We start from the raw sequence: 50,410 nt of genomic DNA, 5'->3' as shown, positions 1-50,410 counted from the left end.
CCCTTCACCCCCCCCGCCGCCCTTCTCCCCCCCCCCCCCTCCTCGTGTTTCTTTCCTCCCTTTTCCCCCTCCCCCCCTCCCCCCCCCCCACGGCATGCCCCTCGCATGGTTGGGACGGCAATACCAGATAGTGCCGATTTAGTATGATTCGGGGGCTATGCGGAGGGAGGTCTCCATGACCGCCGAGGCTGAGACCAGAGAAGTCCCCGACATGGCGCGCGGCCCCGTGGGAGCGGAGTCCCCGCGCTATCTGCCGGTCTCCGAGCACGGGCTGATCGGGGATCTGCGCACTGCCGCGCTCGTGGGCACGAACGGCACGATCGACTGGTACTGCTGCGGCCGGTTCGACGGGCCCAGCATCTTCGCCTCGATCCTGGACGCCGAGCGGGGAGGCTCCTTCATCCTCGCCCCGGACGTGCCGACGCACACGAAGCAGTTCTACTTCCCCGACACCAACGTGCTGATCACCCGTTTCTTCGCGGAGGACGGCGTCGGCGAGGTCCAGGACTTCATGCCGATCGTCGACGACTCGCGCGAGGCCGGCCGGCACCGGCTCATCCGCCGGGTGATGTGCGTGCGCGGGTCGCTGCCGTTCCACGCGGTCGTGGCGCCCCGCTTCGACTTCGGGCAGCAGCCGCACACCGTCCGTACCGAGCACGGATACCCCATCTTCGAGTCGCCCTCGCTCACCCTCGCGCTGACCTCCAGCGTCCCCGTCGAAAACGACGGCCGGGACGTGTGGTCGCTGTTCAAACTGCACGAGGGGGAGACCGCCGTCTTCGCGCTCGACCGGGTCGGCGGCGAGGTGCGGCCGCGGGCCTGTCCCGTCGCCGAGGCGGAGGACCTCTTCGAAGCCACCGTGCGGTACTGGCGCCGGTGGCTGTCCAAGTCGCTCTATCGCGGACGCTGGCGCGAGATGGTGCACCGCTCCGCGCTGACGCTCAAACTCCTCACGTACGCACCGACCGGGGCCATCGTGGCCGCGCCGACGACGAGCCTGCCCGAGCAGATCGGCGGCGAGCGGAACTGGGACTACCGGTACGTCTGGATCCGCGACGCGGCCTTCTGCGTCTACGCGATGCTCCGGCTGGGCTTCACCGACGAGGCCAAGGCCTTCATGCAATTCCTGACCGAGCACGTCTGCATCTCCTGCGGCGACTCGGGACCCCTGCAGATCATGTACGGCATCGACGGCCGCCGGAAGCTGCCCGAGCAGGAGCTGTCCCACCTCGAGGGCCACCTGGGCTCCGCCCCCGTACGCATCGGCAACAGCGCCGTCGACCAGCTGCAGCTGGACATCTACGGCGCACTCATCGACTCGATCTACCTCTACGACAAGTGGGGGGAGCCCATCTCCAGCGCCCACTGGGACACGGTCTGCGAACTGGTCGAGTGGGTGTGCGAGAACTGGGACCAGCCCGACGAGGGCATCTGGGAGACCCGCGGCGGACGCAAGAACTTCCTCTACTCCCGCCTGATGTGCTGGGTGGCGATCGAACGGGCCATACGGATGGCCCGGCGCCGGGGACTCCCCGCCGACCTGGTGCGCTGGGCCGGGAAGCGCGACGAGATCTACCGGCAGATCATGAGCCGCGGCTGGTCGCCCGACCGGAAGGCGTTCGTCCAGTACGCGGGCGGCACCGTCCTCGACGCCTCCGTCCTGATGATGCCGATGGCCAAGTTCATCTCCCCGACCGACCCGAAATGGCTCTCCACCCTGGACGCGCTCGGCGAGGAACTCGTCTCCGACTCGCTGGTCTACCGCTACGACCCCCAGGCCAGCCCGGACGGCCTGCGGGGCGAGGAGGGCACGTTCTCGATCTGCTCCTTCTGGTACGTCGAGGCCCTCACCCGTGCCGGGCGCAAGGACGAGGCGCGCCTGGCCTTCGAGAAGATGCTCACGTACGGCAACCACCTGGGCCTGTACGCGGAGGAGATCGGCCGCACGGGCGAGCAGATCGGCAACTTCCCGCAGGCGTTCACGCACCTGGCTCTGATCAGCGCGGCGTTCAACCTGGACAAGGCGCTGGGGTGACGGGGGACGGGGCGGTCCTGTCGACCGGCCCGTCCTCGCGACCTGGTCCCGGGGGCCGGCATGTCCGGCCACCTCCGCATCGACGGCCGAGGAACTCCGGTCCCTCAGCCGCCCACGAGAGCGACGAGCTTGATGAAGACCAGGCCGGGATCGGTGGTGAGATCCACGACTTCGTCGAGGTCCTCGACCTGGCGATCCCCGGCCAGCACGAAGAATCCGTTGGACAGGAAGGCGCGCTCGGCGATCGCGGCCTGGCGCTCCCAGTCGAGGTGGCGGGGCTCGCGGAGACGGTAGCCGTTCAGCTCAGCCTCGGCGTCATCAGGGCGGACGAGGCCGTTGAAGCGATCGCTCGGGCGGGCGTTGTACCGGGCGACCTCGTCGCGGACCCGGAGCCTGATCAGCTCCCGAACGGTCATCCGTTGCGGCAGCCCGGCGACCTGCCACTCGGCGACCGGTCTGCCCGTCGCGGTCTCGTCCCGGAACGTCACGGTGGCCATCAGGCACCTCGCTCGATCTGCGTGAGGATGGACTCGTCGGTGATGTCGGTGTCGGCGGCGAGCAGGAAGGCCTTGCTGAGGATGAGTGAGAGCCGGTCGTCCTCGAACGGCAGGAACACCCGGCCGTCCGCCCTGCCGCGCGACGGGACGATGCACAGGTAGGCGTCGTCCGGCTCCATCAGGATGTTGGCCGAGCCCAGATGGATCTTGTACGTGCGCAGTCCGCCCCGGACCACCAGGAAGCGGCCGTCGAGCGAGCAACGGTCGGCGATCTTCAGACGCGGCAGGATCCGTGCCAGCGCGTCGCGGCGCGCCTCGGCGCTCTCGGTCAGCTCGGCGAACCCGGCCCGCTCCCAGTAGGCGCGCTCGGGCCCCCGGTCGGTCCAGTCGGGATCGGCGGCGATCGACGTCACGCCGATGAAGAGGTCCACGTCCCGCATCGCCTCGCTGAACACCAGCAGGGGCACGTCGGCGAGCGGCGCCTCCCGCCAGACGCCGTCCACCCGGCGGGCGAAGCGCACCTGATCGGTCGCGGCCAGCAGGTCGTCGCCCGCCCGGTCCGCGAGGGCGTGGAAGAAGCGGATCCGCCACTCCCCCGCCGCCAGGGTCCGCTCGGCCGCGTCCTCGCCGCCGCCGTCCCAGGGGCCGAGGCGGTCGCTCGTCCACCCCCGGGCCCGGAACAGCGCGAACATCCTGTGGTAGTGGACGAGGTGCGCGGCGAAGCGGTTGGAGTAGACGCGGGTCTCCTCCTCGGCCGGGGTGAGGAGGTAGATCTCGCGGAACGCCTGCTTGAACGGCTGCCGGACCCGGCGCTCGGTGAGCAGATCCCGCCAGGCCCGTACGGTGCCGGGGTCGGAGCGGATGGGGTGCCAGAGCCGTACGGAGGCGTCGTCGGGCGCGTCGGGAAGGTGCTCGGCCTCGGGCAGGACCGCTCGCCAGTCGCCGGGCGCGACCTCGATCTCCCAGATCAGCCGGCGCACGACGGCCCGGGCGAGCGGATGCCCGGCCAGCTCGGCGCGCCACCGTCCGTACGGATGGACGGCGTCGACGGTGAAGCCGCCCTCCAGCGCCCGCGCGAGGGTGCCGAGTTGGACGCCCACCCGCTTCACCAGGTCACGCAGCTCCTTGACCAGGTCGGCGTGGTCGCGGCGGACCGCTGCCGGCAGGCTGCGCAGCGGCCGGCCGTCCTTCTCCCAGGTCAGCGCGGCGGTATCGGCGACCGTGACGACGGCCGTGTGGTCGCCGGCGACCCTGCGCAGGACGCCGTCGTCGTCGAAGCCCAGTGTCGGGAGCCGCAGCGCCACGTCGGTCCGCTCGGCGAGGGCCGCCTCGACCTTCTTGAGCATCTTGTCGAGTTGCTTGGGGACCCCGGCATGCCGGACGTCCTTGCGCACGGTGCGGATCGCGGTCACCAGCTCGGGGGTCGGGAAGTCCTGTGCGGCGCGGACCAGTTCGTACAGAAGCGCCTGGGAGGGCAGGGTCTTGGCCGGCGTCGGTGCGATCGCGATGCCGGGCAGCAGCCGGTCGAACAGTTCCGGCAGCCAGCGCTCGTCGCGTTGCAGTGCCACCCGTGCGGCCTGCCCGAGCGTGACGACCTCCCGGGCGGTGAACGCCTTGTCCGCCCGGTACGGGATCGTCCCCGCCCGGATCGCGTCGGTGCGGTCGGCCGCCGCCTCCAGTGCGCGGCGGGCGAACGCGACGTAGGCGGGAACGTCGGCAGCCCTGCGCCAGACGTCCGAGAGGGGCGGCGGTGAGACGAACGTGTGGTCCCGGTCGATCTCGGACAGCAACGCCTGCTCGGCCGGGGCGAGGCCGGTGAGGACGGCGATCTCGTCGGCGACGATGGGGCTCCCGTCCCGGGAGAGGCGGTCCACGGCCGCGCTCAGTGTCCCGCCGCCCGCGAGTCCCGCCACAGCGAGCAGCGCGTACGGCTGGCGCACGTCGTCCTTGCCCAGGAGGAACTCGACCAGTGCGCGGGCCGGACCGGACAGGTCGGGCAACGGACCGGTGCAGCGCGCCAGCGTGCCCACGCCCAGGGTGAGGTCCGCCCAGTCGCGGGAATCCGTACCCGCGACCAGCGCCTCGAACATCCGGCGGCACGCGTCGGGCGTGTAGCGCGGCTGCCGTTCCCTGCCGGCGTCCTCGACCGCGAAGCGGACCGTCATCATCGAGTGCGGCGCGGAACGGCCCACACGGTAGGCCGCCGGGAGAAGGCCGCCGAGTTCCTCGTCGGAGATCTGCGACAGATCGGGCCACCGTTCCCCGAGCTCGAAGTCCGGGTCGGTCAGCGCACGCATCAGCCGGGCTGCGAGGTCCATCAGGCACCCCTCTGCCGGCGCACGCGGTCGAGCGCGGCGGACCTCATGCCGTCGGGCGCGTCGTTCCTACGGGATTCGGCCACCAGAGCGTCGTAGAACATGCGGGGATGGTGGCAGACCGGACTGACAAGCCGATCAACCGCAAGGATCCTCGCGTCTGTTCACGCGCAACGCACAACGGCCCTGACCAGGACGGTTTCCCAGGTCTGGGCCACAAGGGCAGACGAGTCGGGCTGTACGCCGGGTTCTGTGCCCCGGGACCTCGCGGTCGTCGGGGCGACGGCCATCCATCTAGGACCGGTGTTGCCACCGGCCTCGTGCGGTCTACCCGCGGACTCGGGCGGGCAGCCCTCGATCGTCCGCGCAGGGACGTCCGAGGACGTCCCCTCTTGACCTTGCTCCGGGTGGGGTTTACCGAGCCGCCTGAGTCACCTCAGGCGCTGGTGGTCTCTTACACCACCGTTTCACCCTTACCGGGGACCGAGGTCCCCGGCGGTCTGTTTTCTGTGGCACTGTCCCGCGGGTCACCCCGGGTGGGCGTTACCCACCACCCTGCCCTGTGGAGCCCGGACGTTCCTCGGCGGGATCGTCGATCCCGTCGCGGCCGTCCGCCCGGCTCGTCTGCCGTGATGACCATGCTACCCGGCGGGGCGGAGGCCACGGGACCGCCGTCCCTCAGACGAAGGCGGCGGTGTCCAGGTCGAAGCCGAACGGCTCGGGAAGGGGCAGGATCTTGCCGAAGTGGACCGTGCGCTGCTGCTAGTAGTCGCCGGCCTCGGGCTCGCTGAAGAGGGTGAGCGACGACGCGCTGCGGTCGATGAGCAGATAGAGGGGGATGTCTCCGCGCGCGTAGCCGCGACGCTTGGTCTCGCGGTCGACGTGCGCCCGGGTGGAAGTCACCTCCACGACCATGGCCACTCCGTCGGACGGCATCCACGAGTCCGCACCGCGGAACAGAGACAGGTCCGCTGCCGCGAAGGTGATGTCGGGGATGACATGATCTCGCGACGAGTCGGGCGCGCCCCGGAGCTTCAGGCCTTTGTTCCCGGAGAAGTCCATCTCCGTGCGTGATCGCCTGATCACTTGCTTCACGATCTGGTTGATGTAGTCCTCGTGGTCCCCGTCCGGCGGCGGTGCCACAACGATCTCCCCCTCGATCAGCTCCGCGCGGAAGCCCTCCGGCGTGTCCAGCGCCAGGAAGCCCTCCAGCAGGACATCCGCCTGCGTGAGCGGTTCATGCGGCATGGCACTCATGTCGCGCTCCTTCCTCGGTCGCTCGCCAGACTGGGACATCGCTGCACCGGCCGTCCTTGAGATTGGGGAGTACTTCCCTCGATCGTGGCACACGATCATGGAAGCCGGGGCGCTTCCGGCACCGCAGCACCGCCTCGCTTGACCTTGCCGCAGCGTCAGGGTTTCTACTGGGGCCATGCGTATCGGAGAGATCGCCGCGATGGTCGGGGTGACCCCGCGGGCCATCAGGCACTACCACCACCTCGGGCTGCTGCCCGAACCCGCCCGGCAGGCCAACGGCTACCGGGACTACTCGGTCCGGGACGCCGTGCTGCTCGCGCGGGTCCGGCGGCTGACCGAGCTGGGGCTCGGGCTCGACGAGGTGCGGGACGTGCTCGCCGACGACGCGGGGCGGGAGGTCGTGGAGGTGCTGGAGGAGCTGGACCAGGACCTCGCGCGACAGCAGGAGCAGCTGGGCGAGCGGCGTCGGCGCCTCGGGGAGCTGCTGGCACAGGCCCGGGACGGGCGGATGACGGCCGAGGGGCCGGTGTCGGACGAGCTGTCCGCGCTGTTCGAGACCCTCGCCGAGGCCACCACCGGACGCCCCGAGTCCCCCATGGCCGCCAAGGACCGCGAACTGCTCGCCCTCCTGGACACCGTCGCGTCCGCCGAGGAGCGGGACCGGATGCTCGGCGCGATGCGGCGGATGACCGAGGCGCCGGGCGCCGCGGAGCGGGCGTACGAGGTGTACGGCATGCTCGACGCGCTCGCGGACGCGGGCCCGGACGACCCGCGCGTCGCGGAGGCGGCGAAGGCGCTGGCCGACTCCATGCCGGACGCGGTCGTGGAAGGGCTCGGCACCGGCGGCACGCTGCCCGAAGGCGCCTTCCAGGACGCGTTCTTCGCCGACTTCTCCCCCGCCCAGGCCGCCGCCGTACGCCGCGCGCTGCGCATCGTCGCGGAGCGTGCCCGATGAAGCGGATGCTCAGGGGGGTGGCTTACGCCGTGCTGCCCGCCGAACTCGTCATCGCAGTCTGCCTGTTGGCGGGCGTGCGGCTGTCCGGGCCCGTTGTCGCCGTCGCCGAGGCGGCCACGCTGCTCCTGCTCGCGGCCACAGCCGCCGTCTTCGTACAGCTGCGCCGGCAGGGCCTCGGTACCCGTGAGGCCGTGGAAGAGCTGGTGCCCGCGCCGGTGCTCCGGCTCATGGGTCACGAACTGCGGATCATGTGGAGCGTCGTGCTGTGGGCGGCGCGGCGCGGCGCCGCGACGGCGTCGGCCCCGGCCACCAGGCCTTCGGGCACGCCCGTGACCAGGCCGCCCTGCTCTACGGCTTCGCCTTCGTCTGCGCGGTCGAGACCGTCGGCATGTCGTACCTGCTGGGCGGCTGGCCCGTGGTGCACGCGATCGTCCTGGTCCTCGACGTCTACACGGTCTTCTTCGTCATCGGTGTGCAGGCGGCCTCGGTCACCCGCCCGCACACCCTGTCCTCGGACACGCTGCGACTGCGCCACGCGGCCCATGTCGACGTACGCATACCGCTGGAGCGGATCGCCTCCGTCTCGTACGAGTTGCTCTTCACGCACGACAAGGACAAGAAGGAGGAAGGCGTCCTCAACCTGGCCGTCGGCTCGCAGACGTCCCTGACCCTGGAGCTGTCCGAGCCCGTCACCGCGGTGGGGCTGCTGGGGCGGGAGCGCCTGGTCCGCACGGTACGGCTGCACGCCGACGACTCCCGAGCCCTCCTGCGCGCTCTCACGCAGGCGCGAACTGCACTTTCGCCGCCCCCGGGTCAGCCTGCATGAGCCGCACCCTCAGCGCCTCCCCGAGGGGGAGCTCCGCCCCGCCGCCCTCGATGGGGGCGACCACCGCCGGGTCCTGCAACTGGACGGTGCCGACGTCCGGTTCGTGGTCCTTCACATCGATCACGAACGCGTCGAAGAGCTCGCCGACCCGCCCGCTCAGCAGGGCGGCCTCGACGATGTCGACGGATTCACGCTCGACGGTGTTGGCGCGCCGTGAGCCCTCGGCCATCTCCTTCGGCAGCACGTCGAGGGCCTCCCGCACCCACGCGGGCGGCTCCTCGCCGGCCACGGCGGACAGGCAGAGCTCGCCCGCGTACCGGTCGACGAGCCGGCGCAGCGGGGCGGTGCAGTGCGTGTACGTGTCGGCGACGGCGGCGTGGACGGCCGGGTCGGGGAGCCGGCCGCCGCTGAACGCCGTGTAGCCCGCGCCGCGCAGCAGCGTCGTGCACTCCTGCAGGAAGGCGGCGTGGAGATGGTCGGCGGGGTCGAGGGAACGGACGACCTCCGCGTACGAGACGTGGTGCGGCCAGTCGATGTGCAGGGCCTTCGCCGTGCGGCGCAGCCGGGCGACCGCGCCGTCCGGGGCGGTCGGCAGGGTACGCAGGATGCCGGTGCCGGCCCTGGTCATGAGGTGGGCCGCGGCCATGCCGGTGAGGAGCGAGATCTGGGCGTTCCAGCCGTCCGCGGGAAGGGGCGCGCGGAACCGCAGTGCGTACCCATGGTCCTGCTCGACGATCTCCTGCTCGGGCACGTCGAGGGAGATCCCGCCCCGCTCGACCTCCAGCCGCTCCCGCAGCAGCCCGATGTCCTTGAGCAGCGCGAGCGGTTCCTCGGCGGTGCCGGCGTCGATCTGCCGCTGCGCCCCCTCGTAGTCGAGCCTGGCACGGCTGCGCACGAGGGCACGGCGCACGTCGGTGGCGACGGCCCTGCCGTCCGCGTCGAGGTCGATCGTCCAGAGCAGCGCCGGACGCGTCTGCTCCGGCAGCAGGCTCGCGGCGCCTTCGGAAAGGGTCGCGGGGTGCAGCGGAACCTTCTCGTCCGGGAAGTAGAGCGTCAGCGCCCGCCGGTGCGCCTCGGCGTCGAGCGCGCCGCCGGGCCGTACGAACGCCGCGACGTCCGCGATCGCGTACCGGACCCGGAAGCCGCCGCCCGCGCGGCGCTCCAGATGCATCGCCTGGTCCAGGTCGCCGGAGGCCGGCGGATCGATCGTGAAGAACGGGACGTCCGTCGCATCACGCTCGGGAAGCCGGGGCTCGCGCGCCGCCCGCTCCGCCTCCGCGAGGACCTCGGCGGGGAAGCCGTCCGGCACGTCGAGCGTCGTGCGCAACGCCCGCAGGGCGGCCCGCAGCGGAGCCTCGGCTGCGCAGATCACATGCATCTGACGGCGGGGCATGGACCGAGCGTATGGCCCCCGGCCCGCCCCGGCGACCGGACGATCGGGGGGCTGCCGCCCCCGTGCCCCGCCGCAACGGCCGCGTCCGCGGGGCGTCCGGCGAGGCGGTGTTGCGCACCGCGGGGCGCGGAGGCGGCCTGCGCGGCCGGACGGACGGGTCCGGGGCCGTCGCCCCCGTCAGGGTGGCGCAACTGAGCCGCGTACGCGTACGGAAGGCAGGCGGGGCGGCGAGCGGGCAAGGGCTGCCGCGCCTCTCCCCCGCCGTAACCGCGAGGTGTGGGGAGCGGGCTCGCACGGGCGGGCCGTGACACACACCCCTCGTGCGTGGGGCGCCCGCGGCGTGCCGGGGCCGGGTGGGGCCCGACTACGCTGGCGAGGGGGCCGCACCCCCTTCACGGACGTACGTAGAGGAGAACCGCCGTGCTCGTGCTGTTGCCGCCGTCGGAGGGCAAGGCCGCTTCCGGCCGTGGGGCGCCGCTCAAGCCGGAGTCGCTGTCGTTGCCCGGGCTGGCCGGGGCACGGGCCGCGGTGCTCGACGAGTTGGTCGAGCTCTGCCGGGGGGACGAGGAGAAGGCCCGCGACGTGCTCGGGCTGAGTGAGGGGCTGCGCGGCGAGGTCGCGAAGAACGCGCAGCTGCGGACGGCCGGCGCGCGGACGGCCGGGGAGATCTACACGGGCGTCCTGTACGACGCGCTCGGCCTGGCCACGCTCGACGCGGCCGCCCGTAAGCGGGCCCGGCGTTCGCTGCTGGTCTTCTCCGGGCTGTGGGGCGCGGTCCGGGTGGACGACCGGATCCCGTCGTACCGCTGCTCGATGGGCGTGAAGCTGCCGGGGCTCGGTGCGCTGAGCGCGCACTGGCGGGCGCCGATGGCGTCCGTGCTGCCCGAGGCCGCCGGGGACGGCCTCGTCCTGGACCTGCGCTCGTCGGCGTACGCGGCGGCGTGGCGGCCGAAGGGGGAGGTCGCGGGCCGTACGGCGACGGTGCGGGTGCTGCACGCCCCGACCCGGAAGGTCGTCAGCCACTTCAACAAGGCGACGAAGGGGCGGATCGTCCGCGGCCTCCTGGAGGCCGGGGCGGCGCCGAAGGGACCGGGCGAGCTGGTGGAGGCCCTGCGTGACCTCGGATACACGGTGGAGGTCGAGACGCCGGGGAAGCCGGGGAAGGCGTGGTCGCTGGATGTGCTGGTGACCGAGATCCACTGAACGAGACGGGCAGCGTTGCATTTTCTGCAACGTGCGTTGCGCAGGGCGATGAGGGCGGGCACGATGGCCGCATGACCTCCGTGCTCGACCTCGCCCCCGTCGTCCCTGTCGTCGTCATCGACGACGCCGCCGACGCCGTACCGCTCGCCCGCGCCCTGGTCGCGGGCGGCCTGCCCGCCATCGAGGTGACCCTGCGCACCCCGGCCGCGCTCGACGCGGTCCGGGCGATCGCCGACGAGGTCCCCGACGCGGTGGTCGGCGCGGGCACGGTCATCTCGCCGCGGGGCGTGGCGGACGCGGTCGCGTCAGGGGCGCGGTTCCTGGTGAGCCCCGGCTGGACCGACGCACTGCTGGACGCGATGGCGTCGTCCGGTGTGCCGTTCCTGCCCGGCGTCTCGACCACGTCGGAGGTCGTAGGCCTGCTGGAGCGCGGGGTGAGCGAGATGAAGTTCTTCCCCGCGGAGGCGGCGGGCGGCACCCCGTACCTGAAGTCCCTCGCCGGTCCGCTTCCCCAGGCCCGGTTCTGCCCGACCGGCGGGATCTCGCTCGCCACGGCGCCTTCGTACCTCGCGCTGCCGAACGTCGGCTGCGTGGGCGGTACGTGGATGCTGCCGCCGGACGCGCTCGCGGCGCGGGACTGGGCGCGGGTCGAGTCCCTCGCGCGCGAGGCGGCGTCGCTGGGTTGAGCGCGGCGAGCTGTACGCGGCGCCGGGTCGAAAGCGGCGCTCAGTCGAAGACCAGCTCCAGGTGGTCCGTCACCGGCCGGTACCCCAGGCGCTGGTAGAGCGCGTTGCTCGTGGGGTTGGCCAGGTCCGTGAAGAGCAGCACCTCGCTCGCGCCCGAGCGCTGGGCGAGGCGGGTCGCGGCGACGGTGGCGGCGCCCGCGTAGCCGCGTCCGCGGAGCTCGGGCGGGGTGTAGACGGGGGCGATCCGGGCCTGCCCCGCGGCCACCGGTGACACCCCGGCCATCGCGACGGGGCGTCCTCCCGCCTCCCAGAACAGCAGCCGCCCGTCGCTGACGCGGGTCCTGGCGGCGTCCGTGCAGTCCGCCGCCTCTCCCCCGACGTCCACCTTGAACGCACTCAGCCAGTCCGCCGCGAACGGGATCTCCTCGACGGTCGCCGGGCGTGCGCGGCCCTCGGGGGCGGGGTCCGGCGGGGTGAGCTCGCCGAGCCGGAACAGGCGTGTCTCGTGGTCGACGCGGTAGCCCTCGCCGGCCCACTCCTCCGCGAACGCCCGCGCGCACGCGCTCTCGCCGGTGACCCCCGGGAGAGGTTCGCCGCCGCGCTCCCGGAGCGCCCGGACGAGCTCGCGGGCGGCGTGCTCGGGCATGACGCCCAGCAGCGGCGGCATCGGCGGCGTCTGCAGGTACGCGGCATCGACCGGCCCGTCGGCGGTCTCCCGCCACCAGCCGAAGCACGTCGGCGCGTCCTTCCCGTACACGAACGGGCCGTGGCGGCGCACCATTTCACTGACCGTCAGGAGGACGGTGTTGCGCCCGGGGTGGGCGGACAGGTGCGCGTCGGCGGCGGCGCGGAAGGCTTCGACGTCGTGGGTGAGGTGCCAGGGCATGCACCGACGCTGCCACAACGCGGGCCCTGCCCGCGCGAGTTTTGTCTGTCCGGGGTGCCACCCCGTACTCCGGGCGCGGGGCCGGGGCCGCCCCGTGCCGCGGGGCGTCCGGTGTGTCCGTCCTCGAACGCCGGACGAGCTTGAAGCGCGCCCGGCACCGCGCGGTGGGCCGGAGTGTGCGTCCTCGAACGCCGGAGGGGCTGGGTGGTCGGGGGTGCGCCGTGGCGGTGCCGTTGGGGGTCCGCTCCGGGGCTGGCCCCAGTGGTTCACGATCCCCCGTTGGTTTTGTGGGCAGGCGTTCCGCTGGGGGTCCCCCAGGACTTCGTCCTGGGGGACGAACCGGTGGGCACAAAACACCCACCGGGACGCAGTCGGGAACGGTCCGGGCGGGGCCGTGCAGGGGCGGCCCCGCAGGGGACCGGCGGCATTGCCGGGGGAACCCGCGGTGCGCGGCGCCCCGTCGGTTCCCGAGGAGTCGAGCCCGGAGGGGCCCCGCCCCACCCCCACCGACAGCAGCCGCACCAAGCCCGTCCGGCGCTTGAGGACGGACGCACCGGCCCACCGGGCGGCACCGGGCACACCGCACCCGCACCCGCACCCGCACCCCCGCCGGAGGCGTCAGCGCCGGAGGCGTCAGCGGAGGTGCGACGTGTCGTTCAGAAGCCGCACCGACGCGTTGCCGTCCGCGTAATACGCAACCGCCGACAACGACGCCGCGGAGAGCTCCATGCGGAAGACGGCTTCCGGCGGGGCTCCCAGGGCCAGGCGGACCAGGGTCTTGATCGGGGTGACGTGCGTGACGAGCAGGACCGTGCGGCCCCGGTACTCCGACGTCAGGCGGTCCCGGGTCGCCGAGACGCGCCGGGCGACCGACGCGAACGACTCGCCGCCCGTGGGCGCCGCCTTCGGGGAGGCGAGCCAGGCGTCGAGGTCGTCGCCGTACCGCTCGCGGACCTCCGCGAACGTCAGGCCCTCCCACGCGCCGAAGTCCGTCTCGCGCAGCCCGTCGTCGATCTGGACGTCGAGCCCGAGCCGCTTGCCCACGACCGCGGCGGTCTGCCGGCACCGCCGCAGCGGCGAGGAGACGATCTCCTGGATCGTGCCGCGCGCGGCCAGCGCCGCGGCGACCGCGTCCGCCTGCCGCTCTCCGGCCGCGGAGAGCTCCGGGTCGCTGCCCCCGCTCCCCGAGAACCGCTTCTCGGGCGTCAGCGCCGTCTCGCCGTGCCGCAGCAGGACGAACGTGGCCGGCGCCCCGAGGTCGGCGGCCCCCCAGCCCATCGGAGGGGCGGCCGGGGCGGGGGCCTGAGCCGGGGCCGGGGCCGGGGCCTGAGCCGCACCCGGCACCGCCGCACCCGCGAGCGCGGCCCGTGCCTTCGCCGCGCCCACCGCCGCGTCGCCCACGACTCGCGCCGCCCGGGTGTCCTCGGCGAGGGCCGCCCGTGACGCGGACGGCTCCCACTGCCTGCCCCGCTTGCCCGCGTCCATCGCCTCATTGGCGAGCCGGTCCGCGAGCTTGTTCTTCTCGCGCGGGATCCACTCGTAGCGGACCTGTCCCAGCGGGAAGATCCGCGCCGCCTCCGCCGCGAGCGGCTTCATGTCGGGGTGCTTGATCTTCCAGCGGCCCGACATCTGCTCGACGACGAGCTTGGAGTCCATGCGGACGCGGATCGAGGCGTCCGGGGCGAGCTCCTTCGCCGCCTTCAGGCCGGCGACCAGACCGCGGTACTCCGCGACGTTGTTCGTCGCGACGCCGATGTACTCGGCCCGCTCGGCGAGCGTCTCCCCCGTCGTCGGGTCGAGCACGACCGCGCCGTAACCCGCCGGGCCCGGGTTGCCCCGGGAGCCGCCGTCGGCCTCGACGATCAGCTCCTGAAGTCGCTGCATTACAGGCCCGACTCCGAGGTACGGACCAGGATGCGGCGGCAGTTCTCGCACCGTACGACCGCGTCGGCCGCGGCCGCCCGCACCTCGTTCAGCTCGGTGATGTTGAGCTCGATGTGGCAGCCCTCGCAGCGGCGCTGGTACAGGCGCGCCGCGCCCACGCCGCCCTGCTGCTCGCGCAGCTTCTCGTACAGCTTGAGCAGATCCGCGGGGATGGTGCCGGCGACGACCTCGCGCTCCTTGGCGACGCTCGCGGACTCGCCGTCGAGCTCCTCGAAGGCGGCGTCCCGGCGGGCCGTCGCGTCGTCGAGCTTCGCCTGGACGGAGCCGACGCGGTCGGTCAGCTCGGTGACGCGCTCCTGCGCGGACTCGCGGCGCTCCATGACCTCCAGAACGACGTCCTCGAGGTCTCCCTGCCGCTTGGCCAGCGAGGCGATCTCCTTCTGGAGGTTCTCCAGGTCCTTGGGGGACGTGACCGCGCCCGAGTCGAGGCGCTGCTGGTCACGGGCGGAGCGCTGGCGCACCTGGTCGACGTCCTGCTCGGCCTTGGTCTGCTCGCGGGCGCAGTCGCTCTCCTCCGTCTGCGCGGCGACGAGCAGGTCGCGCAGCTGCGTGAGGTCCTTGTTCAGCGACTCGATCTCGGCGTGCTCGGGCAGCGACTTGCGCTTGTGTGCGATCTGCGACAGGCGTACGTCGAGGGCCTGGACGTCGAGGAGTCTGATCTGGTCGGCGGGCGCGGCGTTCAGTTGGGGGCTCCAGAGGTGTGGTGGGAGGACCAGGGGTCGGTGACCGTCTTCGAGACGTGGACCCGCAGGTCCCAGCCGTGGCGGTCGGAAATCTCGTCGAGCTGGGCGGCCGCCTGCTCGCACCAGGGCCATTCGGTGGCCCAGTGGGCGGCGTCGACCAGGCCGAGCGGTGAGTGCTGGGTGGCCTCGGACACCGGGTGGTGCCGCAGGTCGGCGGTGAGGAACGCGTCGACGCCCGCGGCCCGTACGGCGTCGAAGAGGCCGTCGCCCGAGCCGCCGCTGACGGCGACGCGGCGGACGGTCGCGTCGAGGTCGCCGGCGACCCGGATGCCCTGCGCGGTGGCGGGCAGCCGCTTCGCGGCGCGGGCCGCGAACTCGCGCAGGGGCTCGGGGTGGTCGAGCTCGCAGATCCGGCCGAGCCCGGTCTCGGGGACAAGGGGACCGGTGACGCGCAGGTCGAGGGCGCCCGCGAGGGCGTCGGAGACGCCCGGGTCGGCGGTGTCGGCGTTGGTGTGCGCGACGTGCAGGGCGATGTCGTGCTTGATGAGGGTGTGCACGACCCGGCCCTTGAAGTGGGAGGCGGCGACCGTCGTCGTACCCCGCAGATAGAGCGGGTGGTGGGTGACGATCAGGTCCGCGCCGAGGCCGATCGCCTCGTCGGCGATCTCCTGGACGGGGTCGACGGCGAAGAGCACGCGTGTGATGTCCGCGTCGGGGTCTCCGCAGACCGTGCCGACGGCGTCCCACTCCTCGGCCCGCTCGGGGGGCCAGAGGGCATCGAGCGCGGCGGTGACTTCAGACAGACGGGGCACGGAGGCAAGGCTACCTGGCTGTCCTTTGCGCCTGTACCGGCGCTCGGTCTCGCGGAGGGGGCTGGTCGCCGTCGGGGTTGCCCCATCGATGGTTGCGGTGATCTTCGCTTCGCAGGTGCGGGGAGGGCCCCGGTGCCGCCGGCGGCACCGGGGCGAGGACTACTTCACGAGGTGGCCCCGCAGGTCGTCGAGGACCTTGTCCGCCGCGGTGACACCGAGGCCGAGGTACCAGGTCTCGTCCGGGACGTCCTTGGCCTGCCCCGCCTTGACCGCCGCGAGGTTCTTCCACAGCGGGTTGGACTGCGCGGTGTCGCGCTTGGTCCTGGCCGGGTCGCCGTAGACGCCGGTGAAGATCCAGTCGGCGTCGGCCTCGTCGATCCGCTCCGCGCTGACCTCGGTGGCCAGGTCGTTGATCTGCTGGTTCGCGGGCCGCGGGATTCCGGCGTCGTCGAGGATCGTGCCGATGAAGGAGGCCTTGGCGTACAGGCGGATCTTGTCCGGCATGTAGCGGACCATGGAGACGGTCGGCTTGTCGGCGCCGAGGTCGGTGCCGAGTTGCTTCGCCTTCTTCTCGTACGCGGCGAGCTTCGCGTCCGCCTCCGCGGACTTGTCGAGGGCGGCGGCGTTGAGGCGGAAGTTCTCCTTCCAGGTGAAACCGGGGCGGATGGAGAACACGGTCGGAGCGATCTGCGACAGCTCCTTGTACTTGTCGGCGGCGCGCAGCTGGCTGCCGAGGATGAGGTCGGGCTTGAGCTGGGCGATCGCCTCGAGGTTGAGGTTGTTGATCGTGCCGACGCTCTTCGGGCTGCCGGCCTCCTTCTTCAGGTACGACGGGATGCCGTCGTCGCCCTCGGAGGGGGCGTAGCCGACGGGCTGCACGCCGAGCGAGGCAACGTTGTCGAGCTCGCCGACGTCGAGGACGACGACGCGCTTGGGTGCCGCCTTGATCTCGGTCGCGCCCATGGCGTGGGTGATGGTGCGCGGGAACTGGCCGGGCTTGGCGTCGGTGCCCATGGCCGCCGTCTTCTTCGCGGCGTCGCCGAATTCCTCGCCGCCCTGGGCGACGGCCTTCTTGCCGCTGTCACCGGCCTTGGCCCCGGCGTCGTCCGCGGCCTGGTCGGCGCCGCAGGCGGTGAGGGAGAGGGCGGCGGCGAGGGCGACTGCTGCGGCGGCGGTGCCACGGCGTCGTAGCGACATGGGTGCTCCTGCTGGTGCGGTGTACGGGCCGGGGACGGCGTACGGAAAGGGATACTTAGGCGTGCCTTACCTTAACGGAGGCCCCGTGCAGCACAGCCGCCCCCTCACCCTCAGGCGAACCGCCGTACGGCCACCCTTATGTGTGAAGTGAGCTGTCTCGCGTTGTTCGGCTGGAAGTGCGAAAACTAGCTTCGATGGCCGGAGGTGACCAGCCGATGACAGCGTGTGCGATCGAGGAGACCACGGCCGGCGACGACGGAGCCGAACGGCGTACGGACGCGGCTGCGGGTACGGGCACCGGCCTTGGTGACGGCGCCGGTGCCGGTGACGGGTTCACGATCAGCGCGGACGGCTGCTACGCGGCACGTCTCGCGGGCACGGGAGACGCGCGCTTCGCCGAGCGGTGGACGCTCGACGGGCCCGAGCCGTACGCCGTTCCGCTTCCGCTGGACCAGCCGGAGGAGCCCGACGCCGAGGTGGTGCCGATGGCCGACGGGCGGGTGCTGATCCGGCGGCGGGTGGGGGTCCTGCAGACGTTCTCGCTGCTCTATCCGACCGGGCCGGGCACGGGCGAACTGGCCCTCGGCGCCGTCGAGTCCACCTCGCTGACGCTGCTCCCGCCGTCCCCGAACGGCACCTGCGTGTACGCGCTGGTGCCGGGCGAGCGCGCGACGGCGGTGTGGCTGGTGGCGGGCGGGGCGTTCGGGCCCGAGCGGGTCGCGGAGGTGCCCGGCCGCTGTTCGGGCGGGGTGTGGCTGGACCGTACGGGCCGGATGCTCGCCCTGGACCGGGAGACGGACGGGATCACGAAGGCGATCGCGGTCGATCTGGAGCGGGGCGGTGAGGTGACACCGCTGCTGCAGATCACCGAGGACAGCAACGACAGGCTGCTGCTCGCGGACGCCGAGAGCGGCCTGCTGCTGATCCGCTCGGACGCGCCGGGGCACGACCGGCTCGGATGGGGGGTGCTGGGGAGCATGCGGCCGGTGCGGTTCCCCGAGTGCCTGCGGCTCGCCGACGCCGCGGTGACGCCGTTCGCGATCCAGCCCGGACAGGTCCTGATGCCGGAGAACTGCTCGGTGGCACTGCGGATCGACGCGGCGGCGGGCAGCTGGGTGGGCGTGTGGCGCCCTTCGGGGCGCCGGATGCACCAACTCGCCGTTCCGGAGGGATGGTTGCCGGGGACCGGGCTGTGGACGCGGGAGGGTGTGCTGCGACTGCCGTACGCGACGGGGACGGTGCCGTGCGGGGTGGCCCGGGTGGAGATCCCCGACGACACGTTCCTCCCCGATCCGGTCACCGTGATCACCGGATCGGCACAAGCGGAATCCGCAGGTGGGGAACCGTGCGAGGACCTCGAAGGTCCTTCTGTGTGCAAGCCCGTTCCGTTGCAGCAGGCGCCCCTGATCGGGCGAGTGACGCCTGGTTAGACTTCCCGCCGGGGGGCTACGCAGGCGCATCGTCCGGATGCCGACGGTGACGTGACCGGCTCCCTTGCGACCTGAAATCAGCGATCACAACGGGGTGAACTTCCCACATGTCTGAAGCCCGAACCGACACGACCAAGGCGCGTCCGCAGGGGGCGAACGCGATCCAGGCCGCAGGCGGCGGATCCGGAAGGCACCGGGGCGGGGCGTCGTCGACGGAGAACTCGACGGCGCCCTCCCACGGCCGCCACCGCCGCCCGGGCGGCGCCAAGCAGTAGCTCGCGCGGCGGGGCGGGTGCGGGGTGTGCCCGCGGTGGGCTTTTCCCCGCCCCGCCCCTTGCCGGCTGTGTCGATGTGCGGCTCCGCCGCGTGGGGGCTCCGCCCCGGACCCCCGGTCGTGACCGGTACCGCCGGGCGGGCCCGCGCGTCCGTCCTCGAACGCCGGACGGGCTGGAACTCACGGGGCTAGCCCCGCTTCAGGCCGAGGACCTCCGTCGACGCGAAGGTCTCGTTCGGGGGGCGGGACGCGTAGTACGGGGAGAGGAGGCCGTCGAGCTCCTCGTAGGAGAAGGTGTCCTTCGCCGAATCGAACTTGGCTGCCACCCGCGGGCGTTCCACCACCGCCACCATCCCCCCGTGCACGACGAGCAGCTGCCCGGTGACCCCCGCCGCGGCCGGGGACGCCAGGTAGCCGACCAGGGGGGACACGTGCTCAGGGGCGAGCGGGTCGAGCCGGCCCTCGGCCGGTTCGGCGCCCCTCTCGATTGCCGGAATGGCGGCGAAGACGTCCTCCGTCATACGGGTACGGGCCCGCGGGCAGATCACGTTGGCCGTGACGCCGTACCTGCCGAGCGCCAGCGCCGTCGACGTCGTCAGTCCGACGATGCCGCCCTTCGCCGCCGCGTAGTTCGGCTGCCCCGCCGAGCCCGCCAGGAACGCCTCCGACGAGGTGTTGACGACGCGCCCGTACACCGGGCCGCCCGCCGCCTTGGAGCGTTCGCGCCAGTGGACCGACGCGAAGCGGGTCGTGTTGAAGTGGCCCTTGAGATGGACGCGGATCACCGAGTCCCACTCGTCCTCGCTCATCGAGAAGACCATCCGGTCCCGCAGGATGCCCGCGTTGTTGACCAGGATGTCGAGCTTGCCGTACGTGCCGGTCGCCAGGTCGACGAGGGCGCGGGCGGTCTCGAAGTCGGAGATGTCGCCCAGGTGCGCCACCGCCTGACCGCCCGCGGCGCGGATCTCCTCGGCGACCTCCTCCGCGGGCGCCGCCGACGCCTCGCCGGAGCCGTCCCGGCCGGGCTGCCCGTAGTCGTTGACGACGACGGCCGCCCCGAGCCGGGCCAGCTCCAGCGCCTCGGCCCGGCCCAGACCGCGGCCCGCGCCCGTGACGATCGCGGACAGGCCCTCAAGTGGGAGTGACATGCGAGCGGGTCCCCCTCAGATCTCGATGCAGGTACGCAGTGCCTCGCCCGTACGCATCTGGGTCAGCGCCTCGTTGATCTCCGCCAGCTGCACCCGGTGCGTGATGAGCGACTCCAGGTCGATCCGGCCCGCGCGCCACAGCGCGATGGCCCGTTCGTACGAGCGGAGCACGTCCCCGCCGCCGTACATCGACGGCAGGATCCGCTTCTCGTCGAAGAACAGCTCGAACATGTTGAGCTGCAGGAAGTCGTCCATCGCGCCCGCACCGACGATGCACAGCGTGCCGCCGCGCCGCGTCATGTCGTACGCCGTCCTGGCCGTCGCCGACTTGCCGACGACCTCGAAGACGTAGTCGAAGCCCTCGCCGGCGGTGACGCGCTGCTTGGCGTCGGCGAGTTCGTCGGGCGAGACCGCCTCGGTGGCGCCGAAGCGCAGCGCCGCCTCGCGCCGTGAGGCCACCGGGTCGACGGCGACGATCTGGGCCGCGCCCTGCACCCGGGCGCCCTGGATCGCGGAGATGCCGACGCCGCCGCAGCCGATGACGGCGACCGACGAACCGGCCTCCACCCGGGCGGTGTTGATGGCCGCGCCGAGCCCGGTCGTGACACCGCAGCCGATGAGCGCGGCGATCTCGTACGGCACGTCGTCCGGTATCGGCACGGCGCAGCCCGCGTCGACGACGACCTCCTCCGTGAACGTCCCGGTGCCGGCGAAGCCGAACACATCGCCGCCGGGGCGCTTGAAGTTGGGGGTGCCGGCGTTCATGAACCCGGCCAGACAGAGCTGGGACTGGCCGCGCTTGCAGGCCGGGCAGGTCCCGCAGGCGGGCAGCCAGCACATCAGCACCCGGTCGCCCTGCTTGACGCTCGTCACGCCGTCACCGACGTCGATGATCTCGCCCGCGCCCTCGTGGCCCGGGATGAAGGGTGCGGGCTGCGGCAGGATCCCGCTCATCGCGGAGACGTCCGAGTGGCACAGCCCGGTGGCCCTGACCCGGATCTTCACCTTGCCGGGGCCGAAGCCCACCGCCTCGACGTCGTCGAGGACGTCGAGCTTGTCCTGGCCGATCTCGTGCAGTACGGCTGCGCGCATGGTGCGGCTCCAATCACGAATGTTCGACGATGGTGTCGGCGAGCACCGGGGCGTCGTCCCTCTCGACGGCCGTCACCGACACCTGGATGCGGCCGTCCCCGGTCCACATACGGATGCGCAGGGTCTCCCCCGGGAAGACCACCCCCGCGAAGCGTGTGCTGTACGAGCGGACGCGCGTGACGTTCCCGTCGAGGAGCGTGTCGACGACGGCCTTGAGCGTCATGCCGTACGTGCACAGGCCGTGCAGGATCGGCCTGTCGAAGCCCGCGAGCTTGGCGAACTCCGGGTCGGCGTGCAGCGGGTTCCAGTCGCCGGAGAGCCGGTAGAGGAGCGCCTGGTCCTCGCGGACGGCCCGCTCGACGATCGTGTCCGGCTCGCGTCCCGGCTGTTCCACGCGCCCCGACGGCCCGCGCTCGCCACCGAAGCCGCCCTCGCCGCGTACGAAGATCTGGGCGTCGCTCGTCCACAGCGGCCCGTCCTCGTCGGCGGCCTCGGAGCGCAGGACGAGGATGGCGGCCTTGCCCTTGTCGTAGACGGCGGCGACGCGCGACGTGCTGGTGGCCCGCCCCTTGAGTGGAATCGGGCGGTGGAGCGTGATCGTCTGCCCTCCGTGCAGCACGGCGGCGAGGTCGACGTCGATACCAGGGGCGGAGAGGCCGCCGACGACGCCCATGCCCGCGCCCGCGACGGTGGCGAAGCTGGGCAGGACGTGCAGCCGGGACTCCAGGGTGTAGCGAAGCTCGTCGGGGTCGGTCGCGGGGATGCCTGCGCCGATGCCGAGGTGGTAGAGCTGGATGTCCTTGTGGTCCCAGGTGATGTCGGCGCTGCGCGGTTCCGCGGCGATCGCCTTGGCGGCATCGATGGGCATGTGGATGCTGCTCCTACGACGGTTGAGGAGTGGAAGACCTCGGCGCGGCCGTCCGCACCGTCGGCCGCACCGAGGCCGTACGGGACCGGCCGCCCCCGCGTCCATCGGTCGTTCTAGAACGCGTTCTAGGCCGGTTGGACCCTATGTATAACGCACCCCCCATGACTTGTGAAGACTCCTGACGCTGCGTCAGATCACTGTGTCGGCCCGCTCACCCAGGACATTTGTCACCGCCGGATCCGTATACGCGCATCTGCCGGGACCCGGGGTCCGCTCCGTAGCGTCGTGGCCATGACGCAGACAGCAGTCCACTTCGCCGGGGCGGCCAAGTCCTTCGGCCCCGTACGGGCCGTGGCCGGCATCGACCTCGCCATCCGGCGCGGCGAGACCGTCGCCCTCCTCGGCCGCAACGGCGCGGGCAAGTCCACCACGATCGGCCTGCTCCTCGGCCTGGACGAGCCCGACACGGGACAGGTCAGCCTCTTCAGCGAGGCCCCGTCCGCCGCAGTCCGCGCCGGCCGGGTCGGCGCGATGCTCCAGGAGGGCCGCCAGGTTCCCCGGGTCACCGTCCGCGAGCTGGTCGGCTTCGTCGCCCGCACGTATCCGGCTCCGCTGCCCGTCCCCGAGGCACTGGAACTGGCCGGGCTCACCGAACTCGCCGACCGCCGTATCGACAGGCTCTCCGGCGGCCAGGCGCAGCGCGTCCGCTTCGCCGTGGCGCTCGCCGGGGCGCCCGAGCTGATCGTCCTCGACGAGCCGACCGCCGCGCTCGATGTCGAGGCGCGCCACGCCTTCTGGGCCTCCATGCGCGCCTACGCCCGCCGCGGCAACACCGTGCTGTTCTCCACGCACTACCTGGAGGAGGCCGACGCCCACGCCGACCGGATCGTCGTCATCGACCACGGCCGGATCGTCGCCGACGGCACGGGCGAGGAACTCAGGCGCTCGGCCGGCGGCAACCTCGTCTCCTTTCACCTCGCCGGCCGCTCCACGGAGGGGCTGCACCTGCTGCCGGGCGTCGTTTCGGTCGAGGTGCGCGACGGCCGGGCCCGGCTGCGTACGGACGACTCGGACGCCACGGTCGTCGCACTCGTCGGGCTGGGTGCCGTACGCGGCCTCGAGGTCGCCCCCGTCTCGCTCGACGACGCCTTCCTCGCCCTGACCGCCGCTTCCGGAGACCTGGAGACCGTCCGATGATCACCGCCTACGTGAAACTGGAGGTCCGCCGCACCCTGCGCGACACCGTCTTCGTGGTCTTCGGCATCGGCATGCCGGTGCTGATGTATCTGCTGTTCACCAATCTCGGCACCGACGACCAGGAGTGGCGGACCACCTCGATGGTCGGCATGGCGGCGTACGGCGCGCTGGGCGCCGCCCTGTCCACCGGGACCGGCGTCGCCGAGGACAAGTCGATCGGCTGGCTGCGGCAGTTGCGGATCACGCCGATGAGCCCGCGCCAGGTGGTCACCGGGCGGGCCCTCACCGGCTCGGTGATCGTCCTGCCGTCCATCGCGGCGGTGCTCGCGGCGGGCGGCCTGGTCAACGGCGTACGCCTGGACGCCTGGCAGTGGGCGGCGGTCGCCGTTCTGCTCTGGCTGGGCGCGCTCCCCTTCACGCTGCTCGGCATCGGCAACGGCTACCGGCTCTCCGCCCAGACCACGGGCGTCGTCAACGTGGCCTGCAACCTCGGGCTCGCGCTCGTCGGCGGACTCTGGTTCCCGGTCGAGCTGTTCCCCACCTGGCTGCGCAGCCTGTCCGCGTACACCCCGGCCAACCGCTTCGCCGAGCTGGGCCGGGCCCTGACCGACGGCAGCGCGCGGGGGCTCACCGCCGTGGCCGTACTCACGGTCTGGGCCCTGCTGTTCGGTGCGTACGCGGTGATCTCGTACCGTCGGTCGGCGAGGACGTCATGACGGGGGCGGCGATGGGCTGGGTGAGCAGGCAGTACACCACGCGGATGGGGGCGTGGAAGGCCGACTGGCGGGCGAAGAAGGCGAAGGCCGACCGGAAGGTGCGGAGGTCTTTCGAGAAGACCGCGAGGCGGAGGGGACGGGCTCCCGAGGAGATCGGCCCGCCGAGCGGCTTCGCGCTGCTGCCCTGGCTGCTGATGGGCATGGGCGCGGTCTCCAACCTCCTCCAGGGCAAGACCCCGAACCCTTGGATCGGCGGCCTCGGCCTGCTCGTCTTCAACTCCCTCTACATCGCCGTGGTGTTCCGGGCCTTCGACCGGCGCAAACGGGAGACCGCCGCCACCTGGGCCGCGCTGGTCGTGATGGGCCTGATCACCTTCGGGCTCGCGATCGGGTACGGCGGCGGGTGGCTGATGTTCTTCACGCTGCTCAGCCTCGCCTGCGGGGCGGTCCTGCGGGGGCGGGCCCTCAGCTTCGTGGTGCTGCCCCTGGCGGTGGCCGCCGGCGCCGTCGGCACCTTCCACGAGGGCTGGAGCGGGATATCCATCGCGTACGGCACCTTCATCTCCGGGATGATCACCGCGGCGATCCTCGCGCTCTCCGAGACGGTCAAGGAACTGCGCGCCACGCGTGAGGAGCTGGCCCGGGCCGCCGTCGAGCAGGAACGGCTCCGCTTCTCCCGCGACCTGCACGACCTGCTCGGACACACCCTCTCGGTGGTGGTCGTCAAGTCCGAGGCCGCGCGCCGCCTCGCGCCCCGCGACCTGGACGCGGCACTCGCCCAGGTCGCCGACATCGAGGCGGTCGGCCGCCAGGCCCTCACCGAGATACGCGAGGCGGTCACCGGCTACCGGGAGGGCAGCCTGGCCACCGAGCTCGACCGGGCCCGCGACGCCCTGTCGACCGCGGGCGTCGAACCGGTCGTGCGCCGGTCGGGGCCGCCCCTGGAGTCGCACACCGAGGCGCTGCTGAGCTGGGTGGTGCGCGAGTCCGTCACCAACGTTGTACGCCACTCCGGTGCCTCGCGCTGCGAGATCGAGGTGAGCGGCGCGCCCGAGCGGGTCCGGCTGGTGGTCACGGACGACGGGCGCGGCGGCGGCGCCGGCGCACCGGGGAGTGGGCCAGGCAGTGGGCTCAAGGGCCTTGCCGAGCGTGTCGCCGCGGCAGGCGGCACTCTGGAGTCGGGCCCGGCGGCACGCGGCGGGTTCCGGGTGACCGCGGAACTCCCGGTGGAGAGCCCGGCCCCGAGAGAGTGGGAGCGAGCAGAATGATCAGAGTCCTTCTCGCCGAGGACCAGGGCATGATGCGCGGCGCCCTCGCCCTGCTGCTCGGCATGGAGGAGGACATCGAGGTCGTCGCCCAGGTGGGGCGCGGTGACGAGATCGTCGCCGGCGCGCTGACGGCACGGCCCGATGTGGCGCTCCTGGACATCGAACTGCCCGGACTCAGCGGCCTGGACGCCGCCGCGGGGCTGCGGGACGAGGTGCCGGACTGCCGGGTGCTCATCCTGACGACGTTCGGCCGGCCGGGGTATCTGCGCCGGGCGATGGAGGCCGGGGCGGCGGGTTTCCTCGTCAAGGACGGGCCCGTGGAGGAACTGGCGAAGGCGATCCGGGCGGTGCTGCGCGGCGAGCGGGTCATCGACCCGGCGCTCGCGGCAGCAGCGCTGAGCGCGGGACCGAGTCCGCTGACGCCGCGTGAGCGGGACGTGCTGAACGCGGCGGTGGACGGGGCGACGGTCGCGGACATCGCCGCAAGGGTGCACCTCTCGGAGTCGACGGTACGGAACTATCTGTCGGCGGCGATCGGCAAAACCGGGACGCGCAACCGCATGGAGGCGGTGCGTGCGGCCCGCCGCCAGGGCTGGCTCTGAGGGGCCCGCGCCGCTCACACCCCTCCGCTGAAGGCGTCACGCCCGCACGCCGCGGTCCCCCGGCAGCCACACCAGCATCAGCAGCACCCCGCCCACCAAGATGCCCGTCCCGGTCCTGAACGCCAGCGCGTAACCGGCGGTCAGGGCCGAGGGATCCGTCGCCCCGCCAGTCCTCGCCGCCGCGACCGTCGACAGGACGGCAAGCCCGAGCGCGCCGCCCATCACGCGGGAGGTGTTGACCAGCCCGGAGACGAGGCCCGCGTCGCCCGGCGCGGCCCCGGACGTGGCGAGGGCGGCCAGCGGCGTCCCCGCGAAGCCGGCGCCCGCCATCATCACGATGCCGGGCAGCATGATCGCGGTCACGTAGGAGCCGTCCGCGGACATCGTGGACTGCCAGCCGAAGCCGGCCGCGGACACCAGCACGCCGAGCACGGCGACATTGCGGGCGCCGAGGACGGGCATCAGCCGCGGGGCGAGCTTGGAGCCGAGGATCACGGCGAGCGAGCTGGGCATCAGCGCGAGCCCGGCGGCCAGCGGACTGTAGCCGAGGACGTTCTGGGCGTAGAGCGTCATGAAGAACCACATGCAGAACATGGCGGCGCCACAGCTGAACATCGCCGCGTTCGCCGCCGACACCGTCCGCATCCGGAAGAGTTTCAGCGGCATCAGGGGCGTGTTCGCCCGTGCTTCGACGGCGACGAAGACCGCCAGCAGCGCGAGCCCGGCGCCCAGGGGGACGAGCGTCGCGGGAGCGGTCCAGCCCTCCTGCTCGGTCTGCACGATGCCGTACGCGAGGGTCGCGAGGCCCGCCGTCACGAGTACCGCGCCCGGCAGGTCGAGCCGCCGCCGCTCCCCCGCCCGGCTCTCCGAGAGCCACCAGGCCCCCAGGGCGATGACGAGCGCGCCGACGGGCACATTGATCAGCAGTGTCCAGCGCCAGGAGAAGGCGTCGGTCAGCACCCCGCCGACGAGCCCGCCCGCCGCGCCGCCGCCCGCGCCGACCGCGGTCCAGGTGGCTATCGCACGCGCACGCGCCGGCCCCTCCGGCACGGCGGAGGTGAGCAGCGCCAGCGTCGACGGGGCGAGCACCGCGGCGCCCAGACCCTGCCCGGCCCGCGCGGCGAGCAGGTGCCAGCCCTCCTGGGCGAGCCCGCCCGCGAGGGACGCGGCGGTGAAGAGCCCGAGCCCCACCAGGAACATCCGCTTGCGCCCGAAGAGGTCTCCGGCCCGTCCGCCGAGCAGCATGAACCCGGCGAAGGCGATCGAGTACGCGTTGACGACCCACTGCAGTCCGACGGCGCTCAGCCCCAGGTCGGCCCGCATCGACGGCAACGCGGTGTTGACCACCGACACGTCGAGGACGACGAGGAACTGCCCTGCGCAGGCGGCCAGTACGACGGCCCACATGCGCTGGGCGGTGCGGCCCTGGGCCGGTGTCCGGGTGTCCGCTGTGCCGGAGGGGGCGTAAGTCATGACCGTCATCGTCCCAGGCGCCTGTCGGTCCGTACATCCGGATTTCGATGTACGGACCGCGGGACCCGGGGTCCTAGGACTTGCGCAGTACGGTGACGACCGCCGCCCCGCCGAGCCCGATGTTGTGCGCGAGACCCGCCCGGGCGCCGGGAACCTGCCGGTCCCCCGCCTCGCCGCGCAGCTGCCAGGTCAGCTCGGCGGCCTGGGCCAGGCCGGTCGCGCCCAGCGGATGCCCCTTGGAGATCAGCCCGCCGGACGGATTGACCACCCACCGGCCGCCGTACGTCGTCGCCCCGGACTCGACGAGCTTCCCCGACTCGCCGTCCGCGCACATACCGAGCGCCTCGTACGTGAGCAGTTCGTTGACCGAGAAGCAGTCGTGCAGCTCGACGACGTCGATGTCCTCGATGCCGAGACCGGACGCCTCGTACGCCTGCCGGGCCGCAGCCCGCGACATCGGCTTGCCGACGACGTCGATGCAGGAGCCGGAGGCGAAGGAGTCGGCGGTGTCGGTGGTCATGGCCTGTCCGGCGATCTCGACGGCCTTGTCGTGCAGTCCGTGTGCGACGACGAACCGCTGGGAGACGACGACGGCCGCCGCGGCCCCGTCGGAGGTCGGCGAGCACTGGAGCCTGGTGAGCGGCTGGTGAATGGGTTTGGCGGCGAGGATCTCGTCGATCTCGTAGACGTCCTGGAACTGGGCGTTCGGGTTGTTCGCCGAGTGCCGGTGGTTCTTGGCGGCGACGGCGCGAGCTGGCGTGCGGTGGTGCCGTGGCGCTCCATGTGTTCGCGCGCCGCGTTGCCGAAGATCTGGGCGGTGGGCGGGGTCATCTCGAAGCCGTGGGCGGCGGCCATGATCCCGTAATGCCGGGCCACGGGCGAGGTCTTGCTCCAATCCTCAGCGGCTCCGCCACGGGCGCCCCCGTCGGCTCCGCCTCCGAGCGCGCCCTTCTTCATCTTCTCGAAGCCCAGCGCCAGCGCGCAGTCCGAGATTCCGCCGGCGACGAACTGCCGGGCCATCATCAGGGCCGTCGAGCCGGTCGCGCAGTTGTTGTTGACGTTGTAGACGGGGACTCCGGTGAGGCCGAGTTCGTAGGCGGCGCGCTGGCCGGCGGTCGAGGCCTGGAAGCAGTGGCCGACGGGGACCTGCTGGACGCGCTCGTACGGGATGCCCGCGTCGGCGAGGGCGGCGGTGCCCGCCTCCTTGGCCATGTCCCAGTACTGCCAGTCCTTCGACTCGGGCTTCTCGAACTTCGTCATGCCGACGCCGACGATGTAGGTCTTCACCGGACGTACTCCTTCAGTCTCGTGGCAGGCCGAGGATGCGCTCGGCGACGACGTTGAGCTGGACCTGGGTGGTGCCGCCCGCGATCGTCAGACAGCGGGACATCAGCAGTCCGTGCACGGCCCGTTCGCCCGCGACCTCGCGGACGGCGCCCGCCGGGCCGAGGAGTTCGAGGGCGAGTTCGGCGACCTTCTGCTGGTGCGGGGTCTGGACGAGCTTGCGTACGGAGGCGCCGGGGCCCGGTTCCATGCCGTCGACCTGCTGCAGGGTCGTGCGCAGTCCGATGCAGGCGAGGGCGTGGGTCTCGGCGGCGAGCGCGCCGATACGGGCCAGGTACGTGTCGTCGAGGCCGGGAGCCCGGGCGATCAGTTCCTCCAGGCCCGTGTCGAAGGTCAACTGGTCAGCCATGTGGACGCGTTCGTTGCCGAGGGTGTTGCGGGCCACCCTCCAGCCGTCGTTCACCTCGCCGACGACGGCGTCCGCGGGAAGCAGCGCGCCGTCGAAGTACACCTCGCTGAAGAGGGACTCGCCGGTGATCTCCTTCAGCGGGCGGATGTCGATGCCGTCCGCGGCCTTCATGTCGACGATGAAGTAGGTGAGGCCCTTGTGCTTCGGGGCCGCGGGGTCGGTACGGGCGAGGAGGATGCCGAAGTCGGACCACTGGGCGGCGCTCGTCCACACCTTCTGCCCGGTGATCCGCCAGCCTTCCGCGGTGCGTTCCGCCTTCGTGCGGAGCGAGGCGAGGTCGGACCCGGCGCCGGGCTCGGAGAAGAGCTGGCACCAGAGCACGTCGCCGCGCAGGGTGGGGCCGAGGAAACGGTCCTGCTGCTCCCTGGTGCCGTACGCGACGAGGGAGGGCACCACCCAGGTCGCGATGCCCAGGTCGGCGATCTTCACGCCGGCGGCCCGCAGCTCCTGCTGGACGGCGAGCTGCTGGAGCGGCCCGGCACCGAGGCCGTACGGGGGCGGGAGGTGCGGGGCCGCGTAGCCGGTGGGGGCGAGGGCACGGCGGGCGGCGCCGGGGTCGAGGCCGCGGGCGGGGGCGATGGCCTCGCGGGCGGCGCGGCGGTACGGCTCGGCCTCGTCCGGCAGTTCGAGCCGCAGCTCGCGGCGGGCGCCGGCCGCCGCGAGGCGTACGGCTCCGAGCCGGTGTGTGTCCCCGGGGCCGAGGAGCTGGCGGGCGACGACGGCCCGGCGGAGGTGGAGGTGGGCGTCGTGCTCCCAGGTGAAGCCGATGCCGCCGAGGATCTGGATGCAGTCCTTGGCGCAGGTGTACGCGGCGTCGAGGGCGGTGGCCGCGGCGAGCGCGGCGGTGAGGCCCCGGACCTGCGGGTCGTCATCGGCCGCCCGTGCCGCGTCCCAGGTCAGGGCCCGCGCCTGTTCGACGCGCACGAGCATGTCCGCGCACAGGTGCTTGACCGCCTGGAACTGCCCGATGGGCCGCCCGAACTGCTCGCGCGCCTTGGCGTACTCGGTGGCCGTGTGCAGCGCCCACGCGGCGGTCCCGCAGGCTTCGGCGGCGAACAGCACGGCGGCGAGGTCCCGTACGAGTCCGGGGTCGGTGTCGAGGGCGCGGTCCCCTGACACGGTCACGCCGTGCGCGGTGACCTCGGCGGTGGGCCGGGTCGGGTCAGCGCTCTCGTGTGCGCGTATCGCGAGGTCCGCGGCGTCCACGGCGAACCAGCCGCCGGAAGTCGCGAGGACGAGCAAGTCGGCGTGCCCGGCGCCGAGCACGGGCGGCGCGGTCCCGTCGAGGCGGTGGTCGTCGCCGGCCGGGGCGACGGTGAGCGTCCCAGGCCCTGGGGCGACGGCCCCGATACGCCGCCCGTCCGCGAGCGCCCGCGCCAGATCGCCGCGCCCGGCACGGGCGAGCACGGCCGAGGCGAGCACGCTGGGCAGGTACGGCCCCGGCAGCGCGGCCCGCCCGGTCTCCTCCAGGACGACGGCGAGGTCGAGGAGCGTGCCGCCCCCGCCGCCGTACTCCTCGGGCAGATGCAGCCCGAGCAGCCCCTGCTCGGCCGCCCCGTCCCAGTACCCGGGCCGGCTCCCGGTTCCGCCGCCGGGCGCGTCGAGCAGCTTCCGTACGGCTTCGGGCGGCACGGCCCGCGCGAGCCAGTGGCGTACGGAGTCCGCCAACTCCCGCTGCTCCTGGGTGATGCCGATGCTTCCGGTACGTCCGCTCCCCATGCGCGGCAGACTAGAACACGTTTCAATCTGACGGAAGGTCAGATACATGGGGAATACGGCCCTGCGGACGCTGCCCGAGCAGGTCAACGTCAACTTGGACTTGGGCTACGACAGCGATACGACCCGCACCGCACTGACGGTGCTCGGATTCACCGGCGAGATCACCCGCAAAGGCCTGCCCGCTCCCATCCAGGCCGGCAAGAGTTGGGTGATAGAACGCAGTCACACACGGAGCCGGACTCTCTGACTCGTTTGCCGTCAGCGTGGATACGTCAACTATGGCCTCGGGGGGAAGCGCGTCCTGGCGTGCTCGGTGTGGGCGCGCATGACCTGCTGGGCGCCTGCGTCATCGCGGGCAGCGATGGCCGCGATCAGCTCGCGGTGCTCCACCCAAGCCTGGCGGACGATGGGTGTGTAGTACCGGCGGACCTTGTGCTCGACATGGGCGGCCAGCTCCGCGAGCACTGCGTTCCCGGCCAGTTCCATGACACAAGCGTGGAACGAGGCGTTCGCGATCACCACCGCGTCCACATCGTCGGCGGCGACCGCAGCCTCGCCCCTCGCGCACAGCTCGTCCAACCGCTCGAGTCCCTCGGCCGAGGAGCCGACCGCGGCCAGGCGCGCCGCCTCGGTCTCCAGCAGAGCGCGGACGACGAAGAGCTGGTCGGTCTCGTCCCCGGTCGGCTCGCGGACGAAGGCACCCTGGGCGGGGCGAAGGTCCACCCACCCTTCGGTGTTCAGCCGCTGCAGCGCCTCGCGTACGGGCTGCCGGGAGACCCCGAGGTGGCCCGCGAGCTCGCTCTCCACCAGGTGCTGGCCAGGTTGCAGCGATCGTGAACTGATCAGCTCCAGCAGAGCCTCGTACACACGCTCGCGCAGCGGTACCGGGCGCTCCACCTTGGGCATTGATCCTTGCGGCAGACCGTTGAACAGCATCTCGGCCTCCACTGACCTCTCTTATTTCGTTGATCCATGGACCTCACTTGGCGTGGGAGAGAGTATGAACGTGAGAACGGATCGTGGTCCAGGGTCGTACGCCCGTCAGGCACGACCCCCCTGGCGGTGAGAGGGCTCGACCGTCGCCCCAGCAGCTTCCACTTCTCACCGGCGCCCGCGCGGCCCCGGCGATCGCCGGCTGCCGTAGCCGGAACGGCACGCTGTCAGTGGCTGCTGCCACGATGCCCGGGCAGCGCACAGCACAGCGATCAGGAGTGAGCATGGGCACCTGGGACGTCGGACCCTTCGACAACGACACCGCCGCCGACTTTTCGATCACGCTCGACGGGGCGGCAGAGACCGAGCGGGCAGCGATCATCCGCGATGTGCTGCTCCGCACGGCGGACACCCATGGCTACCTCGATGAGGACATCTCCCAGGAGGCGATCGCCGCAGCCGCCCTGGTCGCCGCACAGTGCGCCGGAGGGGAGCCCGTGACGACCCCCTACGGCCCGGACCTGCCCATCCCGGAGCTGCCGACCGACCTGCGCGCGCTCGCCGTCCAGGCCCTCGACCGGGTCGTCACGAAACCGTCCGGGCTCATGGAGCTCTGGGGGGAAGGCGACCGGCACGGCCCCTGGCGGGCCGGCGTCGCGCGTCTGGTGGCCGTTCTGCTGCCGCCGGCGCCCGGAGAGCAGCTGAGTCTGGTCTGACACCGCCCCGAGCCCACCGGTCACCGCGCGCCGTGTTCCCCCGTCTACGAGTCCGGCCCGGTCCCGGCACACGGTCACGGGGTACTGGGGGCACCGCCCATGGCACGGAGCATCCCCGGGCCGCCGGTGCGCAGGAAGCGCACGACGAACACCGCCGCGAGCAGCAGGAAGACGATGTTGAGCCAGGTCGTGTAGTCCCATGACACGCCCTCGTCGGGGACCTTCGCGTCCGACCGGTCCGGGACGATCCCGAGGGCACCGAAGACGAACTCCACGGCGTAGGCGGCGGCGACGATGGCGACGTAGAACGTGACGAGGATGAACGCGGCCATCCGCGCCCCGTAGTACTTCCGGTAGATGTTCAGGATCGGCACGATCAGCAGGTCGGCGAAGATGAAGGCGATCACCCCGCCGAAGCTGATCCCGCCCTGCCACAGCACCACGGCGAGCGGCACGTTGCCGACCGAGCAGACGAACGAGGCGATCGCGACGAGCGGCCCGATCAGGGGCCCCCAGAGCTTCGCGGCCAGCGGATGCCCCTCGAAGAAGAACGCGCTCCAGAACGAGTCCGGCACCCAGGCGGCGACCGCCCCGGCGATCAGCAGGCCGAGGACGAGATCGCGCAGGATCGCCGCCCACTCCATGACGAAGACGTGCGCCGTGGCGGTGAAGCCCGCACCGGAGAGGAGACGGCTCCAGAACGAGCCCTCGCTGGGGATGGACATGTCCATCGCCGCATGGCCCTCCATGGAGCCCGCCAGCCCGCGCTCGGCCTGCTCACGCGCCTCGCGCAGCAGCCACTCACGCAGGAACAGCCGGAACAGCACCGCCAGCACGACGATCATGATCGGGCCGCCGGCGAATTCGGCCGCGGTGAACTGCCATCCCATCAGCAGCGCCAGGATCACGCCCAGCTCGACGACAAGATTGGTCGAGGCGATCTCGAACGCCATCGCCGCGGTGAAGTTCGCGCCTTTACGGAACAGGGAGCGCGCGAGGGCCACGGCCGCGTACGAGCACGACGAGGAGGCGATGCCGAGCCCGGCCGCGGCGGTCAGGCTGCGGGGGCTGTCATCGCCGAGGAGCGACACGACGGTGGACTTGCGGACCACCGCCTGCACGACGGCGGACAGCGTGAAGCCCAGGATCAGGGCCCAGGTGATCTCCCAGGCCATGGACCCGGCGAGGGCCAGGGCGTGCAGTACGGCATCCATGCCGCCGAGCTTCCCCGTACGGGGTTACCGTCCCGCCCCATGACACGACGACCAGGGGCGCGCGTCCACCCCCATGGCGGCCGTGGCGTACGTCAGACGGTTCCCTCCGCGGCGGCCGTGACGAACGCGGCGAAGGCGGAGGGCGCGACGGCGAAGGCGGGGCCCTCGGGGTTCTTGGAGTCGCGGACGGCGACGAGGCGGGGCTGGGGAGCGACCTCGACGCACTCACCGCCAGTGCCGCCGCTGTACGACGACTTACGCCACAGTGCGCCCGTCAGGTCCTGGCTGGTCCCCATAACGTTCCTCCCGTACGCGGGCGATCAGTGCCGCCGACTCCTCCACAGAGAGGGCCGCGGCCTGCAAGTGATCGTAACGATGCGCACAGTCCCTGACCGTCTCCGGGTTGGCGGTCACGTTAGCCGAGCCATAACTCTCGGCGTAGACGATATCCGGGTCTCCCTCGAACCTCAGAACGGTGAACGAGCCGACGTTCGCGGGGTGTTGCCCTGCCGCGAACGGCAGCACCTGGATACGGACCTCACGCCGGTTCCGGAAACCCAACAAGTGGTGGAGTTGGTTCCTCATGATGTCCGGGCCGCCAAACGACCGGTGCAGCACCGCCTCGTCCAGCACCACCCAGACCAGCGGCGGGCACTCCCGGCTCAGGATGCGCTGGCGCTCCATCCGGGCAGCCACCGCCTCATCAAGCTTGTCCGCCCACCCCGCCTGAAGCACTGCTCGCGCATACTCCGGGGTCTGCAACAACCCGTACACCAACTGTGCCTGGAACGTGGAGATGTAGGTCGCCCTTGCCTCCATCTCCGCGTACTGCTGGAACCACGGCGGCAACTGGCTCCGCAGCACCAGCCCCACCAGCTGCGAGAACACCCCGCCCGTCCCCAGCGCCGCGTCCACCCGCTCACTGAAGTCCCGCGTCGGGACCTTCCTCGCCGTCTCGATCTGGCCGATCAGCGAGGCGGTACAGAAGACGCAGCTGCCGAGCTCCCCCTTGCTTCAGCCCGGCGTCCTCTCTCAGGCGGCGCAGTTCCGAGCCGTAGTAGTCCAGCGGCGAGGCGCTGGGATCGAGGTCGCGGATGTTGACCATGAGGCGGTCACCCCCAAGCTCACGCAAGCTCACGCCGTGCGGCGTTCGTTTCGGTCCGTAGCCGAGCGTAATCGCGGCACTGCACGCTGGTGCCATGAATCACGCAACTGACCACTCACCAGCGGAAATTGCCCACAGCTATCGCTTGGGCTTCACCGTCGGTGAGCACTCGGCGCGACATCTGCGGCGCATCCTGCGGATGTTCCTGGCCCGCTGGGACATGGCCGAGCTGACCGACGCCGCCGAGCTGGCACTGACGGAGCTGATCGCCAATGTCGTACGGCATGTGCCCGGGCGGCGCTGCACGACGCTGATCCTTCGGCGGCCGGACGGGCTCCGGGTCGAGGTCACGGACGGGTGCCCGCGCCCGGCCCGCCCCGCACAGCGCGGGGACGCGCTCGCCGAGGGCGGCCGGGGGCTGCTGCTCGTCGAAGCCCTGGCGGACCGGTGGGGCACGGTGGAGGTGCCGGGAGGCAAGACGGTCTGGTTCGAGTGCGACGCGAAGCCCTGACCTGCTTCCGCCTACGATGTGACCGCCCAGTACGCCTGCACGAGCCGGAGGATCCGCCATGGCAGCCGCCGCCCCCGCCGCACCCAAGCCGGAGATCCTCGCCGCTTTCGAGGCCGCGAAGGGCTTCATGCCCGTACGGGAGGGGCTCGCGCTGTACGCGGCGGCGGTGGAGGCGGGGGCGCTCGGGCTGCCGCTGCTGGAGGTCGGGACGTACTGCGGGCGGTCCACGATCCTGCTCGCGGACGCTGCCCGCGAGGCCGGGACCGTCGCCGTCACCGTCGATCACCACCGGGGCAGCGAGGAGCAGCAGCCGGGCTGGGAGTACCACGACCCGACGGTCGTGGACCCCGAGGTTGGCCGGATGGACACGCTGCCGACGTTCCGCCGCACCCTGCACAAGGCCGGTCTGGAGGACCACGTGATCGCGGTCGTCGGGCGGTCTCCGCAGGTCGCGCGGGTGTGGGGCCGGGAGGCCGGGCTGGTCTTCATCGACGGCGGGCACACCGACGAGCACGCCACGAACGACTACGAGGGCTGGGCCCCGCATGTCGCGGACGGCGGGCTGCTGGTGATCCACGACGTGTTCCCGGACCCGGTGGACGAATGGACCGGCCAGGCCCCATACCGGATCTACCTCAGGGCACTGGAGTCCGGCGCGTTCACGGAGGTCTCGGTGACGGACTCGCTGCGTGTCCTGCGTCGCACCGGGCCGGGGTTCTGAGCGGACGCGACTAGCATCGCGACGTGCCGACGAACGTGCCGACCGACGGGCCGACCAACGTGCCGTACGACCAGAACCGCCCCTTCCCCTTCATCGCGGCCGCCGCCCTCGCGACGGCCGCGGCGGCCTGCCTGGCCGGATGCGCCCAGACGACCGGGGTGAGCGACTCGCCGAAGGGACCGTCCACGCCCAGCGGCAGCACCGCGTCCACCGTGCGCCCGTCGCCATCCCCCTCCACGGCCGGCCGCCCCCTCGCCGGAAAGGTCGTCGTCGTCGACCCCGGCCACAACCCCGGCAACTTCCGGCACGTCCGCGAGATCGCCAAGCTCGTGGATATCGGGACGAACCGCAAGGAATGCGACACCACGGGCACGTCCACGAATGACGGTTACACCGAGGCCGCATTCACCCTCGATGTTTCACACCGCCTTCGCAGCCTGCTGGAGAAACAGGGCGCAACGGTCCAATTCACCCAGGACAACGACCGCCCGTACGGCCCGTGTGTGGACGAGCGCGCCCGCATCGGGAACGAGGCCGAGGCGGACGCCGTGATCTCCGTCCACGCGGACGGCTCGGGGTCCGGGAACCGAGGGTTCCATGTGATCCTCCCCGCCCTGGTGAAGGACGGCGCCGCCGACACGACGAAAATCGTCGGCCCGTCGCGCGAGCTCGGCGAGCGCATCGCCGGGACATTCGCAGCCGCCACCGGCACCGCACCCTCCAACTACGTGGGAAAGAACACCGGGTTGGACGTGCGTAAGGACCTCGGCGGCCTGAACCTGTCGACCGTTCCCAAGGTGTTCATCGAATGCGGCAACATGCGTGACGCGAAGGACGCGAAGCTTCTGAAGAGCCCGGCATGGCGCCAGAAGGCGGCACAGGGCATCGCGAACGGCGTTCTCTCTTACTTGGGGCACTGAAGATGGTCTGATTGAGCCAACCTTGGCGCACCGACGCCGACAGCAATGACCCAAAATTTACGGATGCGCTGCATCCGCTCAGGAATGTCGACTCGCGCGTCGGCTGCCCGCGCCGAAAACGCATCCTGCACATGGGCAGCAATTTGCTGTTGGCGCTGGGCAGGTGCTCACAAATCAGACCAAGAGGCCCTCGGGGTTGTGACTGACATCACCGTCGAGGTCTCAGTTTTCCTGCACCCCGTTCCGCGCATCGAACTGATATTCACAAACCGAGTGACACTTCACGCGTCATTCCAACTTCGGCAGCTCAAGGAGCGAAACCGGTGCAGAAGAAAACAGCTGCCAAGTTACTTGCGATCCTCGCGATATTCGCGAGGATCTGGACGACCACGGGCTCGGCACACGCAGGGACTCGCGCAATAGACACCTGCACGCACACGCCGGCAGACGTCCGCCTCATGGCCGCAACTGGCTGCTTCAAAGCTTACGGCGACGAAGTGAGGGCTTGTGACACGCGCGCCGATGGGGCCGGCGCATGGGTCGGCCTCTATCTGGACAGGACCAGCTCGCCCGATCTACTTCTCACCTCCGTTTTCGCTGGCGGAGAAGGAAACTGCAAGACCACCAGCAAGAACATCACAGAGGGAAGCCAAGTCTACGTGAAGGTCTGCTTGCGAAAAGACGGCCGCAACGGGGTGTGTCGCAATTCAAGGCTCGGTGAAGCCTAGTTGTACAACGCGGCCACCGGATACCCATCGAGAGAATTAATGTCGGCGAGAATCTGACTGGACGCCAGCGAGACCCCAGGCCCCCGAGAGCCTTCTCGGGGGCTTTTCAGTTGGCCATGTTCATGGGGTGGCACTTCCGGCGCAACTCAAGCGAAGATCACCCTAGGGCTAGAGTATGACGTGCGGGCAAGGCAGGCCTCATCAAATGGGTCAGCAATGCACAATTTGCCCAATATGAGACCAAAGGGCGGGTGATCTCGGACGTGGTCACGGCCTCGTCGGACACGGCAGTCCAACGACAGACTGGACCCGTACCATGGGGCTCCACACGCCCGTTGCCAGCACATCAAACTCAACGAGATGACCGAGAAGGACCCTTAGGTGAACATCCGCTCCCTCACTCGAGGCGATGGCGTGGTGATCGGAGCAGCGGTGGTGCTGTTCATCGCCTCGTTCCTCAACATCGCCGACTGCTCCGGCTCCACCTGTGACCTCGTTCCGAACACGTGGGAGTCATCTCCACTTGGCTGGGGTGCATATTTCCCCGGCATCGTCGGCGCCGCCCTGATCATCGTCACACGCGCGCTGCCGCAGCCCCGTAAGGTCGCCGGCCTCGACCTGGGCCAGGCCGGCACCGTGCTCACGATCGCCTCGGCCTGGACGATCCTGATGTGGATCTTCGAGGCGGAGGGCGCGGGCAGCGCCCTCATCCTCGGTCTCATCGCCGCACTGATCCTCGCCGCCGCGGCCGTCGCCACCCCGCTCGTCCCCGCCCTCAAGGCCCCCCTCCTCCCCGCCCCGCGCCCGCAGGCCCCGCAGCCGTACGGTGCGCAGCCTCAGGGTGGTTACGGCTACCCGGGCGCCCAGCAGCAGCCGTACGGCATGCAGCCGGGTCAGCAGGGACAGCCGCAGCCGTACGGTGGCCACCCGCAGCAGGGTGGCCAGCCCGGCCAGCCCCAGCCCCAGCCCCAGCAGGGCGGGCCCGCCCCGGCGGCGGACTTCGCGCCGTTCTGGTTCGCGGTGCCGGTGGCCCGGCCGCTGTTCGCGGAGGACGGCTCCCCGGCGCCGATCGCCGAACTCGCGCCCGGCACCTGGTACCTCGCGGTCGAGCAGCGCGGCGCCGCCCTGGTGGCCCAGACGCAGGACGGCCGACGCGGTGTCCTCCAGGACACGTCCGGCATCCAGCGCGGCTGAAGCCCGTACGCATAGCGGTCCCTCGCCCTTCCGGGCGAGGGACCGTTGTCGTACAGTCGCCCCGCGGCAGTGAACTGACGGATCGTCAGAGAAGGAGCGGGGCATGCGGCTCGGACTCGCACTCGGCTACTGGGGGCGCGGCCCGAACCCCGCCCACCTCGACCTCGCCCGCGAGGCCGAACGCCTCGGCTACGACTCGGTCTGGACCGCCGAGGCCTGGGGCTCCGACGCCTTCACCCCGCTTACCTGGATCGCCGCGCACACGACCCGTATCAGGCTGGGCACGGCGGTCGCCCAGATGGCCGCCCGCACCCCCACCGCCACGGCGATGCACGCGCTTACGCTCGACCATCTCTCCGGCGGCCGGATGATGCTCGGCCTCGGGCTGTCGGGGCCGCAGGTGGTGGAGGGCTGGTACGGCCGCCCGTTCCCGAGGAGTCCGCTGACGGCGACCCGGGAGTACGTGGACGTCATCCGCCAGGTCCTGCGCCGCGAGGCCCCCGTGGAGCTCGCAGGCCGTTTCCACGCGCACCCGTACGCCGGCGAGGACGGCACCGGCCTCGGCAAGCCGCTCAAGCCGATCACCCACCCCCTCCGGGCCGGTCTGCCCGTCCTGCTCGGCGCGGAAGGGCCGAAGAACATCGCCCAGACGACCCGGATCGCGGACGGCTGGCTGCCGCTGTACTGGTCCCCGCTCCGGACGGACGTCTACCAGGCGTCACTGACCGACGTCCCCGCCGCCGGCGAGGGTACGAGCAAAGGTCACTTCATGATCGCGCCGATGGCACGGGCCGCCGTCTGCGACGACGTCTCCGAAGGGCTGCTGCCGGTCAAGGCGATGCTCGGCTTCTACATCGGCGGCATGGGCCACGCCGCCCGCAACTTCCACGCCGATCTGATGGCGCGCATGGGGTACGAGGACGAGGCCCGGCACATCCAGCGGCTGTTCGCCGAGGGCCGGCGCGAGGAGGCGGTGCTCGCGGTCCCCGACGCCTTCGCCGACGAGATCTCGCTCGTCGGCCCGCGCGAACGCATCGCCGAGCGCCTGGAGTTGTGGCGCAAGGGCCCGGTCACCGATCTGCTCGTGACGGCGCCGGACCCCCACACCCTGCGCGTACTGGCGGAGCTGAACGCCTAGGACCTCCTGCCGGGACTACCTGACGGAGTGGGAGCTCGTCCTGGTCTCCGTGGTCACGCAACCCAGGGCCCGCCTTTCGGACAGCCCGGATCCGGAAGACGGTCCCCAGGAGCCGATTGCGCGCCCCGCGGCAGCCGCCGATTACCGTCGCGGGGCTGTGTTCGACAGGATGGGTGCCATGACCGAGATCCGCACGCCCCGCCTCATCCTCCGCCGCTGGACAGATGACGACCTCGTCCCCATGGCCGAGATCAATGCGGATCCCGCGGTCATGCGCTGGATCGACGACGGTTCGGTCCGCGACCTGGAACAGACGGCCGAGGACATCGAGCGGTGGGAGGAGGAGTGGGACGAGGAGGGCTTCGGACTCTTCGCCGTCGAGCTCATCGCCTCCGGCGAGCTGATCGGCTTCGCGGGTCTGTCCGTCCCGGAGTACCTGCCGGAGGTGCTGCCCGCCGTGGAGATCAGCTGGCGCCTCGGAAGGCCCTTCTGGGGCCAGGGATACGCCTCCGAAGCCGCCCACGCCGCCCTGGCGTTCGCTCTTCAGGACCGTGGGCTGGACCGGGTCATCAGCATCGCCCACATCAGCAACGTCGCCTCCGAGAACGTCATGCACAAGCTCGGCATGGCACCGGAGCGCGAGACGACGCATCCGGTCTACGGCGTGCCGCTGCGTGTCCACGCCATCGACCTCACCGAATTCGTCGAGTGACCCGCTGCGCAGTGACCCGCTGCGCCGGGGCGCCGGGACTCAGCCGGACCTTCACGGCACTAGCCGCCGCTGAGCTGGGAGGCGGACGGCACCTTGTCCTTCACCTCCGCGCCCGCGCTCTTGCCCGCGTCCTTGACCTGGTTGATGACGTTCTCGAACGCGCCGATGTCGGCATCGCCCGCCTGGCCGTTGCGGAGCTTGGTGCCGAGGCCCTTCAGCGAATCGATGCCGGCCGTGATCGGCGCGATCGCCTTCGAGAGCAGCGGGTCGCCCTTGGCGTTGTTCGCCGCGGCCTTGAGCCTGTTGTACGCGAACGCGCCCGCGAGGCCCGCCTTCGCCAGGGCGAGCTTCTGGCCTTCCGCGCCCTTCGTGAACTTGCCCGCGCGGTACGGCTTGACGATCCACTGGTACGTCGCGCCCGCCGCGAGGCCCGCGTTGGCCACGAAGCGGGTCTTGGCGAACTTCTGCTTCTCCGCCGAGCTGGTCGGCGTGGCCGAGGCGCCCGCGCTCTCGTCGCCGCCGCACGCGGCAGTGGTGGCCGACAGCGCGCAGCAGAGCAGCAGCGCCACGACCGTACGGCGTATCGGACCCGGAGTGGGCATGGCAGACCTCCCTGACCTCCCCGAGGCTTCTCGCGCCAGCGTCACCCGGCGCGGCGCGTTCCGCCACTCGGGCGACCCCGACCTGGTTTGGTTCAACGCGAAACGGCAAGCCGATGCTTATGTCCTTTCGAGAACGCAGTGGAAGCCACCAGGCGGCGACGGTCATCACCGTGGTCGCCGACGTCATGGCCGTCATCCTCGGCCTGTGGATCCTCATGTACGTGCTCGACGCGAACCGCGGCAACGACCTGGTGAGCGTCGTCCAGGACCTGGCCCGCTGGCTGGCGGGCTGGTCGCACGACCTGTTCACGTTCGACGACGCCTGGGCCCGTGTCGTTTCGGGCTACGGCCTCGCCGCCGTCGTCTACCTCGTCGTCGGCCACAGCGTGGCCGGCCGCCTGCGCCGCCACTGAGCGCTCGCACCCGGGTGTGCTCCGGGGAACCGCCGGCCGCGATCCAGCCCCGCGGCCGACGGTTCGGGGCACAGCCCTGGCCGAGCCTCCCCCCGGCCCCCCGGTTCAGCCCGTACGGCTGCGGGGGGGGGGGGGGAAGGCGGGGAGCTTCAGGCCCCCCACGTACTCACGCGCAGCAGTCCGGTTCCAGCCCGCGCGGCAGGCGTTCCCCGCCGAAGACCGCCGTCGTCGCCTCGTCTCCCCCCAGCGCCGCCACGGCCAGCAGCAGGGACCCCGCCGTCCAGGTGGTGAGCTCCTCGGGCCACACGGCCCGGTCGCCCTCGAAGACGTAACCCGTCCAGTACATGCCGCCGTCGGCGCGCAGGTGCTGGATCGACTGGAGGATCTCCAGCGCCCGGTCGGACTCGCCCATCGCCCAGAGCGCGAGCGCCAGTTCGCAGCTCTCACCGCCCGTCACCCACGGGTTCGGCAGCACGCACCGCACACCGAGGCCGGGGACCACGAACGCGTCCCAGTGCTCCTCGATGCGCGCCTTGGCCTCGGCGCCCGTGAGCGCCCCGCCGAGGACCGGGTAGTACCAGTCCATCGAATAGCGGGACTTGTCGAGGAACCGGTCCGGGTGGCGGCGTATCGCATGGGCGAGCGCGCCCGTGGCCAGCTCCCAGTCGGGCTGCGGCTCCTCGCGCTCGTCGGCGATCGCGAGGGCGCAGCGCAGGGCGTGGTGGATCGACGAGTTGCCCGTCAGCAGGGCGTCCTCGACGGCCGTGTCCCCGTTCTCGGGGGACTCCCGCTTCCAGCCGATCTGGCCGCCGGGCTGCTGGAGCCGCAGCACGAACTCGACCGCGGCGTAGACCGTCGGCCACATCCGGTCGAGGAAGGCGTCGTCGCCGGTGGCGAGGTAGTGGTGCCAGACGCCGACGGCTATGTACGCGCAGAAGTTGCTCTCCCGGCCGAGGTCCGTCGGCTCCTCGGCGTTCCCGTCCTGGTACGCGGCGTACCAGGACCCGTCCGCGAGCTGGTGCCGTGCCAGCCAGTCGTAGGCGCGGGCAGCGGCGGCGTGCTCGCCGGCCGCGTCCAGCGCCATGGCCGCCTCGGTGTGGTCCCACGGGTCGAGGTGGTGCCCGCGGAACCAGGGGATCGCCCCGTCCTCACGCTGCACGGCGAGGATCCCGGCGACGGTCTCGGCGGCCTGCTCCGCGGTGAGGACCCCCGGCAGGACGAGATGCTCGGTCCTCCCCGGTGAGGTCACGCGCCCACCTTCGGCGTGTGCGGCTTGGTCGCGTACGCCACGAAGCTCTTGCCGACGACCGGGTTGAGGGCCTGCTCGGCGAGCCGGGTGACCAGGGGCTTCTTCATGATGTCCCAGACCAGCAGCTTGTGGTACGCGCGGACCGGCAGCGCCTTGTCGTTGTCGACGCCGAACGCGCACTTCAGCCACCAGTACGGGGAGTGCAGCGCGTGCGCGTGGTGCGTGCCGTACGGCTTGAGGCCCGCCTCGCGCATCTTCCCGAGCAGCTCGTCGGCCTTGTAGATGCGGATGTGTCCGCCCTCGACCTCGTGGTACGCGTCGGACAGCGCCCAGCAGATCTTCTCGGGGCCGTAGCGCGGGACGGTGACGGCGATCCGGCCGCCCGGCTTGAGCACCCGGACCATCTCGGCGAGCACGCCCTTGTCGTCCGGGATGTGCTCCATCACCTCGGAGATGATCACGACGTCGAACGACTCGTCGGGGAAGGGGAGGTTGAGCGCGTCCCCCTCCATCGCCGTGGCGCTCGCGCCCTCGGGGGCCTCCCCGGCCTCCTTCATGGCCGCGAACCACTTGGCGACCTCGCGGATCTCCTCGCCGTTCCGGTCCAGGGCGACGACCTGCGCGCCGCGCCGGTAGCACTCGAACGCGTGCCGCCCGGCCCCACAGCCCAGGTCGAGCACGCGGTCGCCCGGGGCGAGCGGGAAGCGGGAGAAGTCGACGGTCAGCACGGGGTCGGCCTGCCTTCGAGGTCGGAGTGGCGGGTCATGCTCCCGGCCGCGGTGCGGCCGGGAGAAAGGAACACGGGGAGCGCGGGGCACGTGCGGCCGCCGCCCGGGGGAACGAGGCCCGGGTACGGGGACGAGGCTCGCGGCGCCGGGCGCCGGGACGTCACCGTGCACCCCCGGCGGCCGCGCGCGCGGCGATCGCCTCGCGGTAGAGGTCCGCCGTGCCCTGGGCCGCGCGGGCCCAGGTGAAGCGGGACAGGACGCGGTCCCGGCCCGCCGCGCCGACGCGGCGGCGCAGTGCGGGGTCGCCCAGCAGCCGGCCGAGCGCGGCGGCGAGCGCCCCCGCGTCGCCCGGCGGTACCGCCAGGCACGTCTCGCCGTCGGGCCCGGCGACCTCCGGGATCGCCCCGCCCGTCGTGGCGACGAGGGGCGTTCCCGTGGCCATGGCCTCGGCGGCGGGCAGCGAGAAGCCTTCGTACAGCGACGGCACGCACGCCACCTGCGCGCCGCGCACGAGGTCCACGAGCTCCGCGTCGGAGATGCCCTTCACGAACCGGACGGCGCCGCTCAGCCCGTACCGTTCGATCATCCGCGCCACGGGCCCGTCCTCGGCGCGCTTGCCGACGACGACCAGGTGGGCGTCCGGGTGTTCCGTACGGAGCTTGGCGAGCGCCTCGACGAGGAAGACGAGCCCCTTGAGCGGGACGTCGGCGCTGGACGTGGTGACGATCCGTCCGGGCACCTCGGCGACCGCCGGATCGGGCGAGAAGAGGTCGGTGTCCGCGCCGATGTGCACGACCCGCACCCGCTCCGGCCGCACCCCGAGGTGCTCGACGATCTCCTGCTCCGAGGACCCGGAGACGGTCAGCACGGACGGCAGCCGCCGCGCGACGCGCTTCTGCATGCGCGTGAAGGCGTACCAGCGGCGGACGGAGGCGCGCCGCTTCCAGTCGGCCGCCGCGTCGAGCTCCAGCTGCCGGTCGACGGTGATGGGGTGGTGGATCGTGGTGACGAGCGGGGCGCCGAGGTCGCCGAGCAGCCCGTACCCCAGCGTCTGGTTGTCGTGGACGACGTCGAACTCCCCGCGCCGCGCGGTCAGGTGCTGCCGCGCCCGCAGCGAGAAGGTCAGCGGCTCGGGGAAGCCGCCGGTCCACATCGTGGCGACCTCGAGCCGGTCGATCCAGTCCCGGTACTCGTCGCGCTTCGGTGTGCGGAAGGGGTCGGGCTGCCGGTACAGATCGAGGCTGGGCAGCTCGGTGAGCGGCACGCCCTCGTCGAGCACGGGGTACGGCTGTGCGCCGATGACCTCGACGCTGTGCCCGAGGCGGGCGAGCTCCCGCGACAGGTGCCGTACGTAGACGCCCTGGCCCCCGCAGAACGGGTTGCCCTTGTACGTGAGGAGAGCGATGCGCAGCGGTCGGTCACCGGCGCCGGCGGCACGTGCACCGGCGGCAGCCGCACCGGCACCCGCACGGGGCCCTGCGGCTATGGCCTCAGCGGTCACTCACGGCCCCCTTCTCACTGCACTTCCGCCGGAGCGTAACCGCTCGCGCTAATCTAGAACAAGTTCCACACTTGATCGTTCTTGATCGCTCAAGGAGCATCGAATCTACCGGCAGGTAGCCCGGCTGTAAGGCCTGGATCAGGTGATTCGCGCCACGGCGCGACGCCCTGCCATGCTGTGCCGTCCTGCACGGTCCGTCCGCACCCGGGGACACTCGGGGAACTCAGGGAACGGGAGACATGACCGCGGAAGCCAAGGCAGCCCATCCGGCGTCCCCTCCCCTGACGGAGCGCCAGGAGGCCCGCCGCCGCCGCATCCTGCACGCCAGCGCCCAGCTGGCCAGCCGGGGCGGTTTCGACGCCGTGCAGATGCGCGAGGTCGCCGAGGCCGCCGAGGTCGCGCTGGGCACGCTCTACCGGTACTTCCCGTCGAAGATCCATCTGCTGGTCGCCACGATGCAGGACCAGCTCCAGCACCTCCATACGACCCTGCGCAAGCGGCCCCCGGCGGCGGACGGCGCGGCGGAGCGGGTCGCCGAGACCCTGATGCGGGCCTTCCGCGCGCTCCAGCGCGAGCCGCACCTCGCGGACGCGATGGTCCGGGCGCTGACCTTCGCGGACCGCAGCGTCAGCCCCGAGGTGGACACCGTCTCGCGCCAGACGACGGCGATCATCCTGGACGCGATGGGCCTGGAGAACCCGACGCCGCAGCAGCTCTCCGCGGTCCGGGTCATCGAGCACACCTGGCACTCGGCGCTGATCACCTGGCTCTCCGGGCGTGCCTCGATCGCCCAGGTGAAGATCGACATCGAGACGGTGTGCCGGCTGATCGACCTGACGGACCCGCAGCGGCAGGCCGGCGCCGGTCAGCCGGCCGGCGGCACCGGCACCCGTCGGCCAACCCGGGGCACCGGTCAGCCGATCAGCTGAAGCCCGCTCCAGCTGCGGCCGATCGTCACGGCCGCGGCCCACTGTTCGAGCAGTTGCCGTGCGTCGTCCTCCGGCGCGGCGAGGGCGACCGTCTGCGCGCCCGCGTGCACGCTGCCGCCCTCCTCGTACTCGATGCTGCCCTCGCTGCAGCACTTGCAGTGCATCGTGAAGCTGCTCGTCGGCTCGGCGCCGAAGTCGCGGTCGGCGAACAGCTCGACCAGCGCGTGGACGTCCGCGACCTCCGCCGCGTTCACGGTCACCTCCAGCGTCGGCAGCGCCGACGGCTCGAAGAGGACCAGCTCGTCGAAGACGCTCACGCTCCGCCCCTGGTAGACCCGCTCCCCCTTCGGCTCCCCGTCGTGCACGACGATCTCGCCGAACCGCCGCCCCTCCGTGAAGGGCACGTTCACGATCTGCGCCCGGGTCGGGCAGAGCCGCTGCGCCCACACGACCTCCTGCTCGCCGTCCGTGTCCAGCCGCACGCAGGTCATGCCGAACGCGCCGTCGACGTCGACCGGCCCCTCGCCCTCGGGCATGGGGATGCCGAACCCCTCCCAGGCGTCACGCGCCACCTCCCACTCGCGCAGGACGGTGGCGGCGATGCCCAGGTTCCAGAAGGCCGGGTCGTTCTCGCCGCGCTCCGCCCGGGCCGCCGCCTCGCGTCCCAGTTCGTACGCCTTGGGCCAGTTGCGGAGGAACTTGTACGCGAGCGCGGCGTCGTACCACCACGCGGCGCTGGGCCGCTCGTCCGGGTAGTGCGCGAGGACCTGCTCGTATGTCTCCGCGCACACCTGCCACTCCTCGGCGTCGAACGCATCCTGCGCGCGCTTCAGCAGCCGCTCGGCCTCGGACTTCTCCACCGCTACCCACCCTGGTCACCGTTACCGGACCGCAGGAGGCTACTCCTCGGGCGGGAACACCGCCTCACCGGTGTCCGGCAGCGTGATCATGATGGCCTCGACGGGGCATCCCTCCGCCGCGGCGAGGATCTGCTCGTTGGCGTCGGTGTCGGCGGCCTGGGGATGCGACTGGCGGGCCGAGTCGAGCTTGAAGCCGTCCGGCGCGTGGTTCACGCACATCCCCGAGCCGATGCACACGCCCCGGTCGACCTCGATGTGCCAGCGGTCACCCATCAGCTCTCGCTCCCGCCCGCCGCGTCAGCGGCAGATGTATACGTCGACGGCAAATGGATCATTTTGTGCTCAAGGTACGCGCTGTAGCCCTCGGGACCGAACTCCCGCCCCAGCCCGGAGTTCTTGTATCCACCGAATGGCCCGAGCATGTCGAGGCTGAACGTGTTGACGTTGTACGTCCCCGTCCTGACCCGCCGTGCGAAGTCGATGCCGTGCTCGACGTCGGCTGTCCACACGCTGCCGCTGAGCCCGTAGTCCGAGTCGTTGGCGATCTTGGCGGCCTCGCTCTCGTCGCCGTACGGCAGGAGGCAGATGACCGGTCCGAAGATCTCCTCGCGCGCGATCCGCATCGAGTTGTCGACACCGCCGAAGAGGGTCGGCTCGACGTACCAGCCGCGGTCGAGGCCGGCCGGGCGGCCGCCACCGGTGAGGATCTTGGCGCCTTCCTCCTGGCCGATCCTGATGTAGTCGAGGGACCGCCGCTGCTGGCGCTGTGCCACCAGCGGGCCGACCTGGGTCGCCGGGTCCAGCGGGTCGCCGACCACGAGCGCCCCCGCCGCCGCGGCGAAGGCCTCGGCGATCTCGTCGTAGCGGGAGTTCGGGACGAGGATGCGGGTCTGGGCGACGCAGGCCTGGCCGTTGTTCATCCAGGCCGCCGGGACGATGCCCTGGACGGTCGCGTCCAGATCTGCGTCCGGCAGGATCACGGCCGCGGACTTGCCGCCCAGCTCCAGCGTGACGCGGGTGAGATTGCGGGAGGCGACCTCCATCACGCGCCTGCCCGCGGCGACGGAGCCCGTGAAGGACACCTTGTCGATGCCCGGATGCCCGACGAGGTACTCACTGACCTCGCGGTCCGCGGGCAGGATCGACAGCACACCGTCCGGCAGCCCCGCCTCCCGGGCGATGTCGCCGAGGATGTACGCGTCGAGCGGTGCCTCCGGCGACGGCTTGAGGATGACCGTGCAGCCGGCGAGCAGCGCGGGCGCGAGCTTCGCGGCGGCGACGAACTGCGGGACGTTCCACGGCACGACGGCCGCGACGACCCCGACGGGCTCGCGCCGCACGAGGATCGGCCCGAGGACACCGGTGCGGTGCTCCTCGTGCGTGAAGCCACGGGCGACGGTGATGGCCGCGTCCCAGACCATCATCGCGCCGAGGGCCTGGGCGAGGACGCTCCAGGAGTACGGGGAGCCGTTCTGCGAGCTGATCGAGCGCGCGATCTCCTCGTGCCGTACGGCGATGGCGTCCTTGATCCGGCCGACGACCTCGATCCGCTCGTCGCGCGTCATCCGCGGCCAGGGCCCGTCGTCGAACGCGGCGCGCGCCGCCGCGACCGCACGGTCGACGTCCGCCTCGGACGCGTGCGGGACACGGCCGATGACCTGCTCGGTGTGCGGGGAGACCACCTCGATGGTGTCCGCGCCCAGGGGATCGACCAACTCCCCGCCGATGTACAGCTTTCCGTGCTCGACCAGCTCGGTCATGACGTCCGCCTCCCGCGCACCGGGGATCTACGGGGGATCATCCGGGATCTCCCTGGGATCTTCTGACACTGTCTCAGAACTGATACCAGTTCTAGTTGAACTAAGCCAGGCCTCGGACTGAAGTGGCCCCCACCAGCGGTTTTTGTCGTCGGCAAGGGCTCCCTCATGCCGCCCGGGCCATGTCCGGGCCGCTGTGCGCATCACCGTCCGTCCGGTACATGCCGTCGACCGACTTCCGGGTACGGCTCGCAACGCTCGGCATCAGGTGCACCCCCGTGCGGCGGCGCGGCCAAGCCTCACCCATCGGCACGAGCGTCCCGCCCACCATGAAATGTCGAACACGTGACCTAATCGGGTCGTGGCGCGAATCAGTGGGTGGGTTGCCAGTCTTTGGGTGATATGCGATACGTGGAGGGAAGCCTTTCACCGCTCGCCGAGGACCCCTGCTGGCCCATCCGGGAAGAGGGAGCCATGACAGGAGCGAACGAGGCCGCCGGGCGCGTGATCACCGGGCGCTACCGGCTCCTGCGCCGACTCGGCGCCGGCGGCATGGGGCGGGTGTGGCTGGCCTACGACCAGGAACTGGCGTGCGAGGTCGCGCTCAAGGAGATCATCCTGCCGCCGGACGTCCCGGAACACGAAGTGGGCACCCGGATCGCGAGGGCCCGCTGCGAAGCGCGGCACGCTGCCCGGCTGCGCAACCACCCCCATGTCGTCACCGTGCACGACATCGTGGAGGACGGCGGCCTGCCGTGGATCGTCATGGACTTCGTCCCCGGCGCCATGGACCTGGAGGCGGTGGTGCACGAGTGGGGGCCGCTGCCCCCCGCCGACGTCGCCCGGATCGGGCTGGCAGTGCTCGACGCCCTGCTGGAGGGCCACCGGCTCGGCATCCTGCACCGGGACGTCAAACCGGCGAACATCCTGCTGACCCACCCAGGCCCGCAGCGCTCCTACCCTGCGGAGGGCGGCCAGGTACTGCTGACCGACTACGGCATCGCGCTGGAGCCGAGCTCCGGAGAGGCGCGCCTGACCGCCACCTTGGAGATCCTCGGGACCCCGCGCTTCATGGCCCCGGAACGGACCCGCAGCGAAGCGCCCACCCCGGCCGCCGACCTGTTCTCACTCGGCGCCACCCTGTATTTCGCGCTCGAGGGGAGTGGCCCCTTCGACCGCGACTCCGCTCTCAGCACGCTGAGCGCCCTGCTGTTCGAGCCTCCCACCCCGCCGCTCCGGGCAGCGGGGCTGACCCCGGTCCTCCTCGGGCTGCTGGCCAAGGACCCCGCGGACAGGATGGACGGCGACGAGGCCGCCCAGCAGCTCACCTCCATCGCAGGCCAGCCCCACCCGTCCCCTTCGCAGCAACCCGCTCTACCGCCGGAGACGCCGCCGCCCGAGCGGCCCCCCGCCTCGAAGCCGCCGCGCCCTCAGGAATCGGCCCTGACGACCGAGCATGCGCCGCCGGCCGAGCCGGAGGAACCGGCCGGCCCGCCCGCGGGACCACTGCCGCGCAAAGGTGACGAGGCCGACCTGCAACCCCGCCCGCCGCGGCCCGGACACCGACGGACCAGGCTCATTGCCGGGGTGGCGCTGGTGGCGCTGGCCGCGGTAGCCGGCGGCATCTACCTGACACAGCCCCCCTCCCCCGGTCCTGAACTGTCCTCGATCCGGGTTGGCAACTCCCCGGCAGGGGTGGCGGTCTCCCCGGACGGACGCCGGGTCTACGTGACCAACTTCAGCTCGGACTCGGTGTCGGTGATCGACACCGCGACGAACCGCACCGTGGACGAACCCATCCCCGTCGGCAACTCCCCGTCGGGAGTGGCGGTGTCCCCGGACGGACGCCGGGTCTACGTGACCAACAACGACTCGGCCTCGGTGTCGGTGATCGACGCAACGAAGAACCGCACCATGGGCAACCCCATCCCCGTCGGCGACACCCCGGAGGGGGTGGCGGTGTCGCGGGACGGACGGGTCTACGTGGCCAACGGGAAATCGGATTCGGTGTCGGTGATCGACCCCGCGACGAACCGCACCATGGGCAACCCCATCCCCGTCGGCCGCTTCCCGGCAGGGGTGGCGGTGTCCCCGGACGGACGCCGGGTCTACGTGACCAGCATGAAACCGGCCTCGGTGTCGGTGATCGACACCGCGAAGAACCGCACCGTCGGCAGCCCCATCCCCGTCGAGAAGCGGCCGACAGGGGTGGCGGTCTCCCCGGACGGACACCAGGTCTACGTGACCAAC

At 71.7% G+C, this 50,410-nt stretch carries 45 protein-coding genes, 1 other RNA gene and 4 pseudogenes; 23 read left to right on the top strand and 27 right to left on the bottom strand.

What is annotated here, in order from left to right:
• Nucleotides 1-175 precede the first annotated feature (175 nt).
• Nucleotides 176-2,035 (top strand): glycoside hydrolase family 15 protein, encoded by a 1,860-nt coding sequence (locus ACFV9O_RS05435; protein WP_385412627.1) that lies wholly within the window; start codon nucleotides 176-178, stop codon nucleotides 2,033-2,035.
• 104 nt (nucleotides 2,036-2,139) lie between these two features.
• On the opposite strand, the gene ACFV9O_RS05430 is transcribed toward ACFV9O_RS05435, so the two are convergent.
• The 4 genes and pseudogenes from ACFV9O_RS05430 to ACFV9O_RS05415 form a co-directional block, all read right to left on the bottom strand.
• Complete coding sequence (locus ACFV9O_RS05430; RefSeq protein WP_385412624.1) at nucleotides 2,140-2,532, bottom strand: hypothetical protein; 393 nt, start codon at nucleotides 2,530-2,532, stop codon at nucleotides 2,140-2,142.
• Nucleotides 2,532-4,850, bottom strand: a complete 2,319-nt coding sequence (locus tag ACFV9O_RS05425; RefSeq protein WP_385412621.1) for a DUF4132 domain-containing protein — start codon at nucleotides 4,848-4,850, stop codon at nucleotides 2,532-2,534. Before ACFV9O_RS05425 ends, ACFV9O_RS05430 begins: the two co-directional genes overlap by 1 nt.
• Nucleotides 4,851-5,070: 220 nt before the next feature.
• Nucleotides 5,071-5,470: RNase P RNA component class A (rnpB, locus tag ACFV9O_RS05420), an RNA gene on the bottom strand.
• A 55-nt stretch (nucleotides 5,471-5,525) separates the two neighbouring features.
• A pseudogene (locus ACFV9O_RS05415) lies at nucleotides 5,526-6,104 on the bottom strand (Uma2 family endonuclease).
• 175 nt (nucleotides 6,105-6,279) lie between these two features.
• On the opposite strand from ACFV9O_RS05415, the gene ACFV9O_RS05410 reads away from it, so the two are divergent.
• Together ACFV9O_RS05410 and ACFV9O_RS05405 are read left to right on the top strand one after the other, a co-directional pair.
• Complete coding sequence (locus ACFV9O_RS05410; protein ID WP_385412619.1) at nucleotides 6,280-7,059, top strand: MerR family transcriptional regulator; 780 nt, start codon at nucleotides 6,280-6,282, stop codon at nucleotides 7,057-7,059.
• Nucleotides 7,060-7,309: 250 nt separating this feature from the next.
• Nucleotides 7,310-7,885 carry a hypothetical protein gene (locus tag ACFV9O_RS05405; protein ID WP_385412617.1) on the top strand — a complete coding sequence of 192 codons (576 nt, stop codon included), beginning with the start codon at nucleotides 7,310-7,312 and terminating at the stop codon, nucleotides 7,883-7,885.
• Here the strand turns inward: ACFV9O_RS05405 and ACFV9O_RS05400 are convergent.
• On the bottom strand, nucleotides 7,836-9,278 hold the full coding sequence (locus ACFV9O_RS05400) for an RNB domain-containing ribonuclease (RefSeq protein ID WP_385412616.1): 1,443 nt from the start codon (nucleotides 9,276-9,278) through the stop codon (nucleotides 7,836-7,838). The two genes, ACFV9O_RS05405 and ACFV9O_RS05400, sit on opposite strands and share 50 nt — an antisense overlap.
• Nucleotides 9,279-9,698: 420 nt before the next feature.
• On the opposite strand from ACFV9O_RS05400, the gene yaaA reads away from it, so the two are divergent.
• Nucleotides 9,699-10,481 carry a peroxide stress protein YaaA gene (gene yaaA / locus ACFV9O_RS05395; protein WP_385412614.1) on the top strand — a complete coding sequence of 261 codons (783 nt, stop codon included), beginning with the start codon at nucleotides 9,699-9,701 and terminating at the stop codon, nucleotides 10,479-10,481.
• Nucleotides 10,482-10,552: 71 nt separating this feature from the next.
• Complete coding sequence (eda, locus tag ACFV9O_RS05390) at nucleotides 10,553-11,167, top strand: bifunctional 4-hydroxy-2-oxoglutarate aldolase/2-dehydro-3-deoxy-phosphogluconate aldolase (protein WP_385412612.1); 615 nt, start codon at nucleotides 10,553-10,555, stop codon at nucleotides 11,165-11,167.
• Nucleotides 11,168-11,207: 40 nt separating this feature from the next.
• Here the strand turns inward: eda and ACFV9O_RS05385 are convergent, their stop codons facing one another.
• From ACFV9O_RS05385 to ACFV9O_RS05365, 5 genes are all read right to left on the bottom strand, one after another.
• Complete coding sequence (locus ACFV9O_RS05385; RefSeq protein WP_385412611.1) at nucleotides 11,208-12,053, bottom strand: GNAT family N-acetyltransferase; 846 nt, start codon at nucleotides 12,051-12,053, stop codon at nucleotides 11,208-11,210.
• A 633-nt stretch (nucleotides 12,054-12,686) separates the two neighbouring features.
• A complete protein-coding gene (locus ACFV9O_RS05380; RefSeq protein WP_385412609.1) occupies nucleotides 12,687-13,937 on the bottom strand; it encodes a bifunctional RNase H/acid phosphatase in 1,251 nt (416 codons plus the stop codon).
• On the bottom strand, nucleotides 13,937-14,680 hold the full coding sequence (locus ACFV9O_RS05375) for a zinc ribbon domain-containing protein (protein ID WP_385412908.1): 744 nt from the start codon (nucleotides 14,678-14,680) through the stop codon (nucleotides 13,937-13,939). The genes ACFV9O_RS05380 and ACFV9O_RS05375 overlap by 1 nt, the downstream gene beginning before the upstream one ends.
• Nucleotides 14,677-15,492 carry a Nif3-like dinuclear metal center hexameric protein gene (locus ACFV9O_RS05370; RefSeq protein ID WP_385412606.1) on the bottom strand — a complete coding sequence of 272 codons (816 nt, stop codon included), beginning with the start codon at nucleotides 15,490-15,492 and terminating at the stop codon, nucleotides 14,677-14,679. The genes ACFV9O_RS05375 and ACFV9O_RS05370 overlap by 4 nt, the downstream gene beginning before the upstream one ends.
• A gap of 159 nt (nucleotides 15,493-15,651) precedes the next feature.
• Entirely contained in the window at nucleotides 15,652-16,689 is a 1,038-nt protein-coding gene (locus ACFV9O_RS05365; RefSeq protein WP_385412604.1) for an ABC transporter substrate-binding protein, read from the bottom strand.
• A gap of 215 nt (nucleotides 16,690-16,904) precedes the next feature.
• Here ACFV9O_RS05365 and ACFV9O_RS05360 point away from each other — a divergent pair, with 215 nt between their 5' ends.
• Complete coding sequence (locus ACFV9O_RS05360) at nucleotides 16,905-18,119, top strand: hypothetical protein (protein ID WP_385412603.1); 1,215 nt, start codon at nucleotides 16,905-16,907, stop codon at nucleotides 18,117-18,119.
• A 107-nt stretch (nucleotides 18,120-18,226) separates the two neighbouring features.
• The gene (locus tag ACFV9O_RS05355; protein WP_385412601.1) at nucleotides 18,227-18,394 is read left to right on the top strand and encodes a hypothetical protein; all 168 of its coding nucleotides are present in this window, start codon (nucleotides 18,227-18,229) and stop codon (nucleotides 18,392-18,394) included.
• A gap of 187 nt (nucleotides 18,395-18,581) precedes the next feature.
• Here ACFV9O_RS05355 and ACFV9O_RS05350 read toward each other — a convergent pair whose 3' ends face one another.
• Genes ACFV9O_RS05350 through ACFV9O_RS05340 form a run of 3 tightly spaced genes read right to left on the bottom strand, consistent with a single transcriptional unit; the run spans nucleotide 18,582 to nucleotide 21,501 of the window.
• The gene (locus ACFV9O_RS05350) at nucleotides 18,582-19,541 is read right to left on the bottom strand and encodes a 3-oxoacyl-ACP reductase (protein WP_385412599.1); all 960 of its coding nucleotides are present in this window, start codon (nucleotides 19,539-19,541) and stop codon (nucleotides 18,582-18,584) included.
• A 15-nt stretch (nucleotides 19,542-19,556) separates the two neighbouring features.
• Entirely contained in the window at nucleotides 19,557-20,633 is a 1,077-nt protein-coding gene (locus ACFV9O_RS05345; RefSeq protein ID WP_385412598.1) for a Zn-dependent alcohol dehydrogenase, read from the bottom strand.
• A gap of 13 nt (nucleotides 20,634-20,646) precedes the next feature.
• A complete protein-coding gene (locus tag ACFV9O_RS05340) occupies nucleotides 20,647-21,501 on the bottom strand; it encodes a MaoC/PaaZ C-terminal domain-containing protein (RefSeq protein ID WP_385412595.1) in 855 nt (284 codons plus the stop codon).
• Between the two features lie 291 nt (nucleotides 21,502-21,792).
• On the opposite strand from ACFV9O_RS05340, the gene ACFV9O_RS05335 reads away from it, so the two are divergent.
• The 4 genes from ACFV9O_RS05335 to ACFV9O_RS05320 are packed head-to-tail and all read left to right on the top strand — an operon-like array spanning nucleotide 21,793 to nucleotide 25,284.
• The gene (locus tag ACFV9O_RS05335) at nucleotides 21,793-22,698 is read left to right on the top strand and encodes an ATP-binding cassette domain-containing protein (protein WP_385412592.1); all 906 of its coding nucleotides are present in this window, start codon (nucleotides 21,793-21,795) and stop codon (nucleotides 22,696-22,698) included.
• Entirely contained in the window at nucleotides 22,695-23,414 is a 720-nt protein-coding gene (locus tag ACFV9O_RS05330) for an ABC transporter permease (protein WP_385412589.1), read from the top strand. Before ACFV9O_RS05335 ends, ACFV9O_RS05330 begins: the two co-directional genes overlap by 4 nt.
• A complete protein-coding gene (locus ACFV9O_RS05325) occupies nucleotides 23,411-24,682 on the top strand; it encodes a sensor histidine kinase (RefSeq protein ID WP_385412587.1) in 1,272 nt (423 codons plus the stop codon). The genes ACFV9O_RS05330 and ACFV9O_RS05325 overlap by 4 nt, the downstream gene beginning before the upstream one ends.
• Nucleotides 24,679-25,284 carry a response regulator gene (locus ACFV9O_RS05320; protein WP_385412584.1) on the top strand — a complete coding sequence of 202 codons (606 nt, stop codon included), beginning with the start codon at nucleotides 24,679-24,681 and terminating at the stop codon, nucleotides 25,282-25,284. The genes ACFV9O_RS05325 and ACFV9O_RS05320 overlap by 4 nt, the downstream gene beginning before the upstream one ends.
• A gap of 36 nt (nucleotides 25,285-25,320) precedes the next feature.
• Here ACFV9O_RS05320 and ACFV9O_RS05315 read toward each other — a convergent pair whose 3' ends face one another.
• From ACFV9O_RS05315 to ACFV9O_RS05305, 3 genes and pseudogenes are all read right to left on the bottom strand, one after another.
• Entirely contained in the window at nucleotides 25,321-26,766 is a 1,446-nt protein-coding gene (locus ACFV9O_RS05315; RefSeq protein WP_385412581.1) for an MFS transporter, read from the bottom strand.
• 64 nt (nucleotides 26,767-26,830) lie between these two features.
• Nucleotides 26,831-28,044: pseudogene (locus tag ACFV9O_RS05310) on the bottom strand (lipid-transfer protein).
• 13 nt (nucleotides 28,045-28,057) lie between these two features.
• Entirely contained in the window at nucleotides 28,058-30,229 is a 2,172-nt protein-coding gene (locus ACFV9O_RS05305; RefSeq protein ID WP_385412579.1) for an acyl-CoA dehydrogenase, read from the bottom strand.
• A gap of 70 nt (nucleotides 30,230-30,299) precedes the next feature.
• Here ACFV9O_RS05305 and ACFV9O_RS05300 point away from each other — a divergent pair.
• Nucleotides 30,300-30,455: pseudogene (locus ACFV9O_RS05300) on the top strand (IS5/IS1182 family transposase); the annotation flags it as partial.
• Nucleotides 30,456-30,505: 50 nt separating this feature from the next.
• Here the strand turns inward: ACFV9O_RS05300 and ACFV9O_RS05295 are convergent.
• Nucleotides 30,506-31,165, bottom strand: coding sequence for a GntR family transcriptional regulator (locus tag ACFV9O_RS05295; protein ID WP_385412577.1), 660 nt, complete (start codon nucleotides 31,163-31,165; stop codon nucleotides 30,506-30,508).
• 281 nt (nucleotides 31,166-31,446) lie between these two features.
• On the opposite strand from ACFV9O_RS05295, the gene ACFV9O_RS05290 reads away from it, so the two are divergent.
• Entirely contained in the window at nucleotides 31,447-31,878 is a 432-nt protein-coding gene (locus ACFV9O_RS05290) for a DUF4259 domain-containing protein (RefSeq protein WP_385412574.1), read from the top strand.
• Between the two features lie 74 nt (nucleotides 31,879-31,952).
• Here ACFV9O_RS05290 and ACFV9O_RS05285 read toward each other — a convergent pair whose 3' ends face one another.
• The 3 genes and pseudogenes from ACFV9O_RS05285 to ACFV9O_RS05275 all read right to left on the bottom strand — a co-directional run bounded on the left by ACFV9O_RS05285 (nucleotide 31,953) and on the right by ACFV9O_RS05275 (nucleotide 34,197).
• Complete coding sequence (locus tag ACFV9O_RS05285) at nucleotides 31,953-33,092, bottom strand: permease (RefSeq protein ID WP_385412571.1); 1,140 nt, start codon at nucleotides 33,090-33,092, stop codon at nucleotides 31,953-31,955.
• A 92-nt stretch (nucleotides 33,093-33,184) separates the two neighbouring features.
• Nucleotides 33,185-33,388, bottom strand: a complete 204-nt coding sequence (locus tag ACFV9O_RS05280) for a DUF397 domain-containing protein (RefSeq protein WP_385412569.1) — start codon at nucleotides 33,386-33,388, stop codon at nucleotides 33,185-33,187.
• Nucleotides 33,348-34,197 (bottom strand): annotated as a pseudogene (locus ACFV9O_RS05275) (Scr1 family TA system antitoxin-like transcriptional regulator). Before ACFV9O_RS05275 ends, ACFV9O_RS05280 begins: the two are co-directional and overlap by 41 nt.
• Nucleotides 34,198-34,291: 94 nt before the next feature.
• On the opposite strand from ACFV9O_RS05275, the gene ACFV9O_RS05270 reads away from it, so the two are divergent.
• From ACFV9O_RS05270 to ACFV9O_RS05240, 7 genes are all read left to right on the top strand, one after another.
• Nucleotides 34,292-34,708, top strand: a complete 417-nt coding sequence (locus ACFV9O_RS05270; protein ID WP_385412566.1) for an ATP-binding protein — start codon at nucleotides 34,292-34,294, stop codon at nucleotides 34,706-34,708.
• A gap of 58 nt (nucleotides 34,709-34,766) precedes the next feature.
• Complete coding sequence (locus ACFV9O_RS05265; RefSeq protein ID WP_385412563.1) at nucleotides 34,767-35,429, top strand: class I SAM-dependent methyltransferase; 663 nt, start codon at nucleotides 34,767-34,769, stop codon at nucleotides 35,427-35,429.
• Nucleotides 35,430-35,488: 59 nt separating this feature from the next.
• A complete protein-coding gene (locus tag ACFV9O_RS05260; RefSeq protein WP_385412906.1) occupies nucleotides 35,489-36,349 on the top strand; it encodes an N-acetylmuramoyl-L-alanine amidase in 861 nt (286 codons plus the stop codon).
• Nucleotides 36,350-36,672: 323 nt separating this feature from the next.
• Nucleotides 36,673-37,077 carry a hypothetical protein gene (locus ACFV9O_RS05255; protein WP_385412560.1) on the top strand — a complete coding sequence of 135 codons (405 nt, stop codon included), beginning with the start codon at nucleotides 36,673-36,675 and terminating at the stop codon, nucleotides 37,075-37,077.
• 381 nt (nucleotides 37,078-37,458) lie between these two features.
• Nucleotides 37,459-38,271 (top strand): hypothetical protein, encoded by an 813-nt coding sequence (locus ACFV9O_RS05250; protein WP_385412557.1) that lies wholly within the window; start codon nucleotides 37,459-37,461, stop codon nucleotides 38,269-38,271.
• A gap of 103 nt (nucleotides 38,272-38,374) precedes the next feature.
• Nucleotides 38,375-39,409 carry an LLM class F420-dependent oxidoreductase gene (locus ACFV9O_RS05245; RefSeq protein ID WP_385412555.1) on the top strand — a complete coding sequence of 345 codons (1,035 nt, stop codon included), beginning with the start codon at nucleotides 38,375-38,377 and terminating at the stop codon, nucleotides 39,407-39,409.
• A 178-nt stretch (nucleotides 39,410-39,587) separates the two neighbouring features.
• Nucleotides 39,588-40,121, top strand: a complete 534-nt coding sequence (locus ACFV9O_RS05240) for a GNAT family N-acetyltransferase (RefSeq protein ID WP_385412553.1) — start codon at nucleotides 39,588-39,590, stop codon at nucleotides 40,119-40,121.
• A 59-nt stretch (nucleotides 40,122-40,180) separates the two neighbouring features.
• Here ACFV9O_RS05240 and ACFV9O_RS05235 read toward each other — a convergent pair whose 3' ends face one another.
• Nucleotides 40,181-40,723 carry a hypothetical protein gene (locus tag ACFV9O_RS05235; protein WP_385412551.1) on the bottom strand — a complete coding sequence of 181 codons (543 nt, stop codon included), beginning with the start codon at nucleotides 40,721-40,723 and terminating at the stop codon, nucleotides 40,181-40,183.
• 119 nt (nucleotides 40,724-40,842) lie between these two features.
• Here ACFV9O_RS05235 and ACFV9O_RS05230 point away from each other — a divergent pair, with 119 nt between their 5' ends.
• Nucleotides 40,843-41,136, top strand: coding sequence for a hypothetical protein (locus ACFV9O_RS05230; protein ID WP_385412548.1), 294 nt, complete (start codon nucleotides 40,843-40,845; stop codon nucleotides 41,134-41,136).
• Between the two features lie 166 nt (nucleotides 41,137-41,302).
• Here ACFV9O_RS05230 and ACFV9O_RS05225 read toward each other — a convergent pair whose 3' ends face one another.
• The 3 genes from ACFV9O_RS05225 to ACFV9O_RS05215 form a co-directional block, all read right to left on the bottom strand.
• Entirely contained in the window at nucleotides 41,303-42,385 is a 1,083-nt protein-coding gene (locus tag ACFV9O_RS05225) for a prenyltransferase (RefSeq protein WP_385412545.1), read from the bottom strand.
• Nucleotides 42,382-43,113 carry a class I SAM-dependent methyltransferase gene (locus ACFV9O_RS05220; protein WP_385412542.1) on the bottom strand — a complete coding sequence of 244 codons (732 nt, stop codon included), beginning with the start codon at nucleotides 43,111-43,113 and terminating at the stop codon, nucleotides 42,382-42,384. The genes ACFV9O_RS05225 and ACFV9O_RS05220 overlap by 4 nt, the downstream gene beginning before the upstream one ends.
• A gap of 160 nt (nucleotides 43,114-43,273) precedes the next feature.
• Nucleotides 43,274-44,614 (bottom strand): glycosyltransferase family 4 protein, encoded by a 1,341-nt coding sequence (locus ACFV9O_RS05215; protein ID WP_385412539.1) that lies wholly within the window; start codon nucleotides 44,612-44,614, stop codon nucleotides 43,274-43,276.
• Between the two features lie 239 nt (nucleotides 44,615-44,853).
• Between ACFV9O_RS05215 and ACFV9O_RS05210 the strand changes: the two genes are divergently transcribed.
• Nucleotides 44,854-45,543 carry a TetR family transcriptional regulator gene (locus ACFV9O_RS05210; protein ID WP_385412536.1) on the top strand — a complete coding sequence of 230 codons (690 nt, stop codon included), beginning with the start codon at nucleotides 44,854-44,856 and terminating at the stop codon, nucleotides 45,541-45,543.
• Here the strand turns inward: ACFV9O_RS05210 and ACFV9O_RS05205 are convergent.
• Genes ACFV9O_RS05205 through ACFV9O_RS05195 form a run of 3 tightly spaced genes read right to left on the bottom strand, consistent with a single transcriptional unit; the run spans nucleotide 45,528 to nucleotide 48,163 of the window.
• Nucleotides 45,528-46,403, bottom strand: a complete 876-nt coding sequence (locus tag ACFV9O_RS05205; protein WP_385412533.1) for a tetratricopeptide repeat protein — start codon at nucleotides 46,401-46,403, stop codon at nucleotides 45,528-45,530. The genes ACFV9O_RS05210 and ACFV9O_RS05205 overlap by 16 nt on opposite strands.
• Before the next feature lie 39 nt (nucleotides 46,404-46,442).
• Complete coding sequence (locus tag ACFV9O_RS05200) at nucleotides 46,443-46,676, bottom strand: ferredoxin (protein ID WP_385412531.1); 234 nt, start codon at nucleotides 46,674-46,676, stop codon at nucleotides 46,443-46,445.
• Nucleotides 46,676-48,163, bottom strand: coding sequence for an aldehyde dehydrogenase (locus ACFV9O_RS05195; protein ID WP_385412527.1), 1,488 nt, complete (start codon nucleotides 48,161-48,163; stop codon nucleotides 46,676-46,678). The genes ACFV9O_RS05200 and ACFV9O_RS05195 overlap by 1 nt, the downstream gene beginning before the upstream one ends.
• A 471-nt stretch (nucleotides 48,164-48,634) precedes the next feature.
• Between ACFV9O_RS05195 and ACFV9O_RS05190 the strand changes: the two genes are divergently transcribed.
• On the top strand, nucleotides 48,635-50,410 hold a 1,776-nt coding region (locus tag ACFV9O_RS05190), incomplete at its 3' end, for a serine/threonine-protein kinase (protein WP_385412524.1).

The organism is Streptomyces sp. NPDC059909 (assembly GCF_042730885.1).
Lineage (GTDB): Bacteria > Actinomycetota > Actinomycetes > Streptomycetales > Streptomycetaceae > Streptomyces.
Note: the sequence above shows the minus strand (reverse complement) of the source record. Positions and strands in the feature narration are given on the sequence as shown.

Bases quoted from the DNA above. Each gene is read 5' to 3' on its own strand.
- ACFV9O_RS05265 (WP_385412563.1), top strand. From the start codon at position 34,767: ATGGCAGCCGCCGCCCCCGCCGCACCCAAGCCGGAGATCCTCGCCGCT.
- ACFV9O_RS05345 (WP_385412598.1), bottom strand. From the start codon at position 20,633: ATGCGCGCAGCCGTACTGCACGAGATCGGCCAGGACAAGCTCGACGTC.
- ACFV9O_RS05410 (WP_385412619.1), top strand. From the start codon at position 6,280: ATGCGTATCGGAGAGATCGCCGCGATGGTCGGGGTGACCCCGCGGGCC.
- ACFV9O_RS05330 (WP_385412589.1), top strand. From the start codon at position 22,695: ATGATCACCGCCTACGTGAAACTGGAGGTCCGCCGCACCCTGCGCGAC.
- ACFV9O_RS05325 (WP_385412587.1), top strand. From the start codon at position 23,411: ATGACGGGGGCGGCGATGGGCTGGGTGAGCAGGCAGTACACCACGCGG.
- ACFV9O_RS05400 (WP_385412616.1), bottom strand. From the start codon at position 9,278: ATGCCCCGCCGTCAGATGCATGTGATCTGCGCAGCCGAGGCTCCGCTG.
- ACFV9O_RS05295 (WP_385412577.1), bottom strand. From the start codon at position 31,165: ATGCTGTTCAACGGTCTGCCGCAAGGATCAATGCCCAAGGTGGAGCGC.
- ACFV9O_RS05230 (WP_385412548.1), top strand. From the start codon at position 40,843: ATGTCCTTTCGAGAACGCAGTGGAAGCCACCAGGCGGCGACGGTCATC.
- ACFV9O_RS05280 (WP_385412569.1), bottom strand. From the start codon at position 33,388: ATGGGGACCAGCCAGGACCTGACGGGCGCACTGTGGCGTAAGTCGTCG.
- ACFV9O_RS05235 (WP_385412551.1), bottom strand. From the start codon at position 40,723: ATGCCCACTCCGGGTCCGATACGCCGTACGGTCGTGGCGCTGCTGCTC.
- ACFV9O_RS05365 (WP_385412604.1), bottom strand. From the start codon at position 16,689: ATGTCGCTACGACGCCGTGGCACCGCCGCCGCAGCAGTCGCCCTCGCC.
- ACFV9O_RS05285 (WP_385412571.1), bottom strand. From the start codon at position 33,092: ATGGATGCCGTACTGCACGCCCTGGCCCTCGCCGGGTCCATGGCCTGG.
- ACFV9O_RS05240 (WP_385412553.1), top strand. From the start codon at position 39,588: ATGACCGAGATCCGCACGCCCCGCCTCATCCTCCGCCGCTGGACAGAT.
- eda (WP_385412612.1), top strand. From the start codon at position 10,553: ATGACCTCCGTGCTCGACCTCGCCCCCGTCGTCCCTGTCGTCGTCATC.
- ACFV9O_RS05335 (WP_385412592.1), top strand. From the start codon at position 21,793: ATGACGCAGACAGCAGTCCACTTCGCCGGGGCGGCCAAGTCCTTCGGC.
- ACFV9O_RS05355 (WP_385412601.1), top strand. From the start codon at position 18,227: ATGTCTGAAGCCCGAACCGACACGACCAAGGCGCGTCCGCAGGGGGCG.
- ACFV9O_RS05435 (WP_385412627.1), top strand. From the start codon at position 176: ATGACCGCCGAGGCTGAGACCAGAGAAGTCCCCGACATGGCGCGCGGC.
- ACFV9O_RS05385 (WP_385412611.1), bottom strand. From the start codon at position 12,053: ATGCCCTGGCACCTCACCCACGACGTCGAAGCCTTCCGCGCCGCCGCC.
- ACFV9O_RS05360 (WP_385412603.1), top strand. From the start codon at position 16,905: ATGACAGCGTGTGCGATCGAGGAGACCACGGCCGGCGACGACGGAGCC.
- ACFV9O_RS05200 (WP_385412531.1), bottom strand. From the start codon at position 46,676: ATGGGTGACCGCTGGCACATCGAGGTCGACCGGGGCGTGTGCATCGGC.
- ACFV9O_RS05320 (WP_385412584.1), top strand. From the start codon at position 24,679: ATGATCAGAGTCCTTCTCGCCGAGGACCAGGGCATGATGCGCGGCGCC.
- ACFV9O_RS05350 (WP_385412599.1), bottom strand. From the start codon at position 19,541: ATGTCACTCCCACTTGAGGGCCTGTCCGCGATCGTCACGGGCGCGGGC.
- ACFV9O_RS05425 (WP_385412621.1), bottom strand. From the start codon at position 4,850: ATGGACCTCGCAGCCCGGCTGATGCGTGCGCTGACCGACCCGGACTTC.
- ACFV9O_RS05290 (WP_385412574.1), top strand. From the start codon at position 31,447: ATGGGCACCTGGGACGTCGGACCCTTCGACAACGACACCGCCGCCGAC.
- ACFV9O_RS05380 (WP_385412609.1), bottom strand. From the start codon at position 13,937: ATGCAGCGACTTCAGGAGCTGATCGTCGAGGCCGACGGCGGCTCCCGG.
- ACFV9O_RS05245 (WP_385412555.1), top strand. From the start codon at position 38,375: ATGCGGCTCGGACTCGCACTCGGCTACTGGGGGCGCGGCCCGAACCCC.
- ACFV9O_RS05430 (WP_385412624.1), bottom strand. From the start codon at position 2,532: ATGGCCACCGTGACGTTCCGGGACGAGACCGCGACGGGCAGACCGGTC.
- ACFV9O_RS05305 (WP_385412579.1), bottom strand. From the start codon at position 30,229: ATGGGGAGCGGACGTACCGGAAGCATCGGCATCACCCAGGAGCAGCGG.
- ACFV9O_RS05340 (WP_385412595.1), bottom strand. From the start codon at position 21,501: ATGCCCATCGATGCCGCCAAGGCGATCGCCGCGGAACCGCGCAGCGCC.
- ACFV9O_RS05210 (WP_385412536.1), top strand. From the start codon at position 44,854: ATGACCGCGGAAGCCAAGGCAGCCCATCCGGCGTCCCCTCCCCTGACG.
- ACFV9O_RS05270 (WP_385412566.1), top strand. From the start codon at position 34,292: ATGAATCACGCAACTGACCACTCACCAGCGGAAATTGCCCACAGCTAT.
- ACFV9O_RS05195 (WP_385412527.1), bottom strand. From the start codon at position 48,163: ATGACCGAGCTGGTCGAGCACGGAAAGCTGTACATCGGCGGGGAGTTG.
- ACFV9O_RS05315 (WP_385412581.1), bottom strand. From the start codon at position 26,766: ATGACGGTCATGACTTACGCCCCCTCCGGCACAGCGGACACCCGGACA.